This window comes from Holdemanella sp. DFI.5.55 (assembly GCF_020593575.1).
Classification (GTDB): Bacteria; Bacillota_I; Bacilli_A; order Erysipelotrichales; family Erysipelotrichaceae; genus Holdemanella; species Holdemanella hominis.
The window spans coordinates 57,672-108,212 of sequence record NZ_JAJDMK010000001.1; the positions used below are offsets into that span (position 1 = coordinate 57,672).

General features: G+C 32.5%; 77 protein-coding genes. 76 read left to right on the forward strand and 1 reads right to left on the reverse strand.

Translation table 11 applies throughout. The annotated features are described in order from the left end of the window. Positions 1 to 407: 407 nt before the first annotated feature. A complete protein-coding gene (locus tag LJE08_RS00250) occupies positions 408 to 725 on the reverse strand; it encodes a zinc ribbon domain-containing protein (RefSeq protein ID WP_227402037.1) in 318 nt (105 codons plus the stop codon). 543 nt (positions 726 to 1,268) lie between these two features. On the opposite strand from LJE08_RS00250, the gene LJE08_RS00255 reads away from it, so the two are divergent. The 76 genes from LJE08_RS00255 to LJE08_RS00630 all read left to right on the forward strand — a co-directional run bounded on the left by LJE08_RS00255 (position 1,269) and on the right by LJE08_RS00630 (position 50,437). Then, complete coding sequence (locus tag LJE08_RS00255; RefSeq protein WP_227402038.1) at positions 1,269 to 2,120, forward strand: hypothetical protein; 852 nt, start codon at positions 1,269 to 1,271, stop codon at positions 2,118 to 2,120. 612 nt (positions 2,121 to 2,732) lie between these two features. Further along, positions 2,733 to 2,897: a hypothetical protein gene (locus LJE08_RS00260; protein WP_227402039.1), complete on the forward strand. Its 165-nt coding sequence runs from the start codon at positions 2,733 to 2,735 to the stop codon at positions 2,895 to 2,897. Positions 2,898 to 2,914: 17 nt separating this feature from the next. Further along, positions 2,915 to 3,229, forward strand: coding sequence for a hypothetical protein (locus LJE08_RS00265; RefSeq protein WP_227402040.1), 315 nt, complete (start codon positions 2,915 to 2,917; stop codon positions 3,227 to 3,229). Positions 3,230 to 3,245: 16 nt separating this feature from the next. Then, a complete protein-coding gene (locus tag LJE08_RS00270; RefSeq protein WP_227402041.1) occupies positions 3,246 to 3,476 on the forward strand; it encodes a hypothetical protein in 231 nt (76 codons plus the stop codon). A 19-nt stretch (positions 3,477 to 3,495) separates the two neighbouring features. Continuing rightward, positions 3,496 to 3,648, forward strand: a complete 153-nt coding sequence (locus LJE08_RS00275) for a hypothetical protein (protein WP_227402042.1) — start codon at positions 3,496 to 3,498, stop codon at positions 3,646 to 3,648. 148 nt (positions 3,649 to 3,796) lie between these two features. Further along, positions 3,797 to 4,288 carry a hypothetical protein gene (locus LJE08_RS00280; protein ID WP_227402043.1) on the forward strand — a complete coding sequence of 164 codons (492 nt, stop codon included), beginning with the start codon at positions 3,797 to 3,799 and terminating at the stop codon, positions 4,286 to 4,288. A 2-nt stretch (positions 4,289 to 4,290) separates the two neighbouring features. Beyond that, positions 4,291 to 4,851: a hypothetical protein gene (locus LJE08_RS00285; RefSeq protein WP_227402044.1), complete on the forward strand. Its 561-nt coding sequence runs from the start codon at positions 4,291 to 4,293 to the stop codon at positions 4,849 to 4,851. A gap of 16 nt (positions 4,852 to 4,867) precedes the next feature. Further along, positions 4,868 to 5,155 carry a hypothetical protein gene (locus LJE08_RS00290; RefSeq protein ID WP_227402045.1) on the forward strand — a complete coding sequence of 96 codons (288 nt, stop codon included), beginning with the start codon at positions 4,868 to 4,870 and terminating at the stop codon, positions 5,153 to 5,155. 9 nt (positions 5,156 to 5,164) lie between these two features. Then, positions 5,165 to 5,452 carry a hypothetical protein gene (locus LJE08_RS00295; RefSeq protein ID WP_227402046.1) on the forward strand — a complete coding sequence of 96 codons (288 nt, stop codon included), beginning with the start codon at positions 5,165 to 5,167 and terminating at the stop codon, positions 5,450 to 5,452. A gap of 2 nt (positions 5,453 to 5,454) precedes the next feature. Next, complete coding sequence (locus LJE08_RS00300; RefSeq protein WP_227402047.1) at positions 5,455 to 5,847, forward strand: hypothetical protein; 393 nt, start codon at positions 5,455 to 5,457, stop codon at positions 5,845 to 5,847. A 51-nt stretch (positions 5,848 to 5,898) separates the two neighbouring features. Next, complete coding sequence (locus LJE08_RS00305) at positions 5,899 to 6,090, forward strand: hypothetical protein (protein WP_227402048.1); 192 nt, start codon at positions 5,899 to 5,901, stop codon at positions 6,088 to 6,090. A gap of 12 nt (positions 6,091 to 6,102) precedes the next feature. After that, positions 6,103 to 7,386 carry a reverse transcriptase domain-containing protein gene (locus tag LJE08_RS00310; protein ID WP_227402049.1) on the forward strand — a complete coding sequence of 428 codons (1,284 nt, stop codon included), beginning with the start codon at positions 6,103 to 6,105 and terminating at the stop codon, positions 7,384 to 7,386. 310 nt (positions 7,387 to 7,696) lie between these two features. After that, entirely contained in the window at positions 7,697 to 8,191 is a 495-nt protein-coding gene (locus LJE08_RS00315) for a hypothetical protein (RefSeq protein ID WP_227402050.1), read from the forward strand. A 2-nt stretch (positions 8,192 to 8,193) separates the two neighbouring features. Further along, positions 8,194 to 8,949: a hypothetical protein gene (locus LJE08_RS00320; RefSeq protein WP_227402051.1), complete on the forward strand. Its 756-nt coding sequence runs from the start codon at positions 8,194 to 8,196 to the stop codon at positions 8,947 to 8,949. A 222-nt stretch (positions 8,950 to 9,171) separates the two neighbouring features. After that, positions 9,172 to 10,191, forward strand: coding sequence for a hypothetical protein (locus tag LJE08_RS00325; RefSeq protein WP_227402052.1), 1,020 nt, complete (start codon positions 9,172 to 9,174; stop codon positions 10,189 to 10,191). A gap of 131 nt (positions 10,192 to 10,322) precedes the next feature. Then, the gene (locus LJE08_RS00330) at positions 10,323 to 11,480 is read left to right on the forward strand and encodes a transposase (protein WP_227402053.1); all 1,158 of its coding nucleotides are present in this window, start codon (positions 10,323 to 10,325) and stop codon (positions 11,478 to 11,480) included. A 263-nt stretch (positions 11,481 to 11,743) separates the two neighbouring features. Beyond that, positions 11,744 to 12,403 carry a hypothetical protein gene (locus LJE08_RS00335; protein ID WP_227402054.1) on the forward strand — a complete coding sequence of 220 codons (660 nt, stop codon included), beginning with the start codon at positions 11,744 to 11,746 and terminating at the stop codon, positions 12,401 to 12,403. Between the two features lie 172 nt (positions 12,404 to 12,575). Beyond that, the gene (locus LJE08_RS00340; protein ID WP_227402055.1) at positions 12,576 to 12,827 is read left to right on the forward strand and encodes a hypothetical protein; all 252 of its coding nucleotides are present in this window, start codon (positions 12,576 to 12,578) and stop codon (positions 12,825 to 12,827) included. Next, entirely contained in the window at positions 12,817 to 13,647 is an 831-nt protein-coding gene (locus tag LJE08_RS00345) for a hypothetical protein (RefSeq protein ID WP_227402056.1), read from the forward strand. The genes LJE08_RS00340 and LJE08_RS00345 overlap by 11 nt, the downstream gene beginning before the upstream one ends. Before the next feature lie 34 nt (positions 13,648 to 13,681). Then, positions 13,682 to 13,909 (forward strand): hypothetical protein, encoded by a 228-nt coding sequence (locus LJE08_RS00350; protein WP_227402057.1) that lies wholly within the window; start codon positions 13,682 to 13,684, stop codon positions 13,907 to 13,909. 9 nt (positions 13,910 to 13,918) lie between these two features. Then, positions 13,919 to 14,179: a hypothetical protein gene (locus tag LJE08_RS00355; protein WP_227402058.1), complete on the forward strand. Its 261-nt coding sequence runs from the start codon at positions 13,919 to 13,921 to the stop codon at positions 14,177 to 14,179. A 13-nt stretch (positions 14,180 to 14,192) separates the two neighbouring features. Continuing rightward, positions 14,193 to 14,471, forward strand: a complete 279-nt coding sequence (locus LJE08_RS00360) for a hypothetical protein (protein ID WP_227402059.1) — start codon at positions 14,193 to 14,195, stop codon at positions 14,469 to 14,471. A gap of 4 nt (positions 14,472 to 14,475) precedes the next feature. Next, entirely contained in the window at positions 14,476 to 14,709 is a 234-nt protein-coding gene (locus tag LJE08_RS00365) for a hypothetical protein (RefSeq protein ID WP_227402060.1), read from the forward strand. A 15-nt stretch (positions 14,710 to 14,724) separates the two neighbouring features. Next, positions 14,725 to 14,922: a hypothetical protein gene (locus LJE08_RS00370; protein WP_227402061.1), complete on the forward strand. Its 198-nt coding sequence runs from the start codon at positions 14,725 to 14,727 to the stop codon at positions 14,920 to 14,922. 58 nt (positions 14,923 to 14,980) lie between these two features. Next, positions 14,981 to 15,868, forward strand: coding sequence for a hypothetical protein (locus LJE08_RS00375; RefSeq protein WP_227402062.1), 888 nt, complete (start codon positions 14,981 to 14,983; stop codon positions 15,866 to 15,868). Positions 15,869 to 15,889: 21 nt separating this feature from the next. After that, complete coding sequence (locus LJE08_RS00380; protein ID WP_227402063.1) at positions 15,890 to 16,120, forward strand: hypothetical protein; 231 nt, start codon at positions 15,890 to 15,892, stop codon at positions 16,118 to 16,120. An 8-nt stretch (positions 16,121 to 16,128) separates the two neighbouring features. Continuing rightward, the gene (locus LJE08_RS00385) at positions 16,129 to 16,842 is read left to right on the forward strand and encodes a hypothetical protein (protein WP_227402064.1); all 714 of its coding nucleotides are present in this window, start codon (positions 16,129 to 16,131) and stop codon (positions 16,840 to 16,842) included. Next, positions 16,826 to 17,806, forward strand: a complete 981-nt coding sequence (locus LJE08_RS00390; protein ID WP_227402065.1) for a tyrosine-type recombinase/integrase — start codon at positions 16,826 to 16,828, stop codon at positions 17,804 to 17,806. Before LJE08_RS00385 ends, LJE08_RS00390 begins: the two co-directional genes overlap by 17 nt. A gap of 268 nt (positions 17,807 to 18,074) precedes the next feature. After that, a complete protein-coding gene (locus LJE08_RS00395) occupies positions 18,075 to 18,989 on the forward strand; it encodes a hypothetical protein (protein WP_227402066.1) in 915 nt (304 codons plus the stop codon). Between the two features lie 104 nt (positions 18,990 to 19,093). Beyond that, positions 19,094 to 19,333 (forward strand): hypothetical protein, encoded by a 240-nt coding sequence (locus LJE08_RS00400; protein ID WP_227402067.1) that lies wholly within the window; start codon positions 19,094 to 19,096, stop codon positions 19,331 to 19,333. A 103-nt stretch (positions 19,334 to 19,436) separates the two neighbouring features. Beyond that, positions 19,437 to 19,619, forward strand: coding sequence for a hypothetical protein (locus tag LJE08_RS00405; protein ID WP_227402068.1), 183 nt, complete (start codon positions 19,437 to 19,439; stop codon positions 19,617 to 19,619). A 29-nt stretch (positions 19,620 to 19,648) separates the two neighbouring features. Next, complete coding sequence (locus LJE08_RS00410; protein ID WP_227402069.1) at positions 19,649 to 20,944, forward strand: hypothetical protein; 1,296 nt, start codon at positions 19,649 to 19,651, stop codon at positions 20,942 to 20,944. Between the two features lie 32 nt (positions 20,945 to 20,976). Next, the gene (locus tag LJE08_RS00415; RefSeq protein ID WP_227402070.1) at positions 20,977 to 22,131 is read left to right on the forward strand and encodes an AAA family ATPase; all 1,155 of its coding nucleotides are present in this window, start codon (positions 20,977 to 20,979) and stop codon (positions 22,129 to 22,131) included. Positions 22,132 to 22,178: 47 nt separating this feature from the next. Further along, the gene (locus LJE08_RS00420) at positions 22,179 to 22,658 is read left to right on the forward strand and encodes a hypothetical protein (RefSeq protein WP_227402071.1); all 480 of its coding nucleotides are present in this window, start codon (positions 22,179 to 22,181) and stop codon (positions 22,656 to 22,658) included. Further along, complete coding sequence (locus LJE08_RS00425; RefSeq protein ID WP_227402072.1) at positions 22,655 to 24,214, forward strand: DnaB-like helicase C-terminal domain-containing protein; 1,560 nt, start codon at positions 22,655 to 22,657, stop codon at positions 24,212 to 24,214. Before LJE08_RS00420 ends, LJE08_RS00425 begins: the two co-directional genes overlap by 4 nt. 13 nt (positions 24,215 to 24,227) lie before the next feature. After that, a complete protein-coding gene (locus LJE08_RS00430) occupies positions 24,228 to 25,232 on the forward strand; it encodes a hypothetical protein (RefSeq protein WP_227402073.1) in 1,005 nt (334 codons plus the stop codon). Between the two features lie 10 nt (positions 25,233 to 25,242). Next, positions 25,243 to 25,431 carry a hypothetical protein gene (locus LJE08_RS00435; protein WP_227402074.1) on the forward strand — a complete coding sequence of 63 codons (189 nt, stop codon included), beginning with the start codon at positions 25,243 to 25,245 and terminating at the stop codon, positions 25,429 to 25,431. Positions 25,432 to 25,623: 192 nt separating this feature from the next. Then, on the forward strand, positions 25,624 to 27,231 hold the full coding sequence (locus LJE08_RS00440; protein ID WP_227402075.1) for a DHH family phosphoesterase: 1,608 nt from the start codon (positions 25,624 to 25,626) through the stop codon (positions 27,229 to 27,231). A gap of 36 nt (positions 27,232 to 27,267) precedes the next feature. Further along, complete coding sequence (locus LJE08_RS00445) at positions 27,268 to 27,444, forward strand: hypothetical protein (RefSeq protein WP_227402076.1); 177 nt, start codon at positions 27,268 to 27,270, stop codon at positions 27,442 to 27,444. Continuing rightward, entirely contained in the window at positions 27,444 to 27,998 is a 555-nt protein-coding gene (locus LJE08_RS00450; RefSeq protein ID WP_227402077.1) for a hypothetical protein, read from the forward strand. Before LJE08_RS00445 ends, LJE08_RS00450 begins: the two co-directional genes overlap by 1 nt. Positions 27,999 to 28,002: 4 nt before the next feature. Then, entirely contained in the window at positions 28,003 to 30,204 is a 2,202-nt protein-coding gene (locus tag LJE08_RS00455; RefSeq protein WP_227402078.1) for an RNA ligase, read from the forward strand. Beyond that, entirely contained in the window at positions 30,197 to 31,306 is a 1,110-nt protein-coding gene (locus LJE08_RS00460; RefSeq protein ID WP_227402079.1) for a hypothetical protein, read from the forward strand. The genes LJE08_RS00455 and LJE08_RS00460 overlap by 8 nt, the downstream gene beginning before the upstream one ends. A gap of 1 nt (position 31,307) precedes the next feature. Further along, on the forward strand, positions 31,308 to 34,460 hold the full coding sequence (locus tag LJE08_RS00465) for a PHP domain-containing protein (protein ID WP_227402080.1): 3,153 nt from the start codon (positions 31,308 to 31,310) through the stop codon (positions 34,458 to 34,460). After that, positions 34,457 to 34,885, forward strand: coding sequence for a hypothetical protein (locus LJE08_RS00470; RefSeq protein WP_227402081.1), 429 nt, complete (start codon positions 34,457 to 34,459; stop codon positions 34,883 to 34,885). The genes LJE08_RS00465 and LJE08_RS00470 overlap by 4 nt, the downstream gene beginning before the upstream one ends. Positions 34,886 to 34,901: 16 nt before the next feature. Next, entirely contained in the window at positions 34,902 to 35,201 is a 300-nt protein-coding gene (locus LJE08_RS00475; RefSeq protein ID WP_227402082.1) for a hypothetical protein, read from the forward strand. 273 nt (positions 35,202 to 35,474) lie between these two features. Continuing rightward, on the forward strand, positions 35,475 to 35,942 hold the full coding sequence (locus LJE08_RS00480; RefSeq protein WP_227402083.1) for a hypothetical protein: 468 nt from the start codon (positions 35,475 to 35,477) through the stop codon (positions 35,940 to 35,942). A gap of 293 nt (positions 35,943 to 36,235) precedes the next feature. Then, positions 36,236 to 36,886 carry an RNA ligase family protein gene (locus tag LJE08_RS00485; protein ID WP_227402084.1) on the forward strand — a complete coding sequence of 217 codons (651 nt, stop codon included), beginning with the start codon at positions 36,236 to 36,238 and terminating at the stop codon, positions 36,884 to 36,886. A gap of 75 nt (positions 36,887 to 36,961) precedes the next feature. Next, the gene (locus tag LJE08_RS00490) at positions 36,962 to 37,162 is read left to right on the forward strand and encodes a hypothetical protein (RefSeq protein WP_227402085.1); all 201 of its coding nucleotides are present in this window, start codon (positions 36,962 to 36,964) and stop codon (positions 37,160 to 37,162) included. After that, positions 37,146 to 37,679 carry an ERCC4 domain-containing protein gene (locus LJE08_RS00495; protein ID WP_227402086.1) on the forward strand — a complete coding sequence of 178 codons (534 nt, stop codon included), beginning with the start codon at positions 37,146 to 37,148 and terminating at the stop codon, positions 37,677 to 37,679. Before LJE08_RS00490 ends, LJE08_RS00495 begins: the two co-directional genes overlap by 17 nt. Positions 37,680 to 37,821: 142 nt before the next feature. Continuing rightward, a complete protein-coding gene (locus tag LJE08_RS00500) occupies positions 37,822 to 38,052 on the forward strand; it encodes a hypothetical protein (RefSeq protein ID WP_227402087.1) in 231 nt (76 codons plus the stop codon). Next, positions 38,052 to 38,327: a hypothetical protein gene (locus LJE08_RS00505; protein WP_227402088.1), complete on the forward strand. Its 276-nt coding sequence runs from the start codon at positions 38,052 to 38,054 to the stop codon at positions 38,325 to 38,327. Before LJE08_RS00500 ends, LJE08_RS00505 begins: the two co-directional genes overlap by 1 nt. Positions 38,328 to 38,499: 172 nt before the next feature. Beyond that, a complete protein-coding gene (locus LJE08_RS00510; RefSeq protein WP_227402089.1) occupies positions 38,500 to 38,961 on the forward strand; it encodes a hypothetical protein in 462 nt (153 codons plus the stop codon). 128 nt (positions 38,962 to 39,089) lie between these two features. Continuing rightward, positions 39,090 to 39,320: a hypothetical protein gene (locus tag LJE08_RS00515; protein ID WP_227402090.1), complete on the forward strand. Its 231-nt coding sequence runs from the start codon at positions 39,090 to 39,092 to the stop codon at positions 39,318 to 39,320. Between the two features lie 72 nt (positions 39,321 to 39,392). Next, on the forward strand, positions 39,393 to 39,602 hold the full coding sequence (locus LJE08_RS00520) for a hypothetical protein (RefSeq protein WP_227402091.1): 210 nt from the start codon (positions 39,393 to 39,395) through the stop codon (positions 39,600 to 39,602). Continuing rightward, complete coding sequence (locus LJE08_RS00525; protein WP_227402092.1) at positions 39,599 to 39,940, forward strand: hypothetical protein; 342 nt, start codon at positions 39,599 to 39,601, stop codon at positions 39,938 to 39,940. Before LJE08_RS00520 ends, LJE08_RS00525 begins: the two co-directional genes overlap by 4 nt. Continuing rightward, on the forward strand, positions 39,937 to 40,161 hold the full coding sequence (locus LJE08_RS00530; protein ID WP_227402093.1) for a hypothetical protein: 225 nt from the start codon (positions 39,937 to 39,939) through the stop codon (positions 40,159 to 40,161). Before LJE08_RS00525 ends, LJE08_RS00530 begins: the two co-directional genes overlap by 4 nt. 2 nt (positions 40,162 to 40,163) lie before the next feature. Next, positions 40,164 to 40,505: a hypothetical protein gene (locus tag LJE08_RS00535; protein ID WP_227402094.1), complete on the forward strand. Its 342-nt coding sequence runs from the start codon at positions 40,164 to 40,166 to the stop codon at positions 40,503 to 40,505. Between the two features lie 12 nt (positions 40,506 to 40,517). Further along, positions 40,518 to 40,667 carry a hypothetical protein gene (locus LJE08_RS00540; protein ID WP_227402095.1) on the forward strand — a complete coding sequence of 50 codons (150 nt, stop codon included), beginning with the start codon at positions 40,518 to 40,520 and terminating at the stop codon, positions 40,665 to 40,667. Beyond that, positions 40,667 to 40,807 carry a hypothetical protein gene (locus LJE08_RS00545; RefSeq protein WP_227402096.1) on the forward strand — a complete coding sequence of 47 codons (141 nt, stop codon included), beginning with the start codon at positions 40,667 to 40,669 and terminating at the stop codon, positions 40,805 to 40,807. The genes LJE08_RS00540 and LJE08_RS00545 overlap by 1 nt, the downstream gene beginning before the upstream one ends. Next, the gene (locus LJE08_RS00550) at positions 40,800 to 41,432 is read left to right on the forward strand and encodes a Lar family restriction alleviation protein (protein WP_227402097.1); all 633 of its coding nucleotides are present in this window, start codon (positions 40,800 to 40,802) and stop codon (positions 41,430 to 41,432) included. Before LJE08_RS00545 ends, LJE08_RS00550 begins: the two co-directional genes overlap by 8 nt. A 1-nt stretch (position 41,433) precedes the next feature. After that, the gene (locus LJE08_RS00555) at positions 41,434 to 41,676 is read left to right on the forward strand and encodes a hypothetical protein (protein ID WP_227402098.1); all 243 of its coding nucleotides are present in this window, start codon (positions 41,434 to 41,436) and stop codon (positions 41,674 to 41,676) included. Positions 41,677 to 41,690: 14 nt separating this feature from the next. Further along, positions 41,691 to 41,945: a hypothetical protein gene (locus LJE08_RS00560; protein ID WP_227402099.1), complete on the forward strand. Its 255-nt coding sequence runs from the start codon at positions 41,691 to 41,693 to the stop codon at positions 41,943 to 41,945. Beyond that, positions 41,942 to 42,172, forward strand: a complete 231-nt coding sequence (locus LJE08_RS00565) for a hypothetical protein (protein WP_227402100.1) — start codon at positions 41,942 to 41,944, stop codon at positions 42,170 to 42,172. The genes LJE08_RS00560 and LJE08_RS00565 overlap by 4 nt, the downstream gene beginning before the upstream one ends. Then, positions 42,165 to 42,560, forward strand: a complete 396-nt coding sequence (locus LJE08_RS00570; RefSeq protein ID WP_227402101.1) for a hypothetical protein — start codon at positions 42,165 to 42,167, stop codon at positions 42,558 to 42,560. Before LJE08_RS00565 ends, LJE08_RS00570 begins: the two co-directional genes overlap by 8 nt. Next, positions 42,538 to 42,765, forward strand: a complete 228-nt coding sequence (locus tag LJE08_RS00575; protein WP_227402102.1) for a hypothetical protein — start codon at positions 42,538 to 42,540, stop codon at positions 42,763 to 42,765. The genes LJE08_RS00570 and LJE08_RS00575 overlap by 23 nt, the downstream gene beginning before the upstream one ends. Before the next feature lie 14 nt (positions 42,766 to 42,779). Beyond that, positions 42,780 to 43,358 (forward strand): hypothetical protein, encoded by a 579-nt coding sequence (locus tag LJE08_RS00580; RefSeq protein ID WP_227402103.1) that lies wholly within the window; start codon positions 42,780 to 42,782, stop codon positions 43,356 to 43,358. After that, entirely contained in the window at positions 43,351 to 44,232 is an 882-nt protein-coding gene (locus LJE08_RS00585) for a prohibitin family protein (RefSeq protein ID WP_227402104.1), read from the forward strand. The genes LJE08_RS00580 and LJE08_RS00585 overlap by 8 nt, the downstream gene beginning before the upstream one ends. 78 nt (positions 44,233 to 44,310) lie before the next feature. Continuing rightward, complete coding sequence (locus LJE08_RS00590; protein ID WP_227402105.1) at positions 44,311 to 44,814, forward strand: hypothetical protein; 504 nt, start codon at positions 44,311 to 44,313, stop codon at positions 44,812 to 44,814. Positions 44,815 to 44,834: 20 nt separating this feature from the next. After that, positions 44,835 to 45,041 carry a hypothetical protein gene (locus LJE08_RS00595; RefSeq protein WP_227402106.1) on the forward strand — a complete coding sequence of 69 codons (207 nt, stop codon included), beginning with the start codon at positions 44,835 to 44,837 and terminating at the stop codon, positions 45,039 to 45,041. Then, positions 45,034 to 45,780: a DNA polymerase beta superfamily protein gene (locus LJE08_RS00600; RefSeq protein ID WP_227402107.1), complete on the forward strand. Its 747-nt coding sequence runs from the start codon at positions 45,034 to 45,036 to the stop codon at positions 45,778 to 45,780. The genes LJE08_RS00595 and LJE08_RS00600 overlap by 8 nt, the downstream gene beginning before the upstream one ends. Further along, positions 45,770 to 46,099, forward strand: coding sequence for a DNA-binding transcriptional regulator (locus tag LJE08_RS00605; protein ID WP_227402108.1), 330 nt, complete (start codon positions 45,770 to 45,772; stop codon positions 46,097 to 46,099). Before LJE08_RS00600 ends, LJE08_RS00605 begins: the two co-directional genes overlap by 11 nt. Positions 46,100 to 46,352: 253 nt before the next feature. Next, the gene (locus LJE08_RS00610) at positions 46,353 to 46,700 is read left to right on the forward strand and encodes a hypothetical protein (protein ID WP_227402109.1); all 348 of its coding nucleotides are present in this window, start codon (positions 46,353 to 46,355) and stop codon (positions 46,698 to 46,700) included. A 104-nt stretch (positions 46,701 to 46,804) separates the two neighbouring features. After that, positions 46,805 to 47,902, forward strand: coding sequence for a site-specific integrase (locus LJE08_RS00615; RefSeq protein ID WP_227402110.1), 1,098 nt, complete (start codon positions 46,805 to 46,807; stop codon positions 47,900 to 47,902). Positions 47,903 to 48,077: 175 nt separating this feature from the next. Then, positions 48,078 to 48,980: a tyrosine-type recombinase/integrase gene (locus tag LJE08_RS00620; protein WP_186998392.1), complete on the forward strand. Its 903-nt coding sequence runs from the start codon at positions 48,078 to 48,080 to the stop codon at positions 48,978 to 48,980. A 3-nt stretch (positions 48,981 to 48,983) separates the two neighbouring features. Next, positions 48,984 to 49,817 carry an Mrp/NBP35 family ATP-binding protein gene (locus LJE08_RS00625; RefSeq protein WP_117925639.1) on the forward strand — a complete coding sequence of 278 codons (834 nt, stop codon included), beginning with the start codon at positions 48,984 to 48,986 and terminating at the stop codon, positions 49,815 to 49,817. Further along, a complete protein-coding gene (locus tag LJE08_RS00630; RefSeq protein ID WP_227402111.1) occupies positions 49,817 to 50,437 on the forward strand; it encodes a M48 family metallopeptidase in 621 nt (206 codons plus the stop codon). The genes LJE08_RS00625 and LJE08_RS00630 overlap by 1 nt, the downstream gene beginning before the upstream one ends. Positions 50,438 to 50,541 lie beyond the last annotated feature (104 nt).

Genomic DNA, 50,541 nt, shown 5'->3' on the forward strand with positions numbered 1-50,541 from the left:
GAAACATCAGAAATTGAATGTAATGTTCATTATGAGCTTCTAGAGAGTGTATGGTGAGCTGTTGTTTGAATCAGAATGTAAATAGAAGGTAAATAAAAAGAAGCACTGTATGTGCTCCCTAGAAGGTTAGAATTCAATCTTATTAATTATTGTCAAAATTAAAAAACCTGTAAGATAAGCAACTATATCTAATGGATCAGAAATTGATCTGCTATTAAATAGAGGTGTTATGTATTCCCAGAAGATTCCTGCTGCTAGGGTTAAACATAACCCCCACCTAGCGTTGTATTTTGTTGTTGAGGACATCATTGCATTTAATGTAATGCCTGCAAGTATGTCATTGAAATAACATTGCATAAACCAATTAGTTGGTTGGATTATTCTATTTAATAGATATAGTGTGATGCTTATAAGAATGCAGCAACAAACGTTATGATTAGAAATACTCCCAAAAAACCGAAAAAACCACCAATCGCTTTTTGTGTAGTAGTCGTTGGGTGCTCTTCTTCATATAGCTTTGCTTTATATACGGAAATGTTAATACCACAGTGTGGACATATATTTGTTTGTTTAGATATTGGTTCTCCACAAGCAGGGCAAGTTGTCATGAGATCTGGATCTCCTTTAGGTTCTTGCTGGGGGTTGCCACTGATATCTGCTCCGCAGTTATTGCAGAAGGATGCGTTGATGTCATTCTCGTGTCCACATTTTGAACATATTTTCATTATATATACCTCTTTCCTTATAAATATAGTATAGCATGTTTGGTTATATTTTTGGCGTATTTTTTGTTAATAGTAGGGAGTGGTGAGAGGTAGTTTTGATAGGTTAAAAAGTTTGATTTTAGTTAATTTGGCGATTGTTAAAATTGCTTTTTTAGTATGTGGTTAAATATGTTTGCGATGACTATAACGATTCGTGGTGTGTGTGTTTAGTAGCCTACTAAAACGCTTTATATAAAGGCATTAACAGTGGTTTTTAGCACCCCCATAGTGTATAAAATGCTTATTTTACCTACTTTTTTAGGTATGATGTATAATATATGTGTAATAAGGATACAGGTTTATACAGGCAGTGACCTGTTATAGGTGTATTTTAACTAAGGCTTTTTATCGCTATGACTTTAAAAGGCTTGTGATAATTCTATCTTTATTAACAAAAACAAAAAATGGTATATCGGCTATGAGCGTATAACAATATAAGTTGATAGGTGATATATCACCTTGATATTCTAACAAAACTATTATAAGAAAAGGACGGTGTTATTTATGTTAGAAACTAAAAAAACTATTAAAAACGAAATGAGTTGTTTACAAAATGTAACTATGGCAAAATGTGAAAGCACGATTGACGAGTTAAAAACTGCTTTCAACGCAAGTCAACTTAAAAAAATCAAGATTGACTTGTCAAGTAGCAAAAAAGCTTTACATCTTGTAACGGCTTGGAACGTAAAAAAAGCGTTTGTTGATAGTGTCAATGATGATATTAAAAACGTGTTATCATATGGTGAAAGTATGGGCTTTTCTACAGTAAGCGAAACTTATATCGAAAATATGCAATATTTAAGCGATATAAAAAAAATCGCAAGCAACAACTTGAAACACGAACTAAAACCACTTACAAGCGTTTTAGGTTCAAAGGGTGCTTATTCTTTTAAAACTTGTATGTTAGATAATAATTACACTCAATTTAAAGCATTGTTTTTGCAAGTGTTTGAACTTGAAATATCCAAAAATGACTTTTCAACCATGCAAGATATGCTCAGTTCTTTAAATACTAGTAATGAGTTTGTCTTAAATAATTTCAACACTTTATTTATGCGTTTAGTCAGTGCCTTACTTGTAAAAAGTAACGGTTTGAGCACCAAAAAAATGAAAGGTTGTTTGAATAAGGCTATGCGTGATATCCCTTATATTAGCGATAAAGAATTCTATAGTGGAATAGGAACCCTAACACGTGAGCGCTTGACACCTTATATTACCCTTAAGGATGATGAAAAGGAAAACGCTAGTATTATTAACGATAAAATCAAAAAGCAAGTTGGTAAAAAAATCGTCAAGTTGTTACCAGACAATATTAAAAACTTTACTCAAGAAAAAAGCTTAAATGAAAATAAATAAAATCAGGCAAAAAAGCCTGATTTTATTTTACATTTTATATTAATAAAAAGGTTGTCTATATGTGGTATATCAATCATATATATACAACTTTTTTAGTGGTATAAAATCTTACACCACTATATTTTTAGACGTTTGAAAACGTCTTTGCTTTTATGAGCCTTATATTTTTTGAGCTTATAAAGGTATTTTTTATAGTCCAAAAATGAACGCTATGAGGGCGTTTTTCTTTTACAAGCAAGACTTGTAAAGGGACTGGGCTTAACGTGCATGAAACACGAAAAAAAATCAACAGAGCTATCACTGTATAAAAAATAGGGCAGAGCCTTACTGCCTAAAAAAGTTTGGAACTTTGGTCTTTGAAAACTGAATCCCGACAACTTGCGTTTAAAATCCACGTTATGTACTTATGGATTTTAAAAAATGCTGCAACAAATGAAAGGCAATGAAGCAGCATTTAAAATACATAGCCACAACTCGGTTTGGATGGCGAGGGCGTGCGAGGACTTGGCAGTTAAAACAGTCGGACTTTATAAAGCGACATTTGCTTGTCGCTATGAGGATGCTCATGAAGTGTCTTCATAGGTGCAAGTAAACACCACAGGAGGAACTATTATGAAAAAATTATTAGTAGCAGCACTGATAATAGGTGCATTTTTAGGGGGTTGTGTAGTTGGCGCTCATGACGTTCTAACAACACAAATTATTTCAAAAGATGAGAATGCTCATCAGTATGTAAGTGAATATCATGGGCATTTATATGCTCAGTATTATGAATAGAAAGGAGATGAAATGATATGAATAATGAATTGAATAAATGTCTAGAGATCGTCAAGCGTTTCCAAAAAGGAGAAAGTATAAGTTTCAAAGATGTTTGCACTCTGGCTTATACAGATATCCATGAATTAGATACAGAAGAGTGGAGCGCTGTTAACGACACACTTACTTATGTACTTGAAGAGTATGGTGAGGAATGGTCTGAATATGACGATCGTTTTCCTAATAACACATATAAATATGGTTATACATTGGAAGACCATGTATTTGTAACTGGTTATACGGGTGTAGCAGGATGCTATTGGATGGAAGACACCGGAATGTTATGTATGTAGAAAGGTGGTGAAAGTCATGACTATTGAAAAGTGGGCAAACAATGCAAATGCAGCTTATGAGCAAAAGCGCATTGCAAAAGAAAAAGCAGAAAGTGAACGTTCATACACACAATACTACTTTATTAAATTGATTGAATGGGGTTGTGTTGCGTTCACACTATTGTATGCAGCAGGCAAAATTTGTGAATGGATTGACAACACTACTCTGTTTGCAACTATTGACAACTTTTTACTAAGTTTATTGTAGAAAAGGAAGGTGAACTATTATGAAATTGGCTCGTAAATTATTTTTGAGTTTAGAGAAAAGCAGCTTCTATGAAGGTGTGTATATTGTATTGAATGATGGAAATTTTGTCAGAAATATATATGCAGATTCTGATGAAGAGGCTATTGAAAAGTTCATGAATGAAATTAATTAGAAAGGAATAAAAACATCATGGAAGTACTATTAGAACTAGCTCAACAATTTAACATGAGCGTTGAAGAAATGGACGAGCTGCTAAACACGGCAGAATATTTCGATCCACAAAAAGTAGAAGTTGATTATTAGAAAAGGAGTTAAAGTAAATGTTATTTAAGAATCAAAAACTAGATAGACGCTATTATAGCGAAATCACTGAAGGACAAGCAAAACGCTTGTATCGCAACGGGGAAACAATTTATGTATCCAATGGGGTAATTTCAAGTCCTATTGATATTAGGCATGACGCATACTTTCCTAATCTTGGTGGTATGCGTTTTTATATGGAACGTGACTGGAATTGTAACGATATCATAGTCACAAGACATGAAAATGTTGAAAGGTATTTTCGTGAGCATGGCTTGGAACATGCGCCATGTATAAAAGATATGCGTGACTATGAATTCAAAGGAAAAAATATCTATTGTGCAAGCGTTCCTTTAAAAATGGCAAGTTATGCAAATCAAGTAACTTGCATTAATATGGATAATTCAATCAATCTTAATCTGGATTTATTGCCATACGAAGACTTTAAAAAGTACGTGAAGAGTTGCACGACATTCAAAATTAGCAGCTCAAAATGGAATGAAGGAGAATAATTATGTTAGTAAATCAAAATAAAGAAATGAATGGTATTGAAATTACATTCAACGGAATACCAAGTGAAGAAACTAGAAACGCATTGAAAGAAAAAGGCTTTCGTTGGAGTCGCCGACAAAAACTATGGTGGTCTAAATTTGCAGAAGATAAATACCAATGGGCGCAAGCATTAACAGATGATTCTCAACCTATTGAGAAATTTACGAAAGAAGTAACCAATGATTATGGTATTAAAGTTGGTGATATTTTTCATTCATGTTGGGGATATAGCATGACGTTGAATAGCTTTTATAGAGTTGTCAAAGTCACAAAGAAAAGCGTCTATGTTGTCGAAGTAAATCCTGTTAGAGTTGGTTTTAATGGATGGGAAGGACATTGGACATTAAGACCAGATGAAGATTGGTCTTGTGTTCGAAACGAAGAACCAAGCAGATTTGTCGTGAAATTGAATACATGGAATAATACAAATATCCCATATATTTGTCCAAGCAGCTCAGAAACGGCAACCTTAATGCGTGGCGATGATTTTCAACGTGAATTCTATGAAAACCATTTAGATTAGAAAGGAGTGAACAAATATGACTTACGATTTAGTATGTGAAAGCTTTAGCAGTATTGACGGAATGCCGTTTTCAATCCTAGTAAGCGATAGTCAAGATTCTGTTTACAAATGGGATTGGCATGAAAACACAATGGTTGAATATAACATGAATCAAATGCCTGAAATCATGATGGATGAATTGGATTGGGAACAAACGACCATGAAACGCAGCTTTTATGAGAACATGAAAACGTATTGTCAACAATATGACGATATGTGTCAAGAATATTTAAAAGGCTTGGAATTAGTTACTATTGAAGATTAGGAGAAACGTATGGTGTTTGTAGCGTTATACATTAATACAGAAAACGAGCTATGCACAGTGTTGAAAGATTCTATCTATATTATATATGGAAAGAACAAAGAACAAATGCATAGCTTTTATGATGTCATGAAGTTTATAGCAGATGATTTTGTAAAATTTATCGAAGTAAATAAAAAACAAATGCAAATGGATCAACATGATATTGATTCTATAGATGACTATTGTAATTGTAGCCATGCTTTTATAAATGAGTTGAAACGATTAGGTTTTAACGTAAACTATGAAAAAGGAGAATAAAAATGAAACTAAAAAATAAATGTCTTAGAAAAGATTACATGCAATTTATATGGGATATGGAGAATGGGCATGAATACCCATGCGCAGAATTTGTATACAGATATGGAAATCATAGAATTGTCGTATCTTTGCGAGAATGTAAATTTGAGCAAAATAGCGGAGTCAACATGGTAATTACGGCAAATGATTTTAGACCTCACACTTGGGTCATAAATGATGATGTGGTGCGTTTAAGTAAAAAAGCCATGAAAGAAAATGCAATTGACGTTGACGCAGGGTTAGTCATGGCATTGGCTGGACATACTAATCTATTGATAAATGTCAATGAAGCTATTGCAATGGTCGAAGAATTACGAAAAGCATATGGATTAATAGTAAAAAAATTTGAAATTTAACTGTGTAGTATAATATAATGGTATGTAGTATAATATAAAAGGAGAATGAATATGCTAAGTTTAGATGATTTTACAAAAGAAAGATTGAGCGAAATTGCAACAAATCTTGTATGGGGATTAATTGCAGATGATAGAGAAAGTGCATTAGAGTATTTTAAAGACACATGTGATATGTCTATTGAAGAATTAGAATATTTTGGTGTTGATTTAACAGAAAGTGAAAGAGAGGAATACGAAAGATAGAAAGGAGTAAAGATGTATAGCAAATTATTGAAGGAAGCATTTAAAGAAGAGCGTATCATGTACGCTCTGAAACATGCTAAAGAAAAGGGATTAAACCCAAAGTTAATACGAAGATTTTGTGATCCATCTTATAGAGGACACATTGTAAATCTGATTGTGACAGATTCGTATAACATTGCATATCCAACTGAAGCAGATATACCAAAAGATAAACCAGGAGAATTTAGAACCGTGTTTATGAATGAACCAGTTGATAGAATTATCATGAGTTTACTTTCTGATGCAGTTAGTGATGTGTTTAAAGATTTAATTCATCCGTCATGCCGATCATATCAAAAAGGTATGGGAACACAACAAACAGTATGTGAAATCTCAAATCATATTGTAAATTTGGGCGTAACTGGTCATAAAGTTATAATGGTTAAAAGTGATTTTTCTAAATTTTTTGATTCTGTGTTATTAGAAAAGATTGAAAAAATGTTTGACAAATGGGAACGTTTGTTAGGTTTCGAAAAAGATACTGAGCCAGTAATCAATATGTTTCGTAGATATTATAGGCAAAATGAATATTGGGATAAGAATGGAAATCTAAGAAGTAAATATCAATCTTTAAAGCAAGGTTGTGCGTTGGCAGCTCCGTTAGCAAATATGTTACTTTATGAGCTAGATGAGTTTATGTCAAACAAGTACAAAGTTTATTACAGATATAGTGATGACATTATGTGTTTTGGTAATGATTTGAATGAAATCGTAAATGATATTAACAATATTACTTCTAAATATGGAGTCACATTGAATCCAAGTAAAGTTGAAGCAGTATATGCAGATGAATGGGCAAAGTTCTTAGGCTTTAATATTAAACAAGGATATAGAACGTTATCAAGTCCAAGAGTTGTAAAATTTAAAAACAAGATTAAGGAATTAACAATTAAACAAAAGAATATCACAATGAAGAAAGCAACACGAAATGTCATGAATTATCTTTATGGTGGCGAACATTGTTGGGCAGATTCATGTTTGGCAACCATCAATGTTGAAGAAGATATTAGGCAACTTAACTTTTTTGTCATGGATTGTATAAAAGCATGCGGAACAAATAAAAAGAGAATAGGAGGTATTGGGTCAACGCTTGATAGAAAAGATTACACTGTGGTGAGACATGGTGGAAGAAACGTATCAAGCAATAAAGAAAAGGAAGAACACATTGAGAATTATGAAAGTATGGTTTGTTTGTGGAAAGCTTTAAGACAAAGTAAATCACTGTACAAATCATTACTTTTACAAGTGGGTATGTAGTGTAATAATGTGGGGCGTTCCACAGTTGTGTTATAGATGATAAGTATTAAGGTACTCCGTACCGTAATAGATCGCAGGTACCAGGCACAGCTGCGTCTGGAAATTTGAATTAATTACATCCATTAATTCAAATTTAATAAATTAAAGTAGAAACGCTAAGTCATTCGTAATACAGAACAACATGAGAGCACATGTTTAAGTTAGTGATACTGAGAAGAGAGTGCGTGTAAACACGCCCTCGTGAATCCTACGGATTCACATTCAATTATAGATATGCTCATTCAGTATCTGTAACAGAAAGGAGCAACGTATGCAAAGTGTATACGGCAAGTTGATTCAACAAGCACAAAGTGGTGGCAAGTATCACATTGACTTGAAGAATCACAATTTAAAGATAGGTAATAAGACCTATATTGAAGAAGGCAAGAATGTTTCAAGCCTTCTTATTTATTCAAGAAAGGATTTAGAACAATATGGAATAGATGACTTTATTGAATCTGATTTATGGAATGTAGTGATTCCATGTATTTATTATCAATTTCAACATTCACATCCAACCATAAAAGACAGATGTAGATATAAATTCAAATGTCTAAAACGTGAAGAACTAAGCATGAAAGATTTAATCTTTGGTGCGAGTCGATATGAGATGAGGGCAGTGCTTGAAGGACTCATCTTGTGTTTGTCTGTTGGTGGAATATTGAAATGGCAAAATGAAGAGCATTGGTTTTGGCAATGTGAAGAATGCAAAGATTTGATTGTTTATAAAGAATGGGTGGTTGACCCATTTAAAAAAGGAGAATAAATATGGCAACAAAATTAACATTAAGTGAAAAGGTTAGAAAATTAGAAGAAGCAGGAATTGATACATCTAAATGGGCGTTTCAATTCAAAGTGAACGGAGTTACGTTGAATCTAGATGAGCATGAAGAAATTAAAGAATTGGTTGGTGATAAGTTCTTGTTTAGTCCAGTTGATTTTGATAAAGAAATCTTGACCGAAACATTAAGAATGATTAATTCAAAGGATGGTTTCGATAAATTAATTAGAAATCACTTTTCATACGAATATCAATTTGATTGGTTATTGTCTCAGTTGAAGAAAATGAAACATATGTCTGAGAAAGATAGAGAAACGTATGAACGTTTTATTACAAAAGATGTGGTATTTGAATTGTTAGAACATAGATTGTTGAATGTTAATAAAGATGAAATCGACTATCCCCAATATTTCTTAGATGTACAAACATATTTAAGAAATCGTAGAAATGACGATGATTTAATTAATGTTATTGAAAGCTATACACAAATTCTAGCGAAAACGAAAGATGGCAAATATGTCTATCCAACAACTGACTTTTATACAAAAAAATGTAATGCATTGCTAGATGCTTATAAAGGATTGCGTGGATTCGCTTGCTTAAATGTTTTGGCAAAGAATTATGGTATTGGAAATCTTGAAGACTTGTATAAACAGTTGGATGAATTTACAGAACAAAAATGTTTATGGAAATTTATTCGAATCTTGTTAAATATGGATTTGACAGAAGTTTATAACGGATAGTGCGACAAAGTATGGTGCGATACTTACAACGTTAGAGCTAATATAATCTCCGGCTCACCCATGAGTCGTAGATGCTGGAAGCGACTCCGAAGGGACGCCTCCCTGCCTGATCATGATTAATGACTCACGTAATTAATCATGAGTAATAAATTATAGAAGCGCACTAGATTAGTCATAACGTTATATTTTGAAAAAATAAATTAAATAAAAGGAGAAAATAAAATGAAAAAAGAATATGTATGTGTTGAAGCAGATGATAAAGAAATGGTTGGTTTTGTATGTCAATTCGATGAAACTGCGATGAATAAAATATGGTCACAATGTTGGGGGACTAAAACATATCATCGTGTGGATGGAAATGCAATTTATGCCGAAAAGAAAGATGTTACTTATATGGTAACGAATGGTCAAGAATGTGCGATTTTAGATTCAAATGGTTATCCATATTATAAAGGAGGTTTTCAATATTATTGGCATTCTCCAAAATGGATTCAAGAAAAAGATTATTTGGTGTGTGTAGAATATCATCAGGATTTTGAATCTGGAGACATTGTGAAATTAAAGAGTGATAAAGAAACTCGTTTAGAAGTGATTGAAAATGTGTTGTGCAGAAAAATATATACTGATGGCATTAATTATAAAGCTCATTATACGTATAAATTAAAAGGAAAAGATGGGCAATATTCAGTTAATGATATTCAATTAGCATTTAAGAAAGATGAATTCACATTCAAGAGATGTGTTAAAGTGCCAAGAGGAAAGTTGGTGTTAAACCGAATCTATAGATGTTGTGATTATAGTAGTTATTATTACAACTATAGAAGAGTTTATTACGAAAGTGGTTTTAGTAAAACCTTGAGTAAAGAAGAACTAGCATATAATTATAGATTTGTTGATGTAACGTTAGAAGAATATTTGGAACAATACAATGCTCAGTTCGAACCGAAACAAAAAAGAGTTCGTACATATAGTTATTCAAAAAGAAAGGAAGATGGTAAACCGTATAGAGATAATTTTGCAGATTTTATCAATGGAAAAGCTTGTGTTCATATTAATTCAGAATCAGATATGAACTGGTTTAGATTGGTATTGCAACAATATGGTTTGGAACATAAACTAACATTTACCTACAATGGTGTATATCCAAAACCTGAATATTTGCTTTATGTAGATGATATTGTAAGGTACTCATTCATGCCAATGGGAAGTATGAAAGTTTTAGAAGCAACAGATTTGTTATAACAGTTTAACATGATGTGAGCAAGAAATCCCTCACTTCTATAAGTGGTGGGATGAATTGCAATTAACATAGCGGTTAACACGGTTACAGTAGATATTATAAAGCAATACATAATATCAGAGGAGGAAGAAAAATGGCAAACAAAGCAATCAAATATAGACTATACCCTACAGATGAACAAAGCATTATGTTCTCTAAGACCTTTGGTTGTTGTCGTAAGGTTTATAATCTCATGCTTTCAGATAAGATTGAAGGCTATAAAACAACGGGGACGTTCCCTACCGTAACACCAGCAAAATACAAGAAGGATCATCCTTATCTTAAAGAAGTAGATAGTCTTGCACTTGCTAATAAACAGCTGGATTTGCAGGCAGCATTTCGCAACTGTTTTAGTAAGTCTCGCAAAAAGAAGAATGGCTTTCCAAAGTTCAAGTCTGCAAAGCATAGCCGTAAGTCTTACACTACAAACATCAAAAAGGGCACAGTAGCTATCATAGATAATAGATATATCAAGCTTCCTAAAATTGGTAAGGTGAAGGCTACTATTCATCGTATTCCCGATGATAATTGGATTGTCAAATCTGCTACTGTATCGCAGGAATCAGATGGAAAGTATTATGCTTCTGTGCTTTTTGAGTTTGATAGAGTTGAAAACACTTATATAGCAGATAAAACTAATGCTATTGGATTAGACTATGCTTCAGATGGCTTATATGTAGACAGCAATGGTCATATCGGCACGAATCATAAGTATTACCGTGAAAGCCATGCAAAACTTGCTAAAGAACAACGCAGACTTTCTCATATGCAAGGCTCCAAAAAAGGAGAGGAGAAATCCAACAATTATTGGAAACAACTCCGTAAAGTAAACAAAATTCATAGACATATTGCGAATCAGCGTATGGATAACCTTCATAAGATATCTACTGGGATAGCCAATCAGTATGATGTCGTCTGTGTGGAATCCTTAAATATGCGTTCTATGTCAAACAAAGGTTTTGGCAACGGCAAAGCAACTATGGATAACGGATATGGCATGTTTCTAAAAATGCTGGAATATAAGTTATCCGATAGGGGTAAGTATCTTGTCAAGGTTGATAAGTGGTTTCCGTCAAGTCAGACATGTCATAAATGCGGAGCGATTCATCCTGAAATGAAGAACATCTCTATTAGAGTAATGGACTGCAATTGTGGTTATCATATTGACCGAGACCATAATGCTGCGCTCAATATCTTACAGGAGGGGCTAAGACTACTTGACGAATCATTCCAAGTAGCATCAACGAAGTAATACAAAACTATAACATAAAACTACAAACGGTAGGGCTGGGACAGCCCGAACCTATACGCTTGTGGACACTGTGTAAGACATTTGTACTCCTTGTGAGGCCAAACGCAACGGTGGTTGAAACAAGAAGCTCCGACTTTTATAAGTCGGAGTAGTTCACGGACGATTGAAATATATTGTCCTTTCTATTTAAGAACAATTGAATATTGAAATCAGAGAGTTGAATGAATCGACTCTCTTTTATTTTAAAAAGGAGACATTAAAAAATGAAAACAGAAATTATTAGTTATAAAGAATTTACAAAAAGAACAGGTATCAAGATTACACAAAAGCATACTGGGAAAATGACTGGTATGCAATCATTGAGTACGTCATGTCTATTAAATAAATATTGCCAAGAAAGAGCAAAGGTTGCAGGTTCTATTTGTTCTCATTGTTATGCTCAAAGAATGATGAGTCAGTATGGAGAAAAATTTCAAGGATGTTTTGAAAATAATACGATTGGCTTAAAGGAGTTGATGGACATAAAGGATTTGCCAAACTTAAATGTTAGGTATTTTAGATTTGAAGCTTTTGGTGATTTAGATAATACAAATCAATTAATTAATTATTTCAATATTTGTAAGAAGAATCCAAAAACAAAGTTTGCATTATGGACAAAGAATCCTTGGATTGTAGATGAGGTATTGAAGAAAGGAGAAACAAAACCTAAGAATTTGAATATTGTATTGAGTAGTTTGGAATTAAACAAACCAACGGATTTTAGTCAATATACATGGGCAGATCGTGTGTTTACGGTATATGACAAAAATTATATTAAAGATCATGACGTTGAAATTAATTGTGGTGGTCGTAGTTGTATGTCTTGTTTGAAATGTTATAGAAAATCAAACAAGACTTTTTATATTAATGAGAAATTGAAATAATAAGGAGTGAATGGATTATGTCAAAACAAGAATTGAGAAAACGACTAGAAGCAGCTAAAGAAAAGAAGTTTATGAACGAAATGGTTGACGGTTAGACATCAGAAAACTATCGACTAGATAAAGAATTGAAAGAAGAAATCAAAGCGTTGAAAGAACAGTTAGGAGAATAGATATGCAGCTAATTCATGAAAACAAAGTATATAAGTTGTTATTAGTAACCAATAAATATAGATATTACATATATCAAGATGAGTTGATTTTAGTGGACGTTAAGAATGGTTATGTAAACGACAATTCATATATTGCAGAGTACTTCTTGGCAGATTCATTTGAAAATATATCTAAAGGAATTGAACAAGAAATTTATATTGATGCTTATGAAAAACAAGCTCGAAAAGAGTTGGGTGAACCGTATGGAAAATAAAGCATATAAATTATTAAGAGTATCCAAAAACCATCAAGGAAAGATTTATCCGTTGTTTGTTAATGCAAATCATGAAATTTCCATGAATGAATGGATTAAAGCTGAATATGGTGAAATGAATGATAAAGGTAAGGTCAAATCCAAGCTTGGTGCTTTATGCTTTCGACCAGGTTGGCATTTGAGTGATATTCCGTATGCACCACATATTGGTAAAAAAGGAGCAAATGGACAAATTGAATTCATGAATGAGAATTATATTTGGTGTGAATGTGAATATTCAAATGATATTGATTATCAAGAACAAGCCAATAAAAATGGTATGAATAAGAAAGGTGTGATTATTCCAAAGTTAGCATATCTAAAAGACATCCCATACGATGGATTTCAAAGATATAAAACAAATCCAAATATGTATGGCGATTGGATTATTGCAGGAGCTATTAAGATTGATCGAATTTTAAGTGATCAAGAAGTAAATAATATTCTGATTGGCAATGGTATTAAACCAATGCCAAGATTTGGTGGAGAAATGAACTTAAACGAATATGGATTAGCATATGAGGAGGCAAATAATATGAAAGCATTGTTAACAAAAGTAACAACACAACTTGTGGATACTGAAATAGAAAATATTCTATTTGATTCTTTTAAGGAAGCTAAAGAATTTAAGAATAAAGAATGGAAAGAGATGATGAAGCAGAAAAACTTATTTGGATATGACAACTGTTACAACATGAATTTGAATGCTAGGTATTGCAATGAAACGGTTGATGTTTATTGGCAAATTACATCGTTAGATGCAATTAAAAAGGAGAAATAATGAACAGAAATATAAAGAAAGAGAGGAATAACAAATGGTAAACTGGGAAATAGTGCATGATTGTGATGATGAAAATGAAAATTCTACATGTTGGGTAAAAGAAGTAAATAGTGAAAGATATGGTAAATATATTTGGATAACCTTATGGGCTGATAATAAATATCATGTTGAATATAAAGACGGTCGGGATTTAGTTGAAATTACAATATGCAAAACATTAACATCTGCTAAAAGATGGGTATCAATGTACATAGGAGGTTGAGGTAATCATATGGAAATAAATGAACTAATTGCAAAGCTTGAAAAATGCAAAACAACAAAGTCGGCAAATAAGATTCTAAAGAAATTAAATATCGAAACAGAAGAACGTTTTGGTCATTCATATAGTTTTGAGATTGATGGTGAACTTTATAATGTCTTAAAACATAAATATGATGAGACTTGTCATGTAGTTCATTATACAAAAGTAACATTGAAGAATGACGGTACACGAGTTGTACCAATGTGTTACGGAATCAAAGTTAGAATGTAGGAGGAATAACAATATGTCAGTATATGAATTACTTAGAAAGTATCATCACATGATTGATACTAATTTAAATGAAGCACAAAATTTACTTTATGACGGTGAATTAGATTGGGTAGCACCAATAATTATTGAAGCTCGTGGGCAAATTGAATTGATGTTGGATGTGATAGATTGTATTACAAATGAACATGCTAAAAAAGCATGGAAAAAGGATTTCAACTTCCTTCGTGAGTACTATAAAGAATTAAACGAAGAATTTGAAGAAGAAAAAGTAAAGCAAAGAAACGAGGAATAGATATATGACAATTGCAGAAGTTAGAAAATCTAAAGAATATGCAAAGTGCGTGAGTAAGATTAAAAACTATAAAAAGGGTTTTGAATTTACATTATATGCAGAGCGAATTCCAAGACCACAATGGAATGCGTTAATGGTTGTATTGGATGATTGTGTCAAGAATGGATTATTAGAAAACATATCATTTGGGATTGATTTAGATATGAATGTTACAGAGAAAACGTATAAAAGAATTTAAAAGGAGAAGATAAAGATGATTAAACAAGAAAACAGAGCAGAGTTTTTAGGACAATTGATTGATGTTGTAGAATATTGGTTAGAAGAAAAGGAAATTGATATTCCGAACGAAGAAAAAGCCGAGTTGGATGCAGCGATTATTTATGGTGCGGATTATGATAAATTACAAAGCGGATTTAATTCAATTATGGAAAGTTATCATGTATTTGATTAGTGTATAAGTGGTAAAATACAAGAAGATGTGAACTTAAATAAAATAAAAGGAGAAAAAAATGAAAAAACAAACAATTAATAATGAAGTAACAAAATGGAACAGTAAACAAATTATGAGTTATTTAGAAAAAAATGATGATATTGCTGAAACTTTTTATCTAATTATATATGAAGAAGGGGCAGATCAAGAAGCTGTTGTAGGTTTCTCCACTCGAGAACATCAGGCAAAATATTATTTTAATAACAAGCATAACAATCTAGGAACTTATGATTATCCTAAAGAAGTTAATTTAGTTTATGATTTATTTGGCTTGATGGAGAAAAATACCTCTGCTAAAAATGAATTAGAAGAGTTTGTATCTACTCTTAAGAAACACGGATATGAAAGCGGATGTTCTCTTGTATGGGTTGATGATGATAATGGAGATGAGTTTTATTTTCATTCAGATAAAGAAGAAGCAGAAATTCAGTTTGATTATCTAAAAGGCAGTGAGGAACCTTTTATCGAAGATGAAATTGAAAAGTTTAAAACATCTATTAAGGAAACTTTGAACTTTGAAATCCAAGTAGAAGTAAAAGAAGAATTCAGAGATCCTTTCTATACATATAACATTTATGATAATGATGTTCTTATTGTGGACGGAACTTATGATCTAGATGAGGGTGCTAAAGTTGATGTTATCAATTATATTGAATTCAAAAATTATCTTGAGTCTCAAAATCTATATTTAGATTCTATTGAAAAGCAGATTGATGGATTCACACGTTATTACATTGTATCTATTGGTATGTGTGGTAAATATGACACCGTAGACGTTGAAGTTCCAATGGATGGAAAAGCATTTGCAAAAGGTTATTATCAGGGTGTGAAAAGAAGTCTGGTAGATGTATTTAAGGATTTTGTGGATATGGATGATTTAATGAAGAAATTCAAAGATATGGAATAAATAAGTAGGAGGAGAATCGAGATGAATAAACAACGCAAAGCAGAGATTAAAGATATTATTGAAACTTTAGAGAGTGCAAAAGAAGACTTAGAAATGGTAGCCGAAGATGAAAGATATTCATTTGAGAATTTACCAGAAGGCTTGCAGTGTTCTGAAAGAGGAGAAGCAATGGAAGAAAATGCAGATAATTTAGAAGAAGCTTCTAGTAATATTGATGATATAATTGAGTTGTTAGAAAGCGTAATTGGGTAGGTGATTAGATGAAAGATGAAGATGTAATCTTTGAACGTATATTGAAATGGGCAATGTTTGCATTAGTGGCATTCATTACAAGAGGTGGAATCTTCATACTGTATTGTGCTTATCATATTATGACAGGACATCAGGAATTAGAGGAAAATCATAGAAACAGACCGTCAACAAAAGACGAATTGGCTGAATTAAATAAACCAGAAAATCTTACTGAAGAAGATAAGCAATATTTCTATGAACACCCATTTGCGTACAAAGATAAGAACGGCAAATATGTTGAATGTGAAGAAGTTGAATGGTCGGAACGTTTGATTTTATTTCATAATTTATTTGATTTGCCAAGAACAGGTAATTATAGTCGTGGTATTTATTGGAATGGATTTGGAAAGGATGTAAATAATCCTAGATTTAAATTTTCATATGGATATTATGATTGGTGGAATAAGCCTTATTGGGAATGGGTTGAAAATGATGAAATAAATTATTTGCTCAAAAAGAAACAGTATCTTGAAGAAAAAATATGTGAATGTCTTTTAGGGTATAAAAGTGGAAGTTATATTGTAAAGTCAGAATGCGACATGAAAGATGTCGAGGAGAATATTAAGCTAAACCCTGTATCTCTTACAAAATTAGGCAAACATTACGCTCAATACAAACAACAATTGGAATGGTTTGAAAAAATAACATTAGAAAGGAAACAAGACAATGGACGGAAGAACTGAATTAGATTTAAAATTTCAACATCATATAGATGAAAAGCTGACTATAATGCCAGCTTTTGTTGACGATTACTATCATTCAATCAAAGATAAATCGATTAAAACAATTAATTCGTATTTGGCCAAAGATATCAAGTTTTTTGAATTTGTTCAATCTAACTATGGTATTGATGTAAATGATCCATATGAATTTGCCAAGATTAAGGCTAGTGCGATTGAGCGTTTTATGAATGAAGCAGAAGGTGAAACTAGCAATAAACTTACGTATTTATATGCCATTAAGGATTTATTTAGGTTCTTATTGAAAGATGAATACATTGAAAAGAATCCTTGTGATAGGATTACTGCTCCAAAGAATAAAAAAGAAGTACAAAGAACAGAGTTGAATGAATTTGACATTCATCAGATTAGACAGAATATTAAAAATTGTAAGGTGTCAACAAATGTAATGGAACAACACAAGATGTATACACGAAATATACTGTTATTTGATATGTTTATTACGACTGGATTACGTAAAAGTTCAATTATTGCATTAAATTATAATGATATTGACTTTGTTAATTCTCAGATTCGTATTGTTGAAAAAGGTAATAAAGTTCGCTATTTGCCAGTGAATGAACAAATTATTGAAGAGATTTATGATTACGAGGAATTAAGAAACGAGATCTTGATTGATACAAATTCAAACACAGACGCTTTATTTGTTAGCAGGTTAGGTAAAAGAATGGCTGTGGGTACGATTGATAAGTTTGTATATGGTGTAACTGGGTCAATTCATAAAAAGATGTCTCCTCATAAATTACGAGCAACATGTGCAACGTTATTGATTAAAAAGACTGGCAATATATATCTTGTAGCTGATAGACTTGGGCACGCAAACGTTGAGACTACAAAACGATATGCACATCTTGATGATGAAATGAGAGAGGAAGCCATTAAAGCAATGGATGATATTATCTTTTAGTTAGAAAGTATCCTTGAAGGATACTTTTTATTGTGGACGGTTTGAAATTTGCATTTTATAATATAAATAACAACCAAAGGAAAGGGAGTGAGAGTATGACAACAAATTATGTATTTACGTATGAGTTTCAAAATATAAATGTAGTCAAATATAAAATAGTGGATTATGTAACAAGCCGTCATTACAGTGAAAATAAAATAAATTTGTTTGTACGTATAAAAGACATTAAAGATGTCGAATTAATTGATATAGTATAGGAGGTGGATTTATGTACAATACAGAATGGAAAGAAGCTTATATGGAAGATGCTCACTTAGAAAAAGCAGATCAGATAACTGCGCAATTGCATTTTAATTTAGTCGAGCCAAAAGAGATAGAATACGATAAAGATTTGTCGTTGTTTGATAGGGATGAAATTTTAGATGTATATAAATTCATTAACCCAACAAGCACAGCATATTTAAGCCGATTAAAAGCTACATTGTTCAAATATACAGATTATTGTAAATCCGCAGGTTATATTTCTGCAGATACAGTTAATCCATATGACAATTTTACAGTCGATGATTTGGTTTCTTGTTTAAATACAGAATTGATGCAAAATAAAATACTTTCACGTCAAAGTATTTTGAATATGTGTATTAGTATTGCTCCAAGAGAAGCATTTGCAATTTTATGTTTGTTTGAAGGAATTGAAGGAAAGGGTTGTAGAGAAATTGCTAACATCAAAGAGTCTGATATTGATTTTAAGAAAAAAGTTATTCATCTAGAAACAAGAGATATATCAGTAAGTGATGAATTGTTGCATTTTGCAAGACTTGCAAACGAATTAAATTATACATATATGTATCCATCCAAACAGTCTATAGATTTAAGCCCATCGCCTTATATTGTGAAGAATACAATCTTGGCAAAGGGCAATAAAGCAACTCCAGTAAGTTGGCGCAACATTGCTAATTCGGTAAAAAAAGTTTTAGCTATGTATAATCTAGATGATTATATTACTTCTAAGAACATAAGAGAATCCGGAAAGTTGTATTATGTTCAATTAAGAGCGCAAGAACTGGGATTAAGCTTTGACGAGACATTAAAACAAGAAAAAGAATTGGTAAAGATTGAAAGGAGATTTGATTGTAAAATAAATGGTTATTTAATGCGAAAGACATATAAAGATCACTTGTAATAGGTGATCTTTTCTTAACCGAAAGGAGGGGTTAAATGATTGAGGTTAACGACACGAAGGGGTTATTAAGTTATATTTGTAAGAAATAAGGAGGAGGAAATTGTATGAAAAAATTAGAAGATTTATTGTTAAAAAACGATGATGTGTGTTTAGAAATTAATGTTGGTGGTTTGATGTCTATGTTTGATTTGAAATCTGAGAATCTTGAATTATGCAATAAATATATTAGTGTTTGTACGGCAGATATTAATATGTATATTGATATTCCTGAAACGATTCACGAAGATGAAGAAGGCGTTGTATGGGTAACACAAGGTGTTACTTATAGGGTGACTGTATCATAGTCACAAGGCTCGAACGATTTTAAAATTAGGTATGTACTATAATATTGTTTTGTGGTATTATATCTGTAGAGTTGAGGAAATGCGAGGTAACGAGGATATGTAAATGAAAGAAATCGAAGAAGAAGCGAAATGTTATAAATGTGGCCGACTATTCTTATATGAAGATAAAGATACAGTTTGGGATGAGAGCGGATATGGATATTCTACTAAACTAGTTAAATGTCCTTATTGTGGAGAGTATCATGTCATTAAATATGAAGAGGATAGTTGGTTAAAAAATATTTAATAGTATGTAGTGTAATATGGAGGATAAAAATGGATAGAATTAATTTTGAGATGTGTGGGCTATTATCAATGGCTCACGAAACAGAAAACTTTAAGCCTTATGAAGAAAAAGCGACAGCCAAAGGTAATGGAAAGATGTTTAATTTGAACTTTAATGTTCAAATGTTGGGCAAGGATAACAATACAAACGGAAATCAACAAATGATGCGTTTGAGTACATATATGCCAAATGATGTGTCTGATAAAACAGTTTACGTTTATATCAATGATGGATATGATACTAAAACGAAAAAGTTTAAAGGTCATTCAGAACAGATTGCTTGGGAAAGACGTAATGATGTTTCTATTAAAAAGAAAGCTTCTGAGATTTCTAAATATATTGTGGATTTAGAGGTCGCTAGTCGCCGCAAACATTTTAGATACATTGAAAAAGCATTAGAGGAAGGTAAGACACCTATGTTAAACGACCTAAAAGAAGTTGGGTTAGAAGGTGCTGAGACTGATGCTATTAAAGAAGCTTTAGAAAAGAGTAACAAGAAACGTTTTGAATTCTTAAGCGAATATGACTTCTTGTTGTTTGTACATAAATTATTGACTGAAGAAAAATATGTTAATGCTTTTGGTGATAAGAAATTCAACATTCGTGGTGAACACACATTTAGTTACTCTACTGCTAAAGGTAAATGGTATGGAAACTTTGTTCCACAAAAGATTTACCTTCAAGATGATGATGCCGAATCATTTGCTCGTGAAAATGTAGTGTTGTACTACGGAGAAGATAGTTTAGATGATGCTGAAGGCATGTTAGAAGAAACTGGAAAGTATCCAGTAAATGGTTGGGTGCATGTAACAGATGATTATAGTCGTGAAACAATGTTTGCTCCTTATACTGCTATGATTGCGAAGACTGCTACTGGTGATACAGAGAAAGACGCCAAAGCAGATAAAATTCGTATTGCTCGTTTCACTGTTGACAACGAAGATGAAATCAAATGCATGGGTATGACAGTTAATTTATGGTCTGGAGCAGAACGTAAAGAAATTACGGAAGATGATTTATCTGAGGATCAATTAGAATCAATTTTAATTGGTGACTGTACATTAGAAGATATCCAACGTGAATTAGGTGGTGTATGGGGTGACAGAGTGAATGAAAATCGATTCTGTAAGTTGATGCGAGGCTTTACAGGCGGTGTTCAAGATACTACGTTTACTCGTGAAGACATGAATAATGTTGTTTCAGATGATGATAATGCATTTGAAGAAGCAGTAGAAGGTACTTCTTCTAGTGAAGATGAAGAAGATTTATTTGATGGATTGTTGTAAAAACATATTAACTAAATAGGAGGAAAAGGGAAATGGCATTTAAAAAACCAACAGTGAAAACGATTGACGCAGATATTAGTGATCTAAGTATTTATTTAAGATCGGTAAAGAAATTCGGTAAGAGCAGCTTAGCGAAAAATACGATTTTAGCTAAATATGGAGATCCAACAAAAGGTTTATTAGTAGAGATTGGACATGAATATGGAGATAAATTATTGGACAACGTAAACAGTACTCATGTTGATACATATAAAGATTTTATCGAATTAAAAAAATGGTTAATCGAAGAAAAAGGAAAAGAACACGATATTCGTATGGTTATGTTTGATGTTGCCGATGAAATGGTTCCAATCTTTGAGGCTGAAGTGGTAAGACGAAACAATGTTGAAAACCCAGCCAAAAAAGTTAAATCGGTACGTGCTGCTTGGGGAGGATATAACGCAGGCGTTGAGATGGCAGCTACACTAATCAAAGAATATCTTTCCGAATTAAAAAAGGCAGGATTTGGTGTTTGGGTGATTTCACATACAAAGATGAAATCCGTGAAGGAAAAAGGAAGTTTAGATGAAGATGGATATCAGGTTTTAACGTCTAATTTGCAAAACGCATACGAAAGTGCCTTTGGAGATATTTCTGATTTAGTATTGACTGGATATATTGATAGAAATATTGAAACTGTTGGCGAAGGAAAAAACACAAAACGGTACGCTACAGATGAAATCAGAAAATTATACTTTAGGGGCACAAGCTTAATTGATGCAGGTTCTAGATTTGCTCCTGATGCTGTTCCTGAATTTATGGTATTTGACAAACTTGATATGGGTTCTGATTTTGTCAAGATTATTGAAGAAGGTATCGAAAAATCGAAAACGTCAAATTTAACACAGCCAACAACAAAAACTAAACCTCAATCAACTAAACCAAAAATTGAAGAACCTATCAAAGTAGAATCTGATCCACTACCTGAAGGATTCGAAGATAAAACTGATGATATGTTTGATGATGTTTTAGAAGAAACTACAACTAATGAATATCCTGAAGATTTGTTTGAAGTAATTAAAGACAGCATTAAAACATTGCCAAAAGACAAAAAGGTTGCCGTTGCTAAAAAGGTAAAAGAATTTGGCAAATTAACAGATGTTCCTGAAGAAGGACTTAAAGAGATCTTTGACATGATTAATGAATAAGAGGTTGGCAGTGAGAGCCTTCCTCTTTTTATCAAGTGGAGGTAACTATGGCAAAAGTAAAGTGTGCGTATTGTCATACAGAAATAGATAAAAAAAATGCAATTGCTAAACAAAATGGTGGACGCAACAAGTATTATTGTTGCCCTGAGCATGTTGGTTTAGCAAATGAACGAGATATATTTTATCAACAAGCACAAGATATTATGGGTAAAACAACAAGTAGTGTTTTCTATAAAGAAATGAACGAAATTGCTCAAGTTCATGGCTTTAACAAGATGTGTCAGTATGTAAAAGTAAACGAATTATATCTAAAGAATGCTATGCATAAATCATTTCAAACTGAATTTGGAAAGATTCGTTATTTTGCAGCAATTCTAAAAAATAATCTTGGCAATTTTAAATATATTAAACCTGTAGAATCGAAAGAGGTAAAACCTCCAGAAATCTATAAGGCAAATTACAAACGTAAGAACGAAAGAAGGGGTATGAATGATTTATTGGACAATCTCATTGGTGATGATGAATGAGTGACTTTGTCGTTGGCGTTGAAGATAAATATCCAAAAGCATTGTTGGAGAATAGGCTATCTATAGAAGGCAATGTTTGTGGAGCATTGTTTAAAGATATTCTTTTATTAGATGATGCATCATTAACTAAAGATTCATTCTTAACAAAGGATGGCAGATTCTTCTTTTGTTTAGCAAGCTTAATGCAAAAAAAAGGCATTAAGAATGTTGATGAGGTTTCTGTGTTATCTAATGCATCTGAAGATGTAATTGCTCGTTTAGATGAAATGGGCGGTTATGACGTGATTAGTAACATTGCAAATATTATTAATTTAAATAACTGGGATAGTTATTTAAATACACTGCATAAAGAAAATACCATTATCAAGTTATACGATGATGGTTTTAACTTAACAAAGAAGATTGAAATTAATGGCAAGATGGTCGAACCTTTAAAACTGTTTCGTAAATTCCATGATTCACAAGAGATTACCGAGTTCTATGAAAGTAGAATGGCAAGTTATTCGAGCGGATATTCTTCAACGATCTTAGAAGAAGAGGACTTGGATATTGATGATGAATTTATTGACAGTTGTGAAGAAGGTGTCGAGAACGGTGTTCCATTTGATCAGTGTGGACTGATGGTTGACGGTAAGGAATGTAAATTATTCCCACGCTTGTCGAGTGATATGAATGGGTTGATGCCAGGTACTACAACAATCTTAGGTGCTTATAGCTCTACTGGTAAATCAACGCTATGGGCAAATATATTAATGGGGTTGATGCATAACGGTTGCAAGGTACTTGTTATTTCAAACGAACAGAAGGCAAAGCCGTTTAAGACACAATTCTTAGTTTCTATTCTTGCTAGACATTTTAATTATTATTCACTTACTAAAAAGAAACTAACATCAGGTACTTTTAGTGAAGAAGATAAGCGTATGATTAAGAAAGCTCAAGATTATTGGCGTTCGCATTATTATGGAAAAATCAAATTTATTTCTATTCCAGATTCAAACATGGCGTTAGTCAAGAAAAAGATGCGAGAATCTATATTACGTCATGGGTATGATGTGATGTTATATGATACGTTAAAGATTGACTTTAATGAGCGTACGGATAGAAAAGAGTATTTGCAATTAATTCAGGACAGTCGTGATTTGGATTACATTGCAAAGAAATATAACGTAATTATGCTCGCTAGTTTGCAGTTAGCAATGAATACAAAAGGAAAATTGTTCTTGGATTCATCTTGCTTGTCTATGTCTAAGCAAATCGTAGAAGTTCTGGAAGGATTACTGTTAATGAGAGTGCTATATGCAGAAGAAATGGATTCTCATTCGTCAGAATATATTGACCCTTTCAACTTAGTAAGAGATCCAAAGACTGGTAAATGGACAAAAGAAACAGTCAAATTAAGTAAGGATGATGTATATCGTGTGTTGTTCATCGAAAAAAATCGTAATGGACAAAACTCTAGTGACTCTGGTGAAGCTTATATTCTTAAATTTTATGGAGAGCATGGTATATTCAAAGAGTTCTGCAAGTGCAGACCAAAGCACGGATATATTACATAAGAGAGGTACATAGGTGATAGAGTACATTAAGAAGAAGTTTATAGAAAATCCAGATAAGATAGTTGAGTTTCTAGAAATGTATGACTATTGCCATTTTTCTATAGGTTCTAAATATATTACTTTTGGGCGAGATGAGATATCAAGTCCAAAGAGCATTGTTATCAGACTAGAAGATAATGATGCTTGTTTAATCAAGGATTACGCTCGAAATCTTTGTTATGACATAATCAATTTTGTTATCAAGTGTCGTAATGAAGATTTTAGAGATGTAGTTCAAACTGCCAAAGCTGTTTTGAATATTGAGGATGGTTTCTTTGAACCACAACCTAAATCAGCTTTTGGTGGATTCTATAATCAGATTAAAGCACGTACAGTACAGAAGATAAAAACATATCCTATTGAAGTGTTAAACAAATATGATAAGGCAGGAAATGTACGATTTTTAAGAGACGGTATTCCATTGGATGTTCAGCACGAATTTAATATTGGATATGACAAAGAAAACCAAGCTATTACAATTCCTATTTGGAATGAATTGGGTGAGCTTATTGGAGTTAAAGCAAGACGAAATGTAGACGTACAAGATGGTGAGCAGAAATACTTTTATCTTATGCCTTGTCAGATGAGTTCTACGCTATATGGTTATTGGCAAAACTATTCACATTTACAAGATGGTATTGTTTGGGTGTTTGAATCTGAAAAGTCTGTGCTACAGACTACTGCATTTGGAATGCATAACGCAGTTGCTATTGGAAGTTCATCAATATCTAAGAGACAAGCGCAGTTGATACTGAGTTGTAATCCACGCAAGATTGTTCTTGCTCATGATAAGTCGTTGGGTATTGATATTATAGAACGTAATGCAGCTACTTTAAAAGCTTATGGCAGAATGCATAATTTTGAAGTTTATTGTTTAGATATGGAAGATGATGATTCCATTCCAGATAAATCAAGTCCTTCTGATCTTGGTAAAGAAAAGTTTATCGAGATTGGAAGGCAACATTTAAAAAAAATATAAGGAGATAGATATGGGCAAGATTATTAAGAATATTATATTGTTAAGTGTTGCAGTAGCTATCCTTTTATTTTACTTGTATGTGTTCATGGAGGCGTGGAATGCAAATAAAATATTTGGAATTATTGCAGGCATTTTATTGTCTGGTATGTATATTGTAATAGTTAAATATTTGGACGAATTAAGGAGATGGAAGCTGTGATGAAAGTTAAAGCAATGGTACTAAAGGCTTTTAATGCATTGCTAATATTTTTGAATTTCAGTCTAGCAATCTTCACATTGTTAATATCTTATGGAGTAAGTTTAACTTTTGGCTTAAGTATTACGGTTTTAGTTTTAGTTATTTTTGGTATTGTGGTATTGTATTGTTTTTGTTTGTGAGGGATAGGATATTATGGAAGTAAATTTAGATGTAAAGTTTGACGGAAGAGGAATGTTTGGACAAGAAATTATTGAACGCATTCTAGAAGATAGAGGTGTTACCGATACAGAGCATTTCTTGAATCCTACAGAAGATGATTTATTGCCGTGTGACAGTTTAACGAATATCGATAAGGCAGCACAAATTGTGCTTGACGGATTAAAGAATCATAAGAAATTCTTTGTTCATGTTGATAGTGATAACGATGGCGTTTCGGCAGGGTCTATTATGTATAGATATTTGTTAGCACAAGGTGCTAAATCAGATTGGTATGTATCACAAGGCAAGCAACATGGGACTTCACAAGAAATGTTTGAAAAGTTACTAGAAAGTAAACCTGATATTTTGATTATTGTTGACTCGTTGGATGCAAATATAGAAAGATATTCGGCTATCAAAGATTTAGGTATTCAGATTATTATTTTGGATCACCACGATATTAATGATAGCGTTCCTTATGATGATTATGTAACTTTAGTAAGCTCTAATAGAGACTATGGAAACAAGGAGCTTTGTGGAGCAGGTGTTACTTGGAAATTTTGCTGTTATCTAGATGACCAGTTAGGTTCATTTGATGCATATGATTTAGTAGATTTGGCTTGTAGTGGTACATTGTCTGATATGATGGATATGAGCGAGATGCATATGGAGAATCGTGCCATTGTTAAAATGGGCTTAGACAATTTGCAAAATGCAGGTCTTAAGAAAATTGTAGGTGCATACAACTTTGATTCACGCTCTGTCATTTTTAGCGTTGCTCCTTTAGTTAATGCGAGTTGTCGTTACAATAAGAATGACGATGCATTTTTAACATTTATTTCCGATCAGAACAAGGATGTATTGGCACATCTAAAGGTGTTAAAGAATTGTAAGGCACAACAGGAAAAAGACATTGCTAAGTGTATGCCCGATTTAATTGAGCAAGCAGAACAACAGTTGGACAAAAAAGCTATCTTTGTTATCTTAGAAGGTAATTCAGGATTAAGCGGTTTGTATGGTAATAAGCTTTTAGAGATGTATGGCAGACCTATCTTTGTGCTAACAGAGCGTACTGGTGGTTATAGTGGGAGTTGTCGCTCAGTAGGTATTCCAAACTTTAGACAGGTTTGTGAAGAGACTGGACTAATTGAGAGCGCAGGTCACCCTGAAGCATTTGGTGTTATTAATATTGGATATGATGTATTTGAAGAGTTTCGGGATGAATTAGAAAGTAAGTTGGCGCACATTGAACCTAAGATGGATATTGAAGCAGATGCTGAAATTTCTGTTGGTGATTTGAACGAGAGTTTTATTGGCATGGTAAAAGATATTGATCGAATTACTGGAACTGGTTTTAAAGGATTAACTTTCTTGATTCATACAGATGATTATAGTGTGACAACAATGTCTAAAGGGAAGCATCTTGTATTTGATTTGGGCTACAACACAAAACTGATTCAATGGAATAAAGGTTCATCTGTAGAAGATTATGAATTACATGAGACGTTGTGTGAGGAATTAACATTCATTGGTACATTGGATAAAGGTTTTTTAGGAAAAGACTATTCATGTCGTATGATATGTGATAAGATATTGACGTAAGTATGTAGTATAATATACTAAAAGGAGGAATAATTTGTGCATTATAATTTTACAATTACTACCAAAGTGCAGTATAGAGGGTACGTAGAAGCTACTTCAGAAGAAGAAGCAAAAAAACTAATTATGTCAGTTGATTGGGATGAAGCCGAACAGGTTGGGGCTATTAATGTTCAATCTATTGATGATATTGAACAAATTGAGGGGACTAAATAATGGATGAAGATAAGAAAACAATAGTCGATATGATTGTTCAAAAGTATCAATTAATTGAAGATAAACCTTTTGAAATTAATCGAGGCAAACGTAGGGCGATATTCAGTGAAAGATTTATGTTGCATAACAATCAAATCTATACGGTACGGACTTATTGGGGATGTATAGAACGTAAGAAATCTAACAATATGGATCAAGTTGTCGGCATGTTGTTGTTTAGAGACGATTTAGAAATTGAATATATACAGTTAAGACCAATATCTTTACTTCCTGAAGATATTAAGGGTGCAATTCGTTATGTAGCAAATCGCATTGATGGATCATTTGAATTCTGGCCGTACTATAATGATGAAAATGACTATTATGAACTCGTTTTTAGTTTACCATACGGCTATGCTATACCGGTAGATAGAAAGGTAGCACTAGATATGCAAATGTTTGCTTGCAAATATAAATCTTTGCCAGACTGCTCAAACTATTGTTTTAAAGACACTGACATAGATGCTTTGTTGAATGCTACAACAGATAAATATGAAATTAAAATAGAGGAGTAAAAAAATGAGAATTTTAGTATTATTGAGAGCTGCACCTGGTGCAGGCAAATCTACATTTATTAGAGAACAAGGCTTATCACAGTATGCATTAAGTGCTGATGACATTCGCTTGATGGCTTCAAGCCCTGAATTAAAACCCGATGGTACTTATCAGATTTCACAAAAGAATGATAAGACGGTTTGGAAAATTTTATTTGAGCTTTTAGAAAAACGTATGCAGAGAGGTGAATTTACAATAATCGATGCTACGAATTCTAAAACAAGTGAAATGAATCAATATAAGAAACTTGCTGATCAATATAGATATAGAATTTATCTTGTTGATATGACGGATATTCCAATTGAGACATGCAAAGAACGAAATGCGAATCGTTTGCCTGAATATAAGCGTGTACCTGATTATGTCATTGATAAAATGTACGCACGTTTTGAAACGCAAGGTGTTCCTAGTGGAATTAAAGTAATCAAGCCTGATGAGTTACAAGACATTTTAGATTATAGACCTATTGTACTAGATGATTATGAAAAGGTTCATGTGATTGGCGATGTGCATGGATGCGCAACAGCGCTTAAAGAATACTTAAAAGACGGCATCAAATATGATGAGTGTTATATCTTTACAGGTGATTACACTGACAGAGGTATCGAGAATGATAAGGTACTTGAACTATTGTGCGAGCTTTATAAAAAGCCAAATATTGTATTGTTGGAAGGTGATCATGAGAAATATGTGCGTGAGTTCTTGAATGGACAAACATGTTCTTCTAGAGAATTTAATAAAAATACAAAGCCTCAAATAGAAAAAGCAATCAGTGAAGGTCGTTTAAAGCCAAAAGATTTAAAGCAGTTATATCGAAAGTTAAATCAGATTTGTGTATTTAAATATGGTGATAAAAAAGTGATTGTATCTCATGCAGGTATTGGTAAAACAGATAAGAAAACAGCCTTTATTCCTACCGAACAATTCATTAAAGGAGTTGGATCGTATGAAGAATATGAAGACTGTGCTAATTTTTTCAACGAGGTATGTAGTGTAATAGAGCTATATCAAATTAATGGACATAGAAACGTGGATGATTTGCCAGTCAGAGTTAACGATACTTGCTTCAACCTTGAAGGCAAAGTTGAGTTTGGTGGTTGTTTAAGAGTTGTGACATTAGACAAAAACGGCTTTGAAACACATGAGATTAAGAATGATGTATATAAAGTTGTTGAGAAAGTAGCGTCAACAGAATTGTTGAATAACGATGAAATGATAGAAGTACTACGACACAACAAATACATTAAAGAACGAAAAATGGATTATGTTTCATCGTTTAATTTTACTCGTGAAGCGTTTTATAAATCACATTGGGATAGCATTACAACAAAAGCAAGGGGCTTATTTATTGATACAAGAGACAATTCAATTTGTGCTCGTGGTTATAATAAATTCTTTGCTATCGGTGAACAACCTGAAACAGAAATGAATGCGTTGCATAGTACATTAAAGTTTCCAGTAACGGCATATGTTAAAGAAAATGGTTTCTTAGGTTTGATTTCGTATAACAAAGACAAGAATGATTTTATGTTCTGTTCTAAGTCTTGTTGTGATGTGGTTGAAGATCATGGACAATATGTTGATTATCTAAAGAATGTGTTTGATGCTCAGGTATCGGAATTAGGTAGACAGAACTTATTAGAGTTCTTACGATTGAACAATGTGACAGTTGTTTGTGAGTGTGTTGATATTAAAAACGATCCACACATTGTTGAGTATGAACATAATGCTTTGTATTTGTTGGATGTTATTGATAACTCATATGAGTTTAAAAAGATGCCATATGATGAACTTGTTTCATTTGCGTCACATGTTGATTTGGTTGTTAAAAAGAAAGAATGTGTGTTAGAAGATTGGAATGAATTCAATGCATGGTTTACAGAAGTTTCTAAAGAGACTGGTGAATATGCAGAAAGAAAGTTCGAAGGATTTGTGATTGAAGATGCAGAAGGATTTATGGCAAAAATCAAATGTCATTACTACAAGTTCTGGAAACGTATGAGAGGTGTTGTTGCCGAAGTTTCTAAAAAGGGATATGTGAAGAATACGGCGAATTTATATGATGCAGAATCCAATTATTTCTATGGTTGGTTAAGAAGTCATAAAGATGAATTTGATAAGAATACAGATATCATTACGTTGCGAAAGAGGTATTTAAATGAGTGATAAAGAAAGGCATAGTAAAAGAAAATGGTCTTCAAAAGAGTATGAACAATTAGCAGAGATGTATAAAGATGGATTATCTTTTGATGAAATAGCCAAGACGCTAAAGAGGTCTGTTTATTCCATTAGTCATAAGGTACAAGATTTGCAATTAAGTCAAAAGTACATACGTTCAAATAATCCAAATTTTAAAGCTGTTTACCAAGATTATGGATGGTGTTATGAAAGATATATTAATAAAGGGATGACGCATCAAGAAATGGCAGATGAATGTGGCGCTAGTTTAAGAGTGATTCAAAAATGGTGTACTGAAAAATTTAATCTTCATGGTCGTTCCTTTAGAAAATTGAAAAAGTTAAATGATATGCAAAGACAAATAATCATGTTTGGCCTTTTAGGAGATGGACATATAGATAGACGTGAAAATCAACCTTTGTACATTGAGAGTCATGCTGAAGATGAGAAAGATTATTTGTTTTGGAAATATTCATTTCTGAAGGATTTGTGTAATTTACCTCCTATTTATTATCCTGCGTCATATTCGTCTTTTGGTAATGGAAAATTATACTTATGCAAACCAACATATAGACTATCTACAAGAATAATTGATGATTTGATTCCGATAAGATCGATGTCACGATTGGAAATTTTAGATTGTTTTAATGAATTAGGTTTTTGTCTACATATTTTAGATGATGGTTCTAGGAGGGATTTGTGGCAGATTTGTTTAGCTGAATGGACGGATGAAGAAATTTCCTTGTATAAAAAAATATGTTATGACCGATTTGGCTTGATTGGCAATTCTATAATGGACAAGCGTTACTTTGAGTTCAATGCTTTTTCGAGTTACAAGATTGATGAGATGATTTTAAGAAATTTACCAAATGATTTAGATATAGTTCATAAAAAAATTTTGGATAATCCAAACATTAAAGAAAATAAAAAATATCGTTTTGTGATTTTGGATGATGATACAAAAATTGGGCTTTCTACATATTGTAAAAAACATAGTAATTGTGATTATGAAGCAACGAGACAAGCAATGGCTGATTTAGATGTGGATAGATTAAATGAACGTGATTTAATTTTCAAGGAGGCAGCATAAAATGAATAAGAGGTACAACAATTATCATAAGCATACTCATTACTCAAATATATCAACGCTTGATGTAGTGGTTAAGCCTTCTGATTATATAGATCGAGCTAAAGAATTGGGGCATACAACATATTTTACAACAGAGCATGGTTTTCAAGGCAATATTTTTGAAGCCTATAAATTATGCCATGAAGCAGGATTGAAGCCGATTTATGGTGTAGAAGCATATTATGTTGATGATGCGACAGTCAAAGAAACCAGAGAAAATTACCACATCGTGTTAATTGCTATGACTAATAATGCTCGTAAACAAATTAATAAAATTATCTCTAATGCTCAGACTACGGGGTTTTATTATAAACCTCGTATCGATCTGAATGCATTGTTGTCATTAAATCCTAGTGAAGTTGTAATCACTAGTGCATGCATTGCAACTCGAATGTTTAAAAAAGATGATTGGAAAGAAAGATTTTTTGAACCAGTATATAAGCATTTTGGTAAAAATTTCTTTTTGGAAGTTCAAGACCATAATCATCCATCTCAAATTGAGTTAAATAAAAAAATTCTTCGATTACATAAAGAAACTGGTGTACAAATAATTCATGGATGTGATTCACACTATATTAAACCTGAAGATTCAAATGTTAGAAGTCAATTTCTAAAAGCAAAAGGAATGAAATATGGTGATGAAGATTCATTTATCTTAGATTATCCATCTTATGACGACATATTGACAAGGTATGCCGAGCAAGGTGTATTAACGCAAGAAGAAGCAAAAGAAGCATTGGATAACACATTAGTTTTTGATCAGGCTGAAGAAATTCAATTGGATTATGAATTTAAGTTGCCACATATCTTTGATGAAGATTCAAACAAGCATTTAAAAAGATTGATTCTTCAGGAATTTAAAAGGAAAATTCCTATTCAATCAATGTCTAAAGAAGAAATTAAGAGATATAAAGATGCTTTGAATTATGAGTATAACATCATAAAAAAATGTAATATGGCAGATTATTTTATTCTTGATTATTACATTGTTAAGCAAGCAGTTGAGAAATATGGAGCTGTATTAACACGTTCAGGACGTGGAAGTGCCGTATCATTCTTGACTAATTACATTCTTGGATTTACACAAATTGATAGATTAAAAAGTCCAATTAAATTATATCCAACAAGATTTATGAGTGCAGAACGTATTTTGCAAACTCGAAGTCTTCCAGATATTGACTTGAACTGGCGTGATGTAAAGCCAGTAATTCAAGCATCCAAAGATTATCTTGGTGAGGATGGCGTGTATTACATGGTGTCATACAAACCCATGCAAGAATCAAGCGCATTTAGATTATGGTGTAAGTCCTTAGATATGAACGTCAAAGAATACAACGATGTTGCCATGAACCTTGATGATTATCGAGAAGACGAAAAATGGAAAGATTTAATTAATGATAGCAAAAGGTTTGTTGGAGTAATTGAAAGCGTAGCACCGTCACCATGCTCTGTATTGTTATTAGATAAACCAATTTCTGAAGAGATCGGATTGATTAAGGTTGGAGATGTAACGTGTTGTGTTTTAGATGGTTATTATTGTGATTTTTATAAATATCTGAAGAACGATTATTTACAGGTAACTGTTTATGCATTAATTGATGAAACCTATAAATTAATTGGCAGACCAATTGATGACATTGAAACATTAATAGCAAATTGTGATGATAAGGTATGGGACTTATTAGCACGTGGTATTACTACAACGATTAATCAATGCGATAGTGATTATGATAAGCAGATTCTTAGTGTCTACCGACCTCGCAATTTAGCGGAGGCTAGTGCATACGTGGCTTCCATTCGCCCAGGTTTTGCTTCTTTATTACAGAACTTTATTCATCGTAAACCGTACACTACTGGAGTGCAACAACTTGATGATTTATTGAAAGATTCCTTTTCTTATATGATGTACCAAGAAAGCATCATGACTTATTTAACTTGGCTAGGAATAGAAGAAAAAGAAACTTATGACATCATTAAAAAGATTTCGAAGAAAAAATTTAAACATGAAGAGCTTGAAGAATTAAAAAAGAAACTTCATGAAGGATGGCTTAAACAAGTAGGTAAAGAAGATGGATTTTTAGAAACTTGGGAAGTTGTGGAGCGAGCCAGTAAATATAGCTTTAATGCTTCACATTCGTTAAGTGTTGCATTAGATGCTTTATATGGAGCATATCTTAAATCGCACTATCCATTAGAATATTTTACAGTTGCTTTAACGGAATATTCAGGCGATGAAGTTCGAACGAATAATTTAATAGAAGAGCTTGGGTATTTTAATATTACCCTAAGTCCAATCAAGTTTAGATATTCAACTAATGATTATAGATGCGATGCAAAAACTCATACTATATTCAAAGGCATCGAATCTATAAAATTCTGCAATAGTAAGATAGCTGATGAACTATATGCACTTCGTGATAATCAATATAAATCATTTATTGACTTATTAATTGATATTACAAACCATACTTCAGTTGACTCTAGACAATTAGACATCTTAATTAAACTTGATTTCTTTTCTGAATTTGGAGAACCTAATGATCTGCTTACTCAAGTTCAAATCTTTAATGCAATCTACGGTAAGAAAACTGCCAAGAAGAATGAAGGCATGGTCTTTATTGGCGACTATAGTATGTCACAAGAAAGATTCAACGAAACTGTTGTTAAATTCGATGAATATAAAGAAACTGCAAAACAAATCAAAGGTTTCGATTCTATATCATTCATCAAGTCAATTTGTGACTTCACTACGATGCCTGCAACGAGCGTCAAGGAACGAATTCAATACAGTGATGAATTGCTCGGATATGTTAATGTTGTTGATTCACACGCTTCTAAGAGGCTGTACTACGTACTAGATGTCAAAGGCAAGAAGTTAAAAACAATTGAATTGTATGAAGTCTATAGTGGGAAAAAACGCACTGTAAAAATGTGGGAATCACAATTCAATAGAATACCATTCGAGCAAAAAAATTTCTTGATGGTTCGAAAAATAGAAAAGAAAAATAAACGTCAACCAAGCGATCAGATTCATCCACAGACTGGCAAACAAATATGGGTTGATGTGCCAAATGAATTTGAATTTTGGCTAGAAGGATATGAGGTAGATAGATGAGTACTAATTATTACTTACGAACATATAGTGGTGAAATAGCGGACAAATACTTTCCAGACGAATATGAAGTGACTAGAGGCGAACTAGTTGTTATGCCAGATGGTCGGAAATTTTATCCTTGTGTGTTTGAAATTCATATTGGTAAACGTAGTTGGGGTTGGTTACCGACATTTGAGCAGCATAGAAATGCATATCAAAGCGTTGAAGAAATGATTAATTTTATTCAAAATCATACAGAAATAACAATCGTTGATGAATATGATGAAGTTATGATGTTAGATGATTTAAAACGTGAATTGATTGATTGGAATAAATATAATCCAGATGCTAAAGACCATTGTGAATATGAGAAAAAAGAAGGATATAGTATCAAGTCTTTTAAAGATAAAGATGGATATATTTTTATTCAAGGAAATTATAGTTAATAAAGGGTGTGTTAATATGGGTAAAGGCAGAATTAAATTAGATATTATCGGTAAAAAATTTGGGAAATTAACTGTTCTATATCAGGTGGAAGATGAAATTGATAAGAATAGTGGAAAACATAAAAGTAGATATATGTGTCAATGTGAATGTACAAACTTTAAAATTGTTAGAGGTTCTGATTTGACAGGTGGATACGTTCAATCATGCGGGTGTTTACACAAAGAAGTGGCTTCAAATACTATGAAAAAGTATCACAAAGAAAGCATAAACGTAAACAAATATGATTTAGATTCATATGATTATGGAGTTGGATGAACTTCTAATACCAATAAAGAGTTTTATTTTGATAAAGAAGATTATGATAAAATTAAAAATATTTATTGGTTTGAAAGTGATCGTGGGTATATTAGCGGACACATAAAAGGAGGCAGGATAATTAAATTTCATCAATTAATTTTATACAATATTCAAGGTACTGTTATTGATCATAAAAATAATCTTTTAAAAAACGATAACAGAAAATCAAATTTACGTATAGCATTGCAAAAACAGAACATGAAAAACATAAGGACGTATAAGAACGGACTTATGAACGGAATAACTTACAAAGATAATATGTATACTGTTAACATTACTGTAAATAAAAGTGTGTTATTTCTTGGATATTATTCAAGTTTAGAAGATGCTATTAAAACTAGATTATTTGCCGAGGTTGAATTGTATGGAGAGTTTAGTTGTAGAAATGTTCCGGAAGATTATATGCAAATTAAAAAAGATGTTTTAAAATATTTTGAACCAATTCATTATATTGTTATTTCACCTAAAGATGATTTTATTTCTTGGATCAATAATAATTGTTACTATGACATTAATAATAAAAAATTTATAAAAAATAAACAAAATGGATTAACAATTATTGATTTTTTAAGTAAAAATATCAGAATGGAGTTCTTTTATAAAGAAAATGCACATTTTGATTTGGTTGCATGGGGATATTACGGCTTAGAGTTAATTGATGAGAAAAACTCATGCCTAAATAAAATTCTTATGTATTAAATGGGTATTAAAGGGTGCTATGGATTTCCTGTAAGAAAGGCATCTAAAACATCTATGCCATTACCATCTGTCGAGTTTCCTTTGGAATACGTGGGTGAATCTGACGGAGATATTGCTGCATTTGAAGAACGTTGGGATAAGAGTAAATAAGAATCATTAAAAAAAATTCTCTGACGAACCCGACAAATTATATTTGTCTGTTGATGAATATACTTATCAGGTATTACGCCATGGAGACAAAATTTATAAAAAAAAGAAATGGTAACTACATTTTAAAATAGGAGGAAAATAAAATGGAATTAAAAACATATACAAAAATCGAGACCGTATTTCACAGAAGTCTTGAAGGAAAAAAAGAATTAATTATGAATGATTACAGAAATGAAACTGTTGAATATTTAAGAAACAACGAATGGATTGGAACTGAAAAAATTGATGGGACAAATATCCGTGTTTTCTGGGATGGATATTCAATTTCTTTTGCAGGAAGAACAAATAAATCTGTGATTCAGCCAAATCTATTACCTAAATTAGAGGAAATTTTCTGTAATCCAGAAACTGAACAAATTTTTGAACAGCTTTTTGGAGAAAAGAAAGTAATTCTTTATGGTGAAGGGTACGGTAACAGAGTTCAAAAAGTAGGTTCATTGTATCGAGAAGATAATTCATTCATTTTATTTGATGTTTATATGGTAGAAACAAACATTTGGTTAAAGAGAGACGCTATCGAAGATATTGGTAAAGCATTAGGAATTGAAGTTGTGCCTATCGTATTCAGAGGAACGATTGATGAAGGTATTGAATTCGTAAAAAAGCGCCCAATGTCTACAATTGGTAAAGCCCCAATGGAAGGTATTGTATGTAAACCTGCTGTCGATATGCTAACAAGGACTGGAGACAGAGTGATTGTTAAAATCAAAGTCCATGATTTTGCAAGAAATTGAGGTGAATCATGCAAATTTTAGGAAAAGATGTAAATATTTTACAATTATGATGTTAGGAAGTATAGGAGACAAAAAATGAAAAAGATATTAGTTCATTATACGAATGTAAATGCAGAAGACATGCTATTCGAGGATGGCACATCTACAATGTATGTAGATGCAGTTAAAAAAGAATTTGCCGTATCTAGTACATGCATGAATAGACATCCTATGATGGATGATATTAAAGATATGTTCGAAGTAGTAAAGAGGGAAGCGAATGCTGGATTGTTATAAATATACGGATAAAGAAAAACAAGAAATTATCAATTCTATGGTTGTTCTAGTTGATACAAGAGAAAAGAATAATCAAACATTGTTAGATATTTGGAATAAAAAAGGATTGAAATACAAAAAGAAAAAATTGGACTATGGAGATTATTCTGTGATGATACCTAAGAATGACAAGCTAAACATTCCTAGAGACATCTATTTCGATCAGAAGATTGTAGTTGAAAGAAAAGGTTCATTATCAGAAATCTCTGGCAATCTGACAAATGGGCGTGACCGCTTAGAAAAAGAGCTTGCATTATCTCCAGTGCATAAAGTTATGTTGATTGAAAATGGCTCATTTGAAGATATTGCAAATGGCAATTACGATACGCAATACAACAAAAAGAGCTTCTTAGCTAGTTTGTTTACATTCCAGTTTAGATACGATATGCCAATTGTGTATGTATCTGAGCAAAAATATACCGCATTATATATAAGAATGTATTTTGAATATTATTTAAAAACATTGATATTAAGATAGAGTCGGCTTCGGTCGACTTTTTGTGTGTAGTGTAATATTTTTTTGTTGACTATCCTTCAAGGATAGTGTAGTATATGGGTGTGAGGCAAAAGCCTCTTAAAAAATTCACTTAAGTATGTAGTGTAATATAGGAGGAATGAAAATGTTAAGTAAAAAGAAAAAAGAAATTGCAAAATCATTGGAAGTGCTCAACGGAGCTGTTTGGGATAACAGTGGATCAGAACAATTTCCTGATTATGTAAAAGCTATTTGCTCAATCTGTGTGGCTTGCAAACTAGATGTTAATTCAGTAATGGTGAATTCAGCTAAGGCGAAAACAGTAGAAACAAAACAGCAAGTAGCTAAACGTCAAACGAAAGCGAGTGTGAAATAATGAAAATTTTAGTTAATAAAAAATTTCAAGGACAAATTAGAAGATACGGAGATTATTTGTATGGGTACTTTATTGAAGCAGATTGTTCTGAAGAAGATGTGTTGAACTTTGTTAAGTTTGTATTGAATAAAAAACATCTCCCAGAAGAAAAGGAATGGCGTGCAAACATTTACACTGATGGGTATGGAATTGGTTATTACGCACGAGGTTATTATACGCTAGACAAATGTGAGAACGGATGGAATTATACCATTCATGAGCCATATATGGACTAGATATATGAAAAAAGTTATTGTGATTTTATTGTGGATCCTAGGTGTTTTGTTTCTCTTAAATGGAATGCAAAGCTGTTTAAATATCAGTGATGCGGAAATGTACGAAAGAACGCACATAGGAGGTTAATTTAGTTTTATGTATGTAGTGTAATATATTAAAAGGAGATAAAAAATGAGTTTAGAAGAAAAAGATTTAATTAAAGGATTAGGTCAAGTCATGAATCAGGATACATTTAGGGCTGTAAGAGAAAAGAAATCTGGATTGATTCAATTTAACCCAGTCAAGATGGTTAATGTGTGTTTTGCAAAACATGATAAATGTGGAAGAACATATATGTTTATCAATCCATCAGATCAGCGCTTAAGTCCAGACACAAAGATTGCAGTCAATACTAAATATGGACTACGAATTGCTTATGTCGTGTCTAGTTTAAAGGTTCAAAGAAAATATCTTAAAGCGTTAGCTAGAGTTATTAACAATTCTTCAAATAAATACTCTAAGGTTGTTGGAGTATTTATGGATGAAGATGCAGAAACATTTGTTAGATTAGGAGGCACACATGGGCAGCAAAGTGAAAATCGAGTTGATGTTCAGTCCAAAGGAAATCAATTATCTGAACAGATTGTTGGCTAGGACACACTGTGATGAGTGTCTTATGGGCGAAACAAAAAGCTGTGGAAAATGTACTGTGTATAGAACACATTGTACAGTAAAGCAAAAGATTCAAGAAGGATATGAGCAGGAAGAAAGATTGGTGCATAATGCCTAGGAAATATGTTGTTAAAGACCAGACAATTTATGGGTTATACGGCAAGAATACTTTGCCAGTATTTATTGGCACAAGTCAGGAATGTGCGGATTTTCTGGGCATGAGCAGAGATAATTTTATTCGTACAGCAGGCAAGATCCGAAAAGGCATTATGCATTATGTGAGACGTACATATTCTATTGCATTAATCGGCAAAGAATCTGAGTTGGAAAATGTAAAGTAAAACAATGAAGGGAAATTTAGAAAGGGTGAAATAAATATGTGGATAAGAAGTCAAGATAGGACAGGGTTATTTATGTCATACGGTATATGCATAGATGAGTTTGATGGTGAATTTGTAATTTCAGATAATGGTGGATTTGGAAGGTGTGCAAGTTATTCAACTAAAGAAAAAGCATTAAAAGTTTTAGATGAAATTCACAGTATATTGGATGCAAATGAATGGGATATATCGGATTTGCGAGTTGTCTTTGAAATGCCTGCAGATGAGGATGTTGAAGTATGAATAATAAAGTAGAAGCTTTACTACATATAAGTAATAAAGCAAATGAATATTTCAAATGGCTTTTGTATTACGAACCTCAAGAAGAGAAATTGATGTTTGCAAGACTTAGAGATGTATTGCAAATGACATCAGAACTTACTGAGCGTATTGAAAGAATATCGGATGATTTTATAAACAAAGAAACATTGCTTAAATGTCTATCGAACGAATTACAATCATATATTTATGACATGGACGCAAATGATTTAGACAGAATGATATTCATTACTAGATATGCAGAAAAATTGAGTTTTGCCATAGAACATTTAGAACTAGAAGGCGAGAATGTGGAAGTATGAAATTAATAGAATTGTTGCCGTTAATTGATACACCATATGTTGTTATTTATGAAAAGACAACAATCTTTAGTCGTTTCATTGTCACTATAAATCCAAGAAAAGACAAGGGGTATATTTCAGATGAATTATTAGAACGTGTAATTGATTCGATTTCTTACGATTCTAATCATGGATTTAAAATATTTCTTTGTAAAGAAAAAGATGGTGAGGTAGGTGAATAAAAATGAAGTGTAATAGATGTGAATTCGAACATTGTCAATCAAACGAATATGGCACTGAATATTATTGTGCAGTTTTTGGTGATGATGTTCCAGAAGAATTTGCAACAGATGAAGGATGTAATTTAAGGCACAACGAAGCAAAAAAGCTTTGCGAACTTAACGATAAGTGTATAGAAAAGTATCATGACAGTATGTACGTGCTTTACGTATTGAGTAATGGAAATCCAACAAAAGAACAACAAGCAGAGATAGATAGAATTGAAAAAGAGTATAGTTTAGTATCAAAAAAATCACGAGATTATTGCGATGTTCTTGCAAACAGGAGAAAGAAAAATGACAGTTAAAGAATTAGAAAAATGAAACAGAAATATGGATTCACTCTGCATTCAAGAGCATTTAATGGAAACCCAATTAAGTATGTTTTAAAAGATGAATGTGGAGAAAAGATTCATAAAGTCTGGAATCAAATATATGATGATGGTTTAAACGAAGGGGATGGTATTTAATGGCAAAGGGACACAAAAAGATAGTTGGATCATATTGTTATAAAGGTAATGGATGCACGAGCAGATTCTGTGAATTTTGCTGTAATGGCGATAAATATGAAGAATTAGTAAAAGAGAAAGAGGAAGATGAAAATGACTGAAGAATTAAGACCTTGTCCGTTCTGTGGTGGAAAAGCAAAATTACAGTTAACAGACGATGAAGGAAATTTTAAAGATGAATCATATTTAGAAAATCCATACAGTGGAGTTGGATATGTAATTATGCACGATACAAATAATTCAACAAGCGATTGTCCTATTGCTACTGATTCCGATAGTTCGCAAGGCAGCTACATTTACGCATCAAAGGAAGCAGCAATAAACGCTTGGAACGGAAGAACAGATGATGATTTAACCAATTATATATCTAAAATTATGAATATCTTCTATGGATCATTCATAAATCACAATAAAGAGCTAATTCTGATTCCAAAAACAAATCTATATTTCTATTTAGGTGATGTTAATACAGTTGACGAAGTGAAGTACAAATTACTTGAATGGTGCAGCAGAAGTTGTTTTAAAGCAATGCCATACAGATATGACAAGAAGAATAAAAAGTATCAAGATAATGTTTTAAGAAAAGTGAATGAATGTCTTGATATGGAATTTACACGAGAACAAATGGAATTAATTTATACAAAATTAGGAAACTGCATAAGGCATGAATTGACAATTAAATTTGTTAGTAGTGGTTATGACATGAAACAGTTAGAGGAAAAATAAAATGATGGATATAGAGTATCTAGAAACACAGGCTAAGCTAGAATCGATAAATGCTTGCACTAAATATGCTTATTTCCTTGAATACAGTGATGATTCACGTAAAACTTACGACTTGATCAGGGACTACTCAGATGAAAATAAAGATGGTTGTGAAACAATCATTGAGTGTATGACCTGGCACGAAGTGGTAAGTGTTATTAATGCAATGCACTGCATCATGCTGTATGAATGCTTAGAAGGGTAAAGGGTAGAAAGAGGATGTCTAAAGTTGAATTAAGACTTAACGGATTAATAGATGCATTAAAAAATAAAATTGATGAACTTTGTAAATCAAAAGAACTTGAAAAAGCGTTTTTAGATGATGAATTAGATGTAAATGATAATGAACAAAAGTTTACGCAATTCAAAATAATATGTAAATATGATTCTAAATTAATGATTTTAGAAGAGATTCTTAAATCACTTGAGTATGTAAGAACAGGGGAATATAAGAGAGGAGATAAAGAAATATGAATAAAAAATACGAATATGCTGGGCTTATCTACTGCGAAGATGATTTATCTGAAGAAATAGATAATTATGGCGGTAGTTTATATGATTTGTTTTATAACTTGGAAAGCGACGGAAGAGCAGGGTATGCAGAGGTTTATTACAGAAAAGAAAGTGATGAACCTTATGAAGATTACGAAGATTTAATAGAAGCAGAATTTAGCGAGTTAGAGGTAGATGAAAATGAATAAATATCAAGAAGCTTTAAACAAGATTAGAAATATAGTGTTAGATGAAAGTGGTGATGGATATCACACTCAGAGATATTTACAAGACTTTTATTCGAACGCATGTGGAACATTACAGGATTTAGTCTATAAAGCAGATTTGTTTGAGTGGATTCCATTTCCACCAAAAGACGAGGTTACAATTTGTCTCGATTGTCTAGTTCCTGAAGTTGATGAGGAAATACTTGTTAGTGATGGTGAGGACGTATGGCAAGATAGATGGCTCGTTATCAGTAAAGGCTATGATTATGATTATGAACTTGATAGTGAAATAGATTTTGAAGGTTTAGCTTGGATGCCATTGCCAAAGCCTTATAAGGAGCAAGAAGATGACTGCCAGAGAAATGTTTAAAAAGCTAGGGTATAAAAAATGTGCTTTTGGCGATTGTGTTGTTTATGAAAAAGGAAGTATTATGCGTTACATAATTCAATTTAATTTAAAAGATAAAATCTTTTATTCATATACGGAATGTGGAATGGCAAATTCAATAAAAAGTTTAACTGCAAATGAGTTAAAAGCGGTTCAACAACAGATGAATGAATTGGGGTGGTCATGATGAGTGCTAGAGAAATGTTTGAGACACTGGGATATGAATGTCGCAAAAGTGAGAACGCAATTCAATATTTGTCAGAATGTGGTAAAGAAATTACGTTTATTTTTGAGTTGCATAGATTTTACAAACAACGCAATTTCATTTCATTAAATATTGATATTGATGAATTTAAGGCTATTCACCAGCAAATGAAAGAATTGGGATGGCTTGAAGAAGAACAAAAACAAGAAACGAATTTTGAACATTATTTTAAATACTTGTCAACAATAAAAATGTGTGATTTAGCTCTAATTGGCGGAAGAGTTACGAAGTGCTTGGGCACAGGTTGTAGTGAATGTGACTTTAATGGTGATTGTATCGAAAGAAAATTTAAATGGTTAAAGCAGCCATACGAAAAAACAACATTCAAATTAACTCAGTTTGAGTTTGATTTATTGAATGCACACAAAGATAGTGGAATGCAGAAGTGTATTTCAAATTATAGGCCTTTGCTTGAATTGCACGAAAAGGGATATTTTAAAGATGTCGATACAAGCGTTCCAATTCATAAAATTTTAGAAAATTGTGAAATTAAAGGAGATGAAAAAAATGATTAAATTAATTATTAGTGTTTTATTATTGGTGGCAACAATTGCAACGTTAGTTATTACGTTAAAGAAAGAGAATGAGTTTGGTTGCGTAACTTTAAAATGGAATAAAAAAGGCCTTTTATCTGTTGTTCCGCTTGGTTTGTTGGTATTTGTACAGTCAATTTGTGTGATTCCATCCAATACAGTAGGTGTTAAATACTCTGCGTTGCATGGAACTTCAAAGAACACTTTAAAAGAAGGAGTCCATTTTGTAACTCCATTCGTAGATAAAATTTACAAGATTGATACTACGGTACAAGAAAGAACAGATGATAAGGTATCCGTTCAAACTAAGGATGCGCAATGGGCAAAGATGCAAGTAAATGTTAAGTATGAAGTATCAAAATCAAATGCATTCAAAGTATATAAACAATACAAAACAATGGAAGCATTGAAAGATAATATCATCGGTAACTATGCCCAAAATGCAATGAATGAGGTTTGCAGCAACTATAATATTATTGATTTATTGGGAGAAAAACGAAATGAAATCATTAATAAAGCAACTGATATCTTAAAGCAAAATCTTGAAAAAGAAGGTGTTACATTAAAGATGTTAACAATCAAAGATTTGGATGCAGGAAAGAAAATTGAAAAAGCAATCTCTGATGAAGCGGTTGCTAAGAAACAAGTTGAAACCGCCAAACAGAAACAAGATAAAGCTAGAACAGAAGCCGAAACAAAATTGATTGAAGCGGAAGGTGAAGCTAACGCAAACGCAGTTAAAACAAAAGCTTTAACTCCAGAAGTACTACAAGAGCAATGGATCAACAAATGGGATGGAAAATTGCCGAAGGTTACAGATGGAAATACCATGATCGGTTTAGATAATCTTAAGTAGTATAGAAGTATATATTTATTAACGTATAACTTTTCAATTTAACGTTGGTAAAGTTAAAAGTAAAGAAAGGAAATTAAAATGAAAAAGGTAGATAAGCGTGTTAAGAACCTTCACTGGTATGCATTAACGTTTAATATGAATACAGACAAGCTAGAGAACTTCGATATCTTTAGAAATATTGTATTCTGTGAATGGATTTCAGATGCGATCAAGAAGGATGGTAAAACTAGAGATGAGCTGAAGAGTGATATTCGCAGTGCTTGTATGTACGAATTCTGGTCTAGATGTGAATATGAATCAGTAATCAGCCCATTGATCAACAGAGGCGAGCATGAAGCCGTATTAGACGGTACAGAGCTTAAAGTGCTAAAGAATTGGCATTCAGATACAGAGAATACAGTATTCAAATGTGCGAATCCTGACACACTGAAATCAAACCGTGTCGAAGAAGGAAAGTATACTTTAAAATGTGAGAAATACAATCATTCGCAGAAGATTGATGTATGGAGACAGATTCAACCTAATCTAGATATCTTGGTCGATTATATTATTGCGAATGTAAATTATAAACTAGGTATGTAGTGTAATAGAAAGAGGCAATTATGGCAAATTTTGAAGAATATGAAGCAAGCGCAAAGCTTGTACGTGAATTAGGTAATTATTGTGCAAAGTATGGATTGACTAGAGCTGATTTAGAACCAGTGGTTCATGCTAAGTTGATGAAAGAACAAAAAGAATGGGAAGAGAAAATGGCAAATCGAGATAGAACACCTCGCATTTCAAGAGAAGGGTTGTCTCAAGATGTATAAATGGGCAGGGCTATTAGATAGACCAGAGTATCAAAATTTGTTACAGCATGAAAATCTAGGTGAAAACATTTGTTTGTTGACTGTAGGCGGATCACACGCCTATGGTCTAGCAAATGAAAACAGCGACATCGACATTCGAGGCATTGCAGTTCGTACTGCAGAAGATATTTTAGGTATGCATCACTTTGATGGTTTCAATCAGGTAACAGAGAATACTGATATTCAAATCTATACATTAGATAAGTTCGTCAATTTAGCTCTTAAAGGTAATGTAAACGTGCTTGAAATCTTATTTGCCGATCCAAGTAATATATTGGTTTGTGATGGTTTTGGTAGATATTTATTAGATATTAAAGAACAATTCTTATCTAATGATATCTATAAATCATTGCGAGGTACTATCTATAGTCATCTAAAAACATACAGTAAGACGGGTAATGAAAAATTCTTACGTCATGCTGCTAGATTGACTGCTATGTCATATGATTTGTTTTTAAAAGGTGAGTTCATTGTAGAAGTAGACAAGATGCCATTTTACAAATCAGAGTGGCAAGTGCTACACAGTAAAGCCATGCAAAACAATGACGTTGAACGTATTACGCAATATTGTGATGGTGTTTTGGAATATTGTTTAGTACATTCTATTCTTGAGCCTAACGTAGATAGATTAATGGCAGAAAGACTGGTTATTGACATTAATAGAAAGGCAGTGACCAGGTGGTCGGGATATGGTTACTAATATTAATTATGGTATGCCTAGTCAAAGCAATGTAAATCCAGAGAGCATTAAAAACGCTTCTGAATTTGAAGTCTATGCTGAACCTAGTATCACCAAAGAGGATGCAGTACGCATTCGTAAGAAATGCAATTTATCACAGCGCAAGTTTGCAAAAGCAATTGGAGCTAGTTTGGCTAGTGTGCGTAAATGGGAGCAAGGCGTCAGTCCTATCTGTAATACAACAGTTACATTGTATTATCTATTAGACAGAAAGCCAGAGCTTATCTACTGGCTGTATTATCCGAGTTGGTATATAAATAATAAGGAAGGAAATTTGTGATGGATTTATTTAGTTTTTTAGCAGGATACTTCTTTGGTTCTATTGTTGGCTTCTTATTAACAATCCTTGCAGTAAGTGCGTCTAGTTATGATGAGGGTTAAACAACACACCATTGAAGCGTCTTATTTAAACATAAGGAACGTTTTAATGCAGAATCATTTATACGTTCTTCTTAATGATTTACAGGTGCTTAATCAAGCACTATTAGAGAAGGATTTAGAAATCAAAAGATTGAAAGAGGTGATTGTCCAGCATGAAATTAATGATAAATAGATTGACTGGTGTTGAGTATGATGTGCTTGAGACTGGTGATAACGACTATGTGTACGTAGAAAATAATTCTAATGGAACATGTCAGATTGGATGCTGCGATTATGTACATCATAGGATTTATATTCATAAAGAGCTGTCATTGGTTCAGAAGATTAAGACGCTCAAACATGAGCTTACACATGCAATCATTGAAGAATATGCATTAAGTAATGATGAAGGTAAACTCTCAGAAGAGAAGGTATGTGACTTTATGAGCATATATGGATCAGAGATTGAATCGCTGACCGAGCATTACTTTAAATATAGGGAACAAACCGAAGGGAAATAAAGCAATTTATTCCCTATATTTTTTTATTGTTTTTCATCTCCTTCTGTGCTATTAATTAGGTAAGGACACAGAAAGGACAAGGTGATAGAAGGAGAAAATAGAAGATGAAAGCAAACGTTAGAGAACGTAAAAGAAAAAACGAAACAGTGTATGAGTATTACTTTACATATAAAGGCCAAAGATATTCTAAGAGTGGATATAAAACCGCCAAGAAGGCTGAAAAGGCAGGAAGTTTAGTCTTAGCTGAATTAATGGTAAAAAGCCCTCAAAACATGGCAGGAGAAAACAAACCTCTGCAACAATTGATTGATGAATTTTTAGAAGTTGTCAAACTGAAGTATTCTGAAGCGACAATTTATCTTTGGACGGTTTCGTTCAGACATGTTGATGAAGCGATTTTAAGAATGCCAATTAAGGACATTGGATACAATACAATTCAGACATTCTTTAATAATCGTTCGAAAGATGCGTATCGTTTCAATGATCATATTCGTTGGGCGTTAACTCGTGTATTTGATTACGCTGTTCGTATGAAATATATCAACGATAATCCAACAAGAGACGTAATGATTTTTGGCAATATCACGAAACGAAAAAGAACATACATAACGCATGAGCAATTTAACATCATCATTGATGAAATATCAAATAACCGTAGACTTAGCGACATAAAAAAAGGAAGTCTCATAATGGCTATAAAACTGGGGTATTATTTAGGTTTGCGTTTTGGTGAAATGGCAACTCTTGAGAAAAAAGATTTTAACCTGAATAACAAAACAGTAGTAATTAACAAAACTTTGGTTTATGCTGGATTAAAACAAAAAGACCTCTATGCAAAAAATGGAGGTAAGACAGAAGCGTCAAATGCAACTCTGTTTGTTCCAGATAATTTAGTAGAAGAGTTGAAGGAGTGGTTTAAGGTAAACCCATTTGATATAGTATGTCCAGAATATAATGGTGGTTATTTAAGTCCATCCCCATTTGGTGTTTATTTTGAAAAAAGATCACAAAGCATATATGGATTTAATTTTAATTATCATATGCTTCGTCATAGCTTTGCACAACGCCTAGTAAATAATCAAATCGATACAAAAACAGCTCAAGAATTAATGAGACACACATCGTTCAATACAACGATGCAGTACTATGTTCATTCGTCAAATGAACAGAAAATCGAGGCTGTAAACATGATTTCTAGGTAAAGTGTGTCCGAAGTGTGCCGACACTTTATATTGACAATTCCAGTCTTTTGTGATTTGTTTAAAATATGCTTTATATAAAGCGTTATACATGTGCAACAACTATATCATACAATAGATAATGCTCATATGTTATTGTTAGAACCAATTTATATTTGATTTGTGTTATAATATTTTTATGGAATTAAAAGATGCATTTGAGGATTACCGCTTATATTTGAATGTTCTACAAAGAAAATCAAAGAAAACGCAACAATCGTATCTTCATGATATTGAGGTGTATTTAAATTTCTTAGGTAAAAGAAATATTTTGTTGTGCGAAAACATTTCTGTTTTGGATATCGAAGACTTTTTGAATGTCTATGCCGAAGATCACATTACCTCGAGTGTCAATCGTATGATTGCGAGTATTCATTCTTTTCATTTGCAGATATCGATTGCGCATCCTGAAGTCAAAGATGTATCTTTATTAATTCATGGGATGAAATCATCAAAGCATCTGCCTGTTTATTTGTCGGTGGATGAGGTTAAGAAATTTTTTTCATCTTTTCAAGACAATGAGATTGATCAATATAATAAAACGATATTAGTTGTATTATATTCTTGTGGTTTGCGTGTAAGTGAGCTTTGTGAGTTAAAGTTGAATGATGTGCATTTGTCAGAAGGTATCTTAAAGGTCAAAGGTAAAGGGGATAAGGAACGTGTGATTCCGATTTCTTCGTATTGTATTTCACAGATGAAATACTATTTAGATTCTATTCGTAGTGTTTGGGATGTAAAGAATGTTTCGTATTTTTTTGTGAATCGTTTAGCCCGTCGTTGTACTCGGCAATATGTGCATTTAATGATCAAAAATAAAGTAAATGAATTAAATTTGAACCCTAAAATCTCAGCGCATAGTTTCAGGCATTCGTTTGCGACACACCTTTTAGATGGGGATGCGGATCTTAGAATCGTGCAGGAGTTATTGGGACATTCAAATATTCAAACAACGCAGATTTATACGCATATTCAAGATCAGCGTTTAACAAGTGTATATGATCGTTGTTTTCAAAAAATAGAAAAACAAAAGGAGGAATAGTATATGTCATGTGAAGGTTGTCCTTCTCAAGGAAAATGTGGTAAGAACAGTGAAACATGTGGAATTCAATCGAATCCAGATAACCACATAAAAAATATTATCACTGTAATGTCTGGTAAAGGTGGTGTTGGCAAATCTACTGTTACAGTTATGTTGGCAAAGGCCATGGCAAAAAAAGGCTTAAAAGTTGGGATTATGGATGCGGATATTACAGGTCCTAGTATTCCTAGACTTTTAGCTTTGACAAACCAGCATGCGTATGGAAATGAAAAGCAGCAATTGATTCCAATTGAATCAAAAGAAGGTATTAAAGTTATGTCTTTAAACTTCTTGGTACAATCTGAATCTGATCCAGTTATCTGGCGTGGTCCAGTCATTGGTGGGGTTGTTAAACAATTCTATACAGATGTTGTTTGGGGTGATTTGGATGTCTTATTGATTGATATGCCTCCTGGAACTGGAGATGTTGCTCTAACAATTATGCAGTCCATTCCAGTGCAGGGTGTTGTGATGGTATCTACACCTCAGCCAATGGTAAGTATGATTGTAGAAAAAGCTTGTCACATGTGTGAGAAAATGGAAGTCAAAGTTCTTGGTATCATTGAAAATATGGCGTATTTGGAATGTCCAAATTGTCGTGAAAGAATTGAATTCTACAAGAAGGAAGATGTGGAAGCATTGTGTAATTCAACTTGTACAAAATTATATGGAACACTTCCTATGTTGGATTTGATTCGTGATATCAATGAATATGATGCATATTCTAAAGAACAACAAGAAAAAGTAGATGCGTATGTAAGTGATATTGCGACTGAAGTCTTAGAAGATATTGCCTAATGGAGTATGTACTTCATCGTAAGTCCAATTGTAAAAAAATAAAAATACGTGTAATCAAAGGAGTCGTTCAGGTGAGCGCTCCTTTCTATGTTTCTAAAAGGGAAATTGATGATTTTGTCAAAGAACAAGAAACTTGGATCAAGAATCAATTAGGCAAGTATACTGTTTCAAAAGAAAATGATAAGATTCCTTTATTGGGTAACGAATATAGATTACATTATATTGATCAACGAAAGTGTTATGTTGAAGATTATGATTTATATTTGTATCCAGATGCAATGTTGATTCAACTATTTTTGAAGCAGAATGCCCAAAAGTATATTGATCTTCGTTTTGAATTCTTTTGCGAACAATTGCACATAAAGGATATTTCTTTACAATATGGCTTTTATAAAAGTAAGTGGGGTAGCTGCACACCAAGTAAACATAAGATTTGTTTCAATGTGAATCTTATATTTATGCCTTTAGAATTTGTGGATGCGATCATTCTTCATGAATTAGCACATTTGTATCATTTGAATCATTCAAAAGAATTCTATGATTTACTTTGCACTTGGATGCCAAACTATAAAGAGATCATGAAGAAAAATAAAAAGAATCCAATCCCAAATTTGTATTAAAAAAGAGCTCAACTTGAGCTCTAATTTTTTAGGATATTTAAATTCTTGTAGGGTCGAACATAGTCCTTAAATTTTTATAGGGTCGTTTTATAAGTAGTAAAAAA

Excerpts from the sequence above, each read along its gene's own strand:
- LJE08_RS00435 (WP_227402074.1), top strand. The coding sequence starts at position 25,243 with ATGGGCAAGATTATTAAGAATATTATATTGTTAAGTGTTGCAGTAGCT.
- LJE08_RS00320 (WP_227402051.1), top strand. The coding sequence starts at position 8,194 with ATGGCAACAAAATTAACATTAAGTGAAAAGGTTAGAAAATTAGAAGAA.
- LJE08_RS00525 (WP_227402092.1), top strand. The coding sequence starts at position 39,599 with ATGAATAATAAAGTAGAAGCTTTACTACATATAAGTAATAAAGCAAAT.
- LJE08_RS00465 (WP_227402080.1), top strand. The coding sequence starts at position 31,308 with ATGAATAAGAGGTACAACAATTATCATAAGCATACTCATTACTCAAAT.
- LJE08_RS00265 (WP_227402040.1), top strand. The coding sequence starts at position 2,915 with ATGAATAATGAATTGAATAAATGTCTAGAGATCGTCAAGCGTTTCCAA.
- LJE08_RS00455 (WP_227402078.1), top strand. The coding sequence starts at position 28,003 with ATGAGAATTTTAGTATTATTGAGAGCTGCACCTGGTGCAGGCAAATCT.
- LJE08_RS00565 (WP_227402100.1), top strand. The coding sequence starts at position 41,942 with ATGAATAAAAAATACGAATATGCTGGGCTTATCTACTGCGAAGATGAT.
- LJE08_RS00605 (WP_227402108.1), top strand. The coding sequence starts at position 45,770 with ATGGTTACTAATATTAATTATGGTATGCCTAGTCAAAGCAATGTAAAT.
- LJE08_RS00460 (WP_227402079.1), top strand. The coding sequence starts at position 30,197 with ATGAGTGATAAAGAAAGGCATAGTAAAAGAAAATGGTCTTCAAAAGAG.
- LJE08_RS00515 (WP_227402090.1), top strand. The coding sequence starts at position 39,090 with ATGCCTAGGAAATATGTTGTTAAAGACCAGACAATTTATGGGTTATAC.
- LJE08_RS00410 (WP_227402069.1), top strand. The coding sequence starts at position 19,649 with ATGGATAGAATTAATTTTGAGATGTGTGGGCTATTATCAATGGCTCAC.
- LJE08_RS00390 (WP_227402065.1), top strand. The coding sequence starts at position 16,826 with ATGGACGGAAGAACTGAATTAGATTTAAAATTTCAACATCATATAGAT.
- LJE08_RS00475 (WP_227402082.1), top strand. The coding sequence starts at position 34,902 with ATGGGTAAAGGCAGAATTAAATTAGATATTATCGGTAAAAAATTTGGG.
- LJE08_RS00610 (WP_227402109.1), top strand. The coding sequence starts at position 46,353 with ATGAAATTAATGATAAATAGATTGACTGGTGTTGAGTATGATGTGCTT.
- LJE08_RS00275 (WP_227402042.1), top strand. The coding sequence starts at position 3,496 with ATGAAATTGGCTCGTAAATTATTTTTGAGTTTAGAGAAAAGCAGCTTC.
- LJE08_RS00355 (WP_227402058.1), top strand. The coding sequence starts at position 13,919 with ATGGAAATAAATGAACTAATTGCAAAGCTTGAAAAATGCAAAACAACA.
- LJE08_RS00305 (WP_227402048.1), top strand. The coding sequence starts at position 5,899 with ATGCTAAGTTTAGATGATTTTACAAAAGAAAGATTGAGCGAAATTGCA.
- LJE08_RS00375 (WP_227402062.1), top strand. The coding sequence starts at position 14,981 with ATGAAAAAACAAACAATTAATAATGAAGTAACAAAATGGAACAGTAAA.
- LJE08_RS00415 (WP_227402070.1), top strand. The coding sequence starts at position 20,977 with ATGGCATTTAAAAAACCAACAGTGAAAACGATTGACGCAGATATTAGT.
- LJE08_RS00545 (WP_227402096.1), top strand. The coding sequence starts at position 40,667 with ATGGCAAAGGGACACAAAAAGATAGTTGGATCATATTGTTATAAAGGT.
- LJE08_RS00345 (WP_227402056.1), top strand. The coding sequence starts at position 12,817 with ATGGAAAATAAAGCATATAAATTATTAAGAGTATCCAAAAACCATCAA.
- LJE08_RS00250 (WP_227402037.1), bottom strand. The coding sequence starts at position 725 with ATGAAAATATGTTCAAAATGTGGACACGAGAATGACATCAACGCATCC.
- LJE08_RS00335 (WP_227402054.1), top strand. The coding sequence starts at position 11,744 with ATGAAAACAGAAATTATTAGTTATAAAGAATTTACAAAAAGAACAGGT.
- LJE08_RS00380 (WP_227402063.1), top strand. The coding sequence starts at position 15,890 with ATGAATAAACAACGCAAAGCAGAGATTAAAGATATTATTGAAACTTTA.
- LJE08_RS00425 (WP_227402072.1), top strand. The coding sequence starts at position 22,655 with ATGAGTGACTTTGTCGTTGGCGTTGAAGATAAATATCCAAAAGCATTG.
- LJE08_RS00395 (WP_227402066.1), top strand. The coding sequence starts at position 18,075 with ATGTACAATACAGAATGGAAAGAAGCTTATATGGAAGATGCTCACTTA.
- LJE08_RS00330 (WP_227402053.1), top strand. The coding sequence starts at position 10,323 with ATGGCAAACAAAGCAATCAAATATAGACTATACCCTACAGATGAACAA.
- LJE08_RS00535 (WP_227402094.1), top strand. The coding sequence starts at position 40,164 with ATGAAGTGTAATAGATGTGAATTCGAACATTGTCAATCAAACGAATAT.
- LJE08_RS00405 (WP_227402068.1), top strand. The coding sequence starts at position 19,437 with ATGAAAGAAATCGAAGAAGAAGCGAAATGTTATAAATGTGGCCGACTA.
- LJE08_RS00325 (WP_227402052.1), top strand. The coding sequence starts at position 9,172 with ATGAAAAAAGAATATGTATGTGTTGAAGCAGATGATAAAGAAATGGTT.
- LJE08_RS00310 (WP_227402049.1), top strand. The coding sequence starts at position 6,103 with ATGTATAGCAAATTATTGAAGGAAGCATTTAAAGAAGAGCGTATCATG.
- LJE08_RS00500 (WP_227402087.1), top strand. The coding sequence starts at position 37,822 with ATGTTAAGTAAAAAGAAAAAAGAAATTGCAAAATCATTGGAAGTGCTC.
- LJE08_RS00280 (WP_227402043.1), top strand. The coding sequence starts at position 3,797 with ATGTTATTTAAGAATCAAAAACTAGATAGACGCTATTATAGCGAAATC.
- LJE08_RS00620 (WP_186998392.1), top strand. The coding sequence starts at position 48,078 with ATGGAATTAAAAGATGCATTTGAGGATTACCGCTTATATTTGAATGTT.
- LJE08_RS00590 (WP_227402105.1), top strand. The coding sequence starts at position 44,311 with ATGAAAAAGGTAGATAAGCGTGTTAAGAACCTTCACTGGTATGCATTA.
- LJE08_RS00285 (WP_227402044.1), top strand. The coding sequence starts at position 4,291 with ATGTTAGTAAATCAAAATAAAGAAATGAATGGTATTGAAATTACATTC.
- LJE08_RS00505 (WP_227402088.1), top strand. The coding sequence starts at position 38,052 with ATGAAAATTTTAGTTAATAAAAAATTTCAAGGACAAATTAGAAGATAC.
- LJE08_RS00570 (WP_227402101.1), top strand. The coding sequence starts at position 42,165 with ATGAATAAATATCAAGAAGCTTTAAACAAGATTAGAAATATAGTGTTA.
- LJE08_RS00555 (WP_227402098.1), top strand. The coding sequence starts at position 41,434 with ATGATGGATATAGAGTATCTAGAAACACAGGCTAAGCTAGAATCGATA.
- LJE08_RS00365 (WP_227402060.1), top strand. The coding sequence starts at position 14,476 with ATGACAATTGCAGAAGTTAGAAAATCTAAAGAATATGCAAAGTGCGTG.
- LJE08_RS00255 (WP_227402038.1), top strand. The coding sequence starts at position 1,269 with ATGTTAGAAACTAAAAAAACTATTAAAAACGAAATGAGTTGTTTACAA.
- LJE08_RS00560 (WP_227402099.1), top strand. The coding sequence starts at position 41,691 with ATGTCTAAAGTTGAATTAAGACTTAACGGATTAATAGATGCATTAAAA.
- LJE08_RS00350 (WP_227402057.1), top strand. The coding sequence starts at position 13,682 with ATGGTAAACTGGGAAATAGTGCATGATTGTGATGATGAAAATGAAAAT.
- LJE08_RS00615 (WP_227402110.1), top strand. The coding sequence starts at position 46,805 with ATGAAAGCAAACGTTAGAGAACGTAAAAGAAAAAACGAAACAGTGTAT.
- LJE08_RS00480 (WP_227402083.1), top strand. The coding sequence starts at position 35,475 with ATGAACGGAATAACTTACAAAGATAATATGTATACTGTTAACATTACT.
- LJE08_RS00510 (WP_227402089.1), top strand. The coding sequence starts at position 38,500 with ATGAGTTTAGAAGAAAAAGATTTAATTAAAGGATTAGGTCAAGTCATG.
- LJE08_RS00450 (WP_227402077.1), top strand. The coding sequence starts at position 27,444 with ATGGATGAAGATAAGAAAACAATAGTCGATATGATTGTTCAAAAGTAT.
- LJE08_RS00485 (WP_227402084.1), top strand. The coding sequence starts at position 36,236 with ATGGAATTAAAAACATATACAAAAATCGAGACCGTATTTCACAGAAGT.
- LJE08_RS00595 (WP_227402106.1), top strand. The coding sequence starts at position 44,835 with ATGGCAAATTTTGAAGAATATGAAGCAAGCGCAAAGCTTGTACGTGAA.
- LJE08_RS00420 (WP_227402071.1), top strand. The coding sequence starts at position 22,179 with ATGGCAAAAGTAAAGTGTGCGTATTGTCATACAGAAATAGATAAAAAA.
- LJE08_RS00520 (WP_227402091.1), top strand. The coding sequence starts at position 39,393 with ATGTCATACGGTATATGCATAGATGAGTTTGATGGTGAATTTGTAATT.
- LJE08_RS00340 (WP_227402055.1), top strand. The coding sequence starts at position 12,576 with ATGCAGCTAATTCATGAAAACAAAGTATATAAGTTGTTATTAGTAACC.
- LJE08_RS00495 (WP_227402086.1), top strand. The coding sequence starts at position 37,146 with ATGCTGGATTGTTATAAATATACGGATAAAGAAAAACAAGAAATTATC.
- LJE08_RS00600 (WP_227402107.1), top strand. The coding sequence starts at position 45,034 with ATGTATAAATGGGCAGGGCTATTAGATAGACCAGAGTATCAAAATTTG.
- LJE08_RS00585 (WP_227402104.1), top strand. The coding sequence starts at position 43,351 with ATGATTAAATTAATTATTAGTGTTTTATTATTGGTGGCAACAATTGCA.
- LJE08_RS00490 (WP_227402085.1), top strand. The coding sequence starts at position 36,962 with ATGAAAAAGATATTAGTTCATTATACGAATGTAAATGCAGAAGACATG.
- LJE08_RS00530 (WP_227402093.1), top strand. The coding sequence starts at position 39,937 with ATGAAATTAATAGAATTGTTGCCGTTAATTGATACACCATATGTTGTT.
- LJE08_RS00370 (WP_227402061.1), top strand. The coding sequence starts at position 14,725 with ATGATTAAACAAGAAAACAGAGCAGAGTTTTTAGGACAATTGATTGAT.
- LJE08_RS00270 (WP_227402041.1), top strand. The coding sequence starts at position 3,246 with ATGACTATTGAAAAGTGGGCAAACAATGCAAATGCAGCTTATGAGCAA.
- LJE08_RS00625 (WP_117925639.1), top strand. The coding sequence starts at position 48,984 with ATGTCATGTGAAGGTTGTCCTTCTCAAGGAAAATGTGGTAAGAACAGT.
- LJE08_RS00440 (WP_227402075.1), top strand. The coding sequence starts at position 25,624 with ATGGAAGTAAATTTAGATGTAAAGTTTGACGGAAGAGGAATGTTTGGA.
- LJE08_RS00385 (WP_227402064.1), top strand. The coding sequence starts at position 16,129 with ATGAAAGATGAAGATGTAATCTTTGAACGTATATTGAAATGGGCAATG.
- LJE08_RS00580 (WP_227402103.1), top strand. The coding sequence starts at position 42,780 with ATGTTTGAGACACTGGGATATGAATGTCGCAAAAGTGAGAACGCAATT.
- LJE08_RS00575 (WP_227402102.1), top strand. The coding sequence starts at position 42,538 with ATGACTGCCAGAGAAATGTTTAAAAAGCTAGGGTATAAAAAATGTGCT.
- LJE08_RS00315 (WP_227402050.1), top strand. The coding sequence starts at position 7,697 with ATGCAAAGTGTATACGGCAAGTTGATTCAACAAGCACAAAGTGGTGGC.
- LJE08_RS00360 (WP_227402059.1), top strand. The coding sequence starts at position 14,193 with ATGTCAGTATATGAATTACTTAGAAAGTATCATCACATGATTGATACT.
- LJE08_RS00550 (WP_227402097.1), top strand. The coding sequence starts at position 40,800 with ATGACTGAAGAATTAAGACCTTGTCCGTTCTGTGGTGGAAAAGCAAAA.
- LJE08_RS00260 (WP_227402039.1), top strand. The coding sequence starts at position 2,733 with ATGAAAAAATTATTAGTAGCAGCACTGATAATAGGTGCATTTTTAGGG.
- LJE08_RS00295 (WP_227402046.1), top strand. The coding sequence starts at position 5,165 with ATGGTGTTTGTAGCGTTATACATTAATACAGAAAACGAGCTATGCACA.
- LJE08_RS00300 (WP_227402047.1), top strand. The coding sequence starts at position 5,455 with ATGAAACTAAAAAATAAATGTCTTAGAAAAGATTACATGCAATTTATA.
- LJE08_RS00540 (WP_227402095.1), top strand. The coding sequence starts at position 40,518 with ATGAAACAGAAATATGGATTCACTCTGCATTCAAGAGCATTTAATGGA.
- LJE08_RS00470 (WP_227402081.1), top strand. The coding sequence starts at position 34,457 with ATGAGTACTAATTATTACTTACGAACATATAGTGGTGAAATAGCGGAC.
- LJE08_RS00630 (WP_227402111.1), top strand. The coding sequence starts at position 49,817 with ATGGAGTATGTACTTCATCGTAAGTCCAATTGTAAAAAAATAAAAATA.
- LJE08_RS00400 (WP_227402067.1), top strand. The coding sequence starts at position 19,094 with ATGAAAAAATTAGAAGATTTATTGTTAAAAAACGATGATGTGTGTTTA.
- LJE08_RS00290 (WP_227402045.1), top strand. The coding sequence starts at position 4,868 with ATGACTTACGATTTAGTATGTGAAAGCTTTAGCAGTATTGACGGAATG.